Raw genomic sequence first — 57,671 nt, forward strand, 5'->3', positions numbered from 1 at the left:
AACTATGATGATGTCGAGCGAGTCAATGACATGTTTATGGAGCCACCGTTCCACATAGCTCATGATCCACACTGCGAACAGCACTCCCAGCACACCTCCTGAACCGGCGACAAGATCCTTGCCGGTGAATATGTTGGGAAGGGCAAGTGGCGCCACAACGCCGGGCAGATAGATCAGGCCGGCAATGATGCCGCCAAGTCCCTGCGTCGCACCGAATTCCTTTGCCGCATTGATGCCGATGTACACGTTCAGGAAGGCGAACAGGCCTTGGTTTATCACCTTCATGGTGAGGATGAACGTCCCCCAATCGGCTCCGATGACCCCGACCGTCTGAAGGTTGCCCAGCACACCGGCGATGCCGGAGATCAGGCCGGCGCCGACAAACGCCGGAATCAATGGAATGAAGATCGAGCTGATGTGTTTGAGTGCGGCACGCCACCACGTTTGCTTCAGCGCGGCCTTGTGCGCGGAGTGCACCTGTTCGGCCTTGGCCTCGACCTCCTCCTTTGCAGACTTGTAGTCGTCGTGCGACTTCGCCGAATGAGCCTTCGCACCCTCAGGGAACGGCGCTCCAAGCTCGACACCGGCCTCATCGACCATGCTCTGCGCAACCTTGCTCACGACCCCAGGCCCGAGAACGACCTGCAGCGTGTCTTCCTGCACGACCCCAAGCACGCCCGGAATCTTTCTGAGCCCATCGATGTCGACCTTGTCCTCGTCGCGAATCGTCATGCGAACGCGTGTCATGCAATTGATGAGCTTTTCGACATTCTGCATGCCTCCCACATGGTCATATATGCTCTCACCTATTGTTCTGTATTTGTCTTCCCCAGCCATTGGAAACCCTTTCACCCTTGCTTCGTGCTGTCATTGCCGTTCTTCGAATATGGAAAACCTTGAATCCTGACGAAGGCAGATGCGCTGGCAGTTGCCAGACATCAATCTTCGCTGCTGACCAATCTGGATATGAATCCACCTGCCTTTCTCAACTGAACCGATGCGTCCTGCCTTGAAAGTCCCGTCAGTATCATGACTATCGAGAGTTTCACGTCGTGATCGGAGGCTTCAAAGGCGGCTTCCGCAGCCTCCTCATCGCAGTGAGTCGCCTCTTGGATTATGCGTTTGGCACGTTCGACAAGCTTCTCGTTGGTCGGCCTCACATCGACCATAAGATTCTCATACACTTTGCCGATGCCTATCATTGCGCCCGTGGAAAGCATGTTCAGTACAAGCTTCTGTGCGGTTCCCGCCTTCAGACGAGTCGAGCCGGAAAGCACCTCGGGGCCGACAGGCACTTCAATCGAAATGCCAGCATGCCTTGATATCTCGGCGTTCTCATTGCATGCCAGGCTGATGGTGGCCGCTCCCACCTGTCTTGCATAGTCAAGTCCCCCTATGACATACGGTGTGCGTCCCGAAGCTGCTATGCCCACGACTGTGTCCGTACCACTCAATCCTCGTGCCTTCAGATCTTCTGCACCGAGCTGAACGTCGTCTTCCGCACCTTCGACGGCGACGGTCATGGCCTTCAGACCTCCCGCGATCAGTCCCTGCACCATCTCAGGATCGATGCCGAAGGTCGGCACGCATTCAGCCGCATCAAGCACTCCTAAGCGGCCGCTTGTTCCTGCTCCGATGTAGAACAGTCGTCCGCCCTGATCAAAGCAGCGGATGATCGTCGAAATCGCAGCTTCTATGTCTTGCAGTGCAAGAGATACGCTCGCCGCGACGCTCTGGTCCTCCCTGTTCATCACCGTCGCGAATTCATGGACGGACATGGAATCCAATGTCATGGTCTTCGCGTTCCGTGCCTCTGTGGTCAATCTGGAAATATCCATGCTTCATTCCCCTTGAATAAGCGTGATGCCTGTTCCGGCACCGATGAAAGGTAGCAACGAACGATCTGCCTCGATGAGTCTGCCAAGCACATGGACTCGAGAATCGGCTGGCAAGTCTCGTCTGGCAATCTGCACTTCCCCTGCATATCGGCCGTAGTCAGCATTGTCGAGCGTGAGCGTACCGGTCGGACGGGGCTTGACCATGGCGGCATCTGGTATGACTGGCAATGTCTGCATGCGTCTGCTCTCCATGAATCGAACGACATCACGCGCCACGTCGGGACGATTGTGCCAGACCATGTCAGCGACTTCGCCTGGGACCGAAGGCAGTCTCAGCTCAATGACGTCCGTCTCGAGATATAGCGTAAAGGCGTGCATCGAGGATGCCGCGAAGGTGCTGTCCCCTATGTAGACCCGATCGGTCTGCGCCTTCTCCAAATCCAGCGCCGCCGCCAGCGGAGCCCACTCACGATGCATTTCAAGCGTGGGCAGGTGTTGAAAAAGGGGACCTCGCAGTTGGCCGTCGCCTGGAACGAAGCCCATGGTCTTCAATCCAAGGCTATGGAACCATTCGTTCTTCTCAAGGTACCATTCACGGTCAAGTCCGGTTTCAGGGCGGGGATAATAGTTATGCCATGCCTCAAGGCGTTCGAAGTCAGCATGGTTTCTTCCGAGGACTTCGATATCGTGCTGCGAAATGGTGCTTGCGTTCAGTGCCGCCGGCATCGCATGGCTCAGGCTTGCGACCTCGGCAAGGTCGATGCCGTCATCGATGCGCAATCCCGTGACACCCGTTTCCAGAATCTGGGTCGGCTCGTTCAATGACCAGCCCATGCGACGAAGTCCCAGGTCAGAGACATCCGCCACAAGTTCAAGATCGTTCTCTCTGCACCAGCCAGCGACTTGAGTCAGCCGTGAACGAAGAAGCCTTGGGTCATCTTCGGGAATGTGCAGCGAGGTGAACGCACCGGTGAACCCCGCGCGCGCCATGCGAGCGATGTATTCGTGAGTGCTGTCGTCTATCGCGTTGCTCAGATATATTGAAAATCCCCACATATCAACTCCTTCATTGGAGCGAAATAGTAACATAAGAAAATTTTGTTTCAGTATATCGTTAATATCCATGAAACGCTATTTCATATAACACTCGACGGAATTTACAGAATGCTTACACAAGATGCACTCAGCCGCGACGCGGACCTCTGCGCTTTCGTCACGAGTGCCTGCCACCGACCATCGGTGAATTCCCACTCCCTTTGCCACTTCAGCCGTGCGGCGTTCGAATTCCCTGCCGATGAAGTCACCACGTCCGCTATGACTTCGGTGAAAGTATCGGCACTTGGCACATGAACAACTCTATTCACCACAGATGCTCGAAGTGCGTGACGCCTGAGCGGCGGGCATCGAGATCACCCGATGTGCTGAGCGGAATGAGCGTGCTCAAGTTCGCAGAAGTCGTTCTTACCGCGCGTGCATTACATGTGACTATGGAAGATCTGCTGGATGAAACATATCTCAAGCAGGACGAAGAGTTGATTGGCGAGATGCAGAGTTGATTGGCAAGATGCAGACAAAGCAGTCCGCACAGCACGCCAACCGCCGACACCCGGCCACGCTACCTGGTGATGCCATCGAACAACGAACTGTGCCCCGGATGCGATTCGAACGCACGACACCTTCTTTAGGAGAGAAGTGCTCTATCCCCTGAGCTACCGGGGCAACGATGTTCTATCCTACACGCTTTAGCGCGCGAAACGACACGTCGGCGAGAATATGTATGACAAAAGGTTGCAGTCTTGACTCAAATCAGGAGACACATGCATACTTTGCCCCAGAAAAGGGAGAACCCGGCGATGGGAATCGCCGGGTGAAGAAGAAAGAGAGAAGAAATTCAATTATAGGATTTTGGGGAAATCCATCGCCTTGCGACGACAACTCCTATATAACCAGCCATTGCTTTGAGGAACGATACGTTTCTCTGAAAGTTTTCTGGGAATTATTCCCTCTCGGTTTCTGTCACCCTGTTGGATGCATCATTCGCTCATCCGTGGCAGGGTGGCAGTGCGGTAGGGCAGCGGTGTGGCTCAGTCAAGATGCAGGTGCAGCGGATCCAAGAGATCGCGGCTGTTGCCACCGACGCTGACCAGGAAGTCACCTGGATCGCTTCGCATCGTGCAATCCAGATGAACGTAGCGCACGTCTTCCTCAGTGAGGCTGAACTCAATCCTGCGAGACTCACCGGCAGCGAGCGCCACTCGCTTGAATCCCTTGAGCTGCTTGACCGGTCGCACGACTTCACCGACGAGATCACGGATGTACAGCTGCACGATTTCGGTTCCGTCCACATTGGAATCGTTGGTGACGTTCACGCTGACGGTGACGGGTTCGGTCGCGCTGAATGAGTTACTGGAAGACACGAGAGAATCATAGGTGAAATGGCTGAAGCTCAGGCCGAAACCAAATGGGAATGCCGCATAGTTCGAGACATCGAGATATTTGGAGACGTACTTTTCGTTTGGCGCCACTTCGTATGGCCTGCCCGTATTGTCCTCGTCGTAATAGATGGGAATCTGGCCTACCGATTCGGGGAAGGACATCGTGATCTTCGCCGATGGATTCACCGCTCCAAACAGGACATCGGCAATCGCCGCCCCGCCCTCGGTGCCTGGATACCACGCTTCCAGGATCGCCTCTGCGCCGTCAATGTCGTGCAAGTCGAGCGGCCGTCCGTTGAACAGGACGACGACAATGTGCGGGTTTACCTCATGAATCGCCTCAAACAGTTCGACCTGTCCCTTTGGCAGACGAATGTTCGAACGGCTCGATGCCTCGCCACTCATCGTGGAAAGCTCTCCAAGAGCGAGGACGACGACATCGGACTGCTTCGCAAGCTCGATGGATTCCGAGACCACGGACTTCGTGGGCACGAAGTAGTCGCAACGTTCCTGAGTGGTGACGACCGATGGCCTGCGACCCTCATCCTCGCCATCCGCAGCCAGCTCCTGCAGTCCCTGCAGCAAGGTCACCGCCGCATCGGTGCGACCGCGCCATGACCATGCTCCGAGCACATCGGGCGACTGTGCGCCCGGACCCAGAACTGCGATGCTTCGCTCCGCATCCAGTGGCAGCAACGAATCATCATTGCGCAGCATCACGATTGACTCTGCTGCGGTCCTGCGCGCGATTTCACGATGCTCCGCGCTGAACACGACTGTCTTCTCACGATCTTCATCCGCACCGCGGAATGGATGTTCGAACAGACCGAGCTCGTTTTTCAGCTCGAGTATGCGAAGCACGGATTCATCGACGATGCTTTCGCTGACTGTGCCCGATGAAATCAGCCCTACGAGCGTGTGCATATAGCACAGCGTCATCATCTCGATGTCGACGCCGGCATGAATGGAAAGATCGGCGGCCTGGGTCTCGTCCTCCGCGACACCATGCGCGATCAGTTCCTTCACTGCGCCAAAATCGGAGATCAGAACGCCATCGAATCCGAATTCACTTCGTAGGATATCCTGCATCAGATGCAGGTTGCCGGTTGCCGGAACGCCTCCGATGGAATTGAAAGAGGTCATCACCAGTCGAGCGCCTGCCTCGATTGCAGCCTCATACCCACGCAGATACACGTCGCGCAGTCTCTGCTCGGACATGTCGACCGTATTGTAGTCACGACCGCCCGTCGCAGCACCGTATGCCGCGAAATGCTTGACGCACGCGGCGACCTTGTTGAATTGCGTGGACAGGTCGCCTGGCTCACCCTGATAGCCCTTCACCATGGCTGAGGCGAGCCTGCCATTGAGATATGGGTCTTCGCCGGTTGACTCCATGACGCGACCCCAGCGAGGGTCCCGCACCAGGTCGACCATTGGCGAGAACACCACTGAAAGTCCAGAGACGGATGCCTCCTCGGCAGATACCTCCGCCATGCGCCTGAATGCCTCGGTATCCCAGGAACTGGCAAGTCCGAGCGGTATGGGAAATATCGTCTCGTAGCCGTGAATCACATCGCCCATGAACAGGGTGGGAATGTGGAGGCGGTTATGCTCCATGTAATTCTTCTGGATGCGTTTGCACTCGGAAGCGCCCACGACGCCGAGAACCGTTCCCACATTCATGATTTGGTCATCGTTGAGTCCCAGCTGACTCATCGGACCGGTGCGTTCCTCTGCCTTGTCGGAATAGAAGTCACCGGTTATCTGCGTAAGCTGGCCGATCTTCTCTTCCAGAGTCATCTGTTCCACAAGATTGACGAGTTGTGATTGTTCCATAAGTTCCCCTTGAATCCACGCGGCGCCAAGCCGCGTCATCGCCTGATTGTCGCATTCCATCCGCACCATGCAGGGATGCCCTGCCGTGGGCGGATGGAAGTTCGGCTGCCGCCGGTCGAACCGTGGTCAGCGTCCGATCGTGCTGCGCTTCGCGCCAACGGTGACGTCTATTTCCTTGGCATCACCGAGTTGTGCCGCGTCAAGCACCAATCCGCCCTGACGGTATGGAAGCTGCTGATAGTTGCCGGACAACGCCTTGCCATCGGCGAGAACGATCACGGGAGTGTCATCGTTGCGCACGTGATAGCGGATGCTGCGCTCAGCGCCAAACAGCCTGACGCCAATGGATGTCCCGTCATCCTCGACCGCGAGCACCGGGTCGATGACGATTCGCGCGGCCTCGATCTGCAGGCCGAAAACATGCTGGACCAGCTGACGAAGGTATATGCCAGGCCCTGATGAATAGACACGCCATCCGCCTCGGACCCCGACTGGACGTTCGGTGTCACCACGCAACCGATCCCAATCCCTTGCAGCTTCATAGCGATCAGGGAAATCAGCGTCCGATGATGCGAAGTAGCAGTTACGCTGACGAATCTCGCTCGTTCCCAGCCGCGAGAACTGACCGACCGGACTGATTCTCAGCAGCTCGTCGACAAGCGAATCCTTGCCGAGCGTGGCGAGAGCCTCTGAATAGCGGATATGCGCATGGGTATACATCAATCCAATCTCACGCCCAACATTCGCCGCCTGCTCGGCTCGCTTGAAGTAGAGTGGCACGCCATCCGCGAAGCGAGCCGGCTTATTCATCAGCCGCACGCCATCGGGATAATGCAGATTATCCTGAATCAGACGCAGGTGGCCCTCTACCTGAGCAGGTGTGAGAAGTCCTGAAATGATTGAACGCGTCATTGGAATCAACCGATATTGCAAGCCTGTGCGCTTGTCCGTCGGATGGATGATCGGCTGAGGTCCCTGCTCGGTGAAGTTCACATAGCCGGCTATGACATCGTCGAGTATGAAGTCCTTCGGGAAGGCTGCCTCGATGGTTTCCGCCTCTGCGACGAATCTCGCGGCCAACTCCGCAAGACCGGCGCTCTTCAGCTGGGAGGCGAGCATCAACGAGGCCTGGTGCAGCAACGCAATGGTCCAGCTGGAAGCCATGTTCTTCTTCATGGATTCCTGAGCAGGCTGAAGCGTGTCATCCCAATCCCCATTGCCATAGGAGAACAGCTTGGTTCCGGGGACTCTGTGATTCTCAATATATGAGAGAATGCGTTCCAGATGCTGGATGACGGTGGCCTTCCCAGCATCATCGAGGAATGGCTGCTCCTGCGAAAGGATGTCATAGTCTCCACTCGCACTCAGATACTCTCCCATTGCCATGAGCGGCCATACGGGAATGTCTCCGTGAGCGTCCTTCTGATACATGGATGAATATGCGTCGAACATGAACCACTGCGGCAGCGAGCCATCGCTGTTCTGATGGGCGAAGACCTTGAGGAGTATTTCGCGCGCACCCGAGAAATGTCCGAAGGCCAATTCCATTTCCAGCGGCCCCTGAAGCACGTCACGAGTGCCCCACGCAGCACCTGAATACTGTTCAAGTCCATGTGGCGAAAGGAAATGCACCAAGGCATTCTGAACGAACCAAGGAATCAGAATGTTGAATTCGCTCAGTCTGCCAGTCCCATCGACATGAAGTTCATCGTCGAAGCCTGCAATCCGCCTGTTGTGCTCCTGCAGCACCCGTGCGATGTCGATTGGCTGCTGAATCATCCTGTCAGCGAGATCCTGAGCTTCCTGGGCTCCGCTAACGCTCGCCGTGACTGCGAGATGCAGCTCGCGGCGATCGATCATCGTGAATGTGAACACTCCCCCGTGCTGGGGCAAGCCGGAAGAAGCCTTCCTGACGTCGGCATGCGCATCCGCGAACAGCGCATCATCGGAACCGCACTGCGCATGCTCGGCCTCGAATGCATAGCTCAGGCCCGGGTACTGCTTGAACGCTGCCGAATCCCAAGCCGGAGCGAATATGACGCCATGCTCGGTGCTGCGTGCATACCACTGCGTCGGTTCCTCGATGTCTACGGTAAGCATGGCCTCGACAGGCTGGCTCGCCGTGAAGCGGATATCCAGACCGTTGTCTCCGACGTTCGCCGTGGTCATTACGTCCAGAACCAACTCACCTATGCGATACACCCATCGGGAACCTCCCAGATGCATGATGAACGCTGAAGGTACCTGAAGAACGCGCCATTCGCCATCCAGCCTGACCAGGATTCGGATGCCCTGCGATCGCAGAAGGTTCAGCGCATTGCGCTGCACCGAAACGAGCCTGTTCATGTTGGTGTTGCCCAGAACTATGTGCGAGGCGAACACGCCGGGTGCATAGGTCGTCGCCGCCAGGACAGGGAGTTCAGGATCGAATTCCCCACCGGAGAGGAGAACCTGACCGTGGGAGCGTGCCACGGCAAGTTCCTTGGCTCCCGATACGACATGGGTCGCATCCTCGGCAAAGTATGACAGCAGCCGGGAATGGTCTCCGTATTCCGGCGAGATGATGGAGCCGCCTACGAGCGAACGAAGCTGTTCATCGCTGAGCACATCGGCGTTTATGCCGCGAGCGGTGGCAAGCAGCGAGGCAGGATGACCGGCATCCGGATGAGTCTCATGCGAGGAATGCGCGACGTGCGATGCGTGGGTCGGCGACGCAGTGCCTGCGCTTCGGGCGATTTCCTCAGTGTCTGGCTCAGGCTCGGAGACGCAGGATCGCAAGACGTCCTCAAGCGTATCGACCTCGGCGAATGCATTGCTGGCATCTGCCATCTCGCCACGGTAATCAGGGTTGAACACGAATATCTGGTTCCATTCAGCACCCGCTTTGTCTATCCGCTTCGCCTGGGAGAGCAGAGCGATCATCGCGAATTCATATTGGTTGATATGGCCGCCACTCCAATCGGCATCGCGAAGAGCCTGGGGCTCGCTGCCAAGGCGTGCCTGGTTGCCATAGAAATCAAAGCCATCGGTGAGATAGGCCGCAGTCCCCTCTGCGATCGTGGATACCAGCAGGGGCAGCTGAGGTGCGCAGCTCATGGTCTGGCGGGCCGACACCACGCTGCCTGAAGTGTCGTTGCGCTCCTCGTGGAAGGCAACGTACTGCGAAATGTATGGTTCGCTGGTGAGAGCCTGCTCGACTGGGGCAAGCGCGACATCCTGGGCACTGACCAGATCCCAGTCGTCGTCGGGATCGACGGATGAGCCGTCAATGGGCTTGATGCGCGCATTCCATACCCATGAACATCCCTTTCCAGAGAGGTCGGCAATGCCCTGAGGAACATTCATGATCGGCCTGAGGGTGACTTCCCACCTCACGCCGAGGCCTTGGCCGCTCCATCGCGCACAATGCTCCGAACAGACGAACTGCGCCGCGGATTCCCCGGACTGACCCGCATGAGTTCCTGTCAGCGGTATGACGGCAAGATCCGAGCCATGCCGGCGACGAAGCCACATTCCTGAGATCGCAGAATCATGGACGCTCGGCTGATATTGCGAAATCTGGATGTCACCTACCCTGATGGATCGGATGTCACCGAAGGGGTTGAAGGCAAGATGCAGCTCACCCTCATCGATGTGAAAATCGTGTTCGACTGTTTTTCCCCATGAGGTCCAGGGTGTCTGGCTGTCCATAGCGTTGTCCGTATCCGTGTGTTCTGAGTTGGTGTTCACTGCGTCGTTCATGTTCATTGCGTCGTTCATGCTCACTGCACCGTCCTTTCGCCGTCGGCCTTCGACCAGAAGTCGTTCAGCAGCGTTGCCGTCAATCTCGGGTTCTCACTCTGTGGGCCGTGAGCCGCATCCGGGATTATCTCGTAGCGCGCGCCCACGATCGCAGCCATTCGGCGCTGCCATTCCTGTGGCCAGGCCCAGTTGTCGTTCTCGCCGTGGAATACGAGGACCGGCAGGCCCGTGTCACGCACCTCGAAGCTGGTGTCATGCACATCCGCCAGCTCGTCTATGGTCTGCAGAAGCTGATCTCGACTTGTCAGGCGAGAACGTTCGCGAAGGAAGGATTGCAGGGTGTCAAGCTCATCATCGGGAACATCCACAAGGTCGGGGTTGTTCAAGGCCCAAAGATCGCTCTCGGGATTGTCGAGCAGGATCCTCTTGTCGATGTCGTGTCTTCCAGCCCAGCCATGCGGACCGGAGGACATCAGTGTGAGGCTGAGGAATCGTTCCGGATGGGCTATGGCCGCAGCCTGGGCGACAAGGCCTCCGAAGCTGTGTCCAAGCAGATGGATGCGGTTCGTTCCGACTGCCGTTGAGATTATCTTGGCAAGCGCGACCGCATCCGCCGCATCGCACTTCCGGGTGTAGTTCTCCTGACCTTGCGGCGCGAATGAATCCGCCTGGCCACGCTGCGAATACACCCACACATCCCATCCCAGCTTGGCCAGACGCGGAAGGATCGGATAGAAATCCTCCTTGGAACCGGTGAAACCTGGCACGCAGAGAACGCTTCCCTTGACCGATGAACCGATTTCCGGCGATGCATGGGCGACGGTGAGCGTCCCATCCACTGTCTTGATGGCAAGAATGTCAACGGATTGTGGAACAGGAAGCGCTCCGAAGGCTTGCGCTGGTGCAATCCTCGAATCGTGAATAGTCTGTGCAGTGAACATCTGACTTCCCTTGTCTGTGTCATATTCTGATGGCGTACTGTGATCGGATTCCAGCTACGAAGCATGCTCGGCTGGGCACTGGAACGGAAGGCCCTCCCCGCCATGGAGCTGAGGGAGGGATGCTCGACCCTTCCGACAGCCCATGGCGGAGCTTGACGCGTCTACCTTAGATGAATTCCGAGCGAGCATTCGAGACCGCGGTAACGATCCGGCCCGCGGTAACGATCAGGCCTGCGGCCCTACCTGCAGTTTCGGTATCGCGTTCAGGAGCGAAATCGTGTATGCGTCCTGTGGATGCTGCAGAACTTTCGACGTCTCTCCCCGCTCGACGACGGTGCCATGGTTGAGGACCATGATGTTGTCGGTGATCAGACGGGCGCTGAGCAGATCGTGGGTGATGTAGAGCATGCTGACGTTGAGTCGCACGCGCAGGTCATCAAGCAGAGCCAGAATTCCGGCTCGCAGGGTCATGTCGAGCATGGAGACCGGTTCGTCCGCGATGAGCATCTTCGGGTTGCTGGCCAGGGCTCGCGCAATGACGACGCGCTGCCTCTGACCGCCGGAGAGCTGGTGAGGCAGTTTGGCGGCGAATTGCTCGACAGGCGTCAAACCGACGAATTCAAGCAATTCCAGCATGCGATGACGGGCCTGGCTGCCTCGCAGCTTCGTGTAGTTCAGGATTGGACGAGTCAGAATATATTCCACGTTGTGCAATGGATTCAGCGCGGCATATGGATCCTGGAAGACCATCTGGATGTCGGAGCGCAAGGCTCGCAGATCGCGGCCACGACGCATTTTTTCGATATGCTTCGAACCTAGCGTGATGACGCCTGAAGTCGGATTCTCCACGGCGGTGATCATCTTCGCAATCGTCGACTTCCCCGAACCAGAAGCTCCCACCAAAGCCAGGGATTGCCCAGGATCGAGAGTGAACGAGACATCGTTGACGGCTAGGACCTCAGCCTCACCACGCTTTCTTGCCGGATACGTCTTCGTGATGTGCGAAACCGTCAGCGATGTGCTTTCATCCTCCGTATGGGCGTTTTCCTTGTATGCCTCATTGGCATGCTCGCGGGTACGCAGCCCCGGAACGGAAACATGCTCCGCCCGTGGGTCGCCATAATGGCTGAGCAGCATCTTGGTGTATTCGTCGTGAGGATGTTCGAGGATCTCTCGATTCGGTGCGTCCTCCACGATGCGGCCATTGTGCATCACCAGCACGCGTTGGGTGGATTCCAGAACGATGCCCAGATCGTGGCTGATGAGGATCGCGGTGAATCCCTCGGACTTCTGCAGCTCCCGGATCGTGTTCATCACTTCATGCTGGACCAGCACGTCAAGGGCGGTCGTCGGTTCGTCGAAGACCATGAGCTTGGGATCGAGGCTGAGTGCGAGTGCGATGGAGACGCGCTGCCTCATGCCTCCCGAGAGCTCGCCTGGGTATCGGCTCAGCGTGTTCTTTGGCAATCCCACCTTCGAGATGAGTTCCGCGGCGCGGGCCTCGCGCATCTCCTTCGCAACGTGCTCGTGCGCCTTGAAGATGTCCATGAAATGATTGCGTATGGTACGCACAGGGTTCAATGCATTCATGCCCGACTGAAGAACCATGGCGAAGCCACCGCGGCGCTGCTTGCGCAGTTCCTCGGCAGAGAGCGTCGAGACATCGACGCCGTTGAAGATGACCTTGCCTTCGCTCACCCTTGCAGGCGGTCGGGAAAGCGCGGTGATCGCAAAGCCAAGGGTTGACTTGCCGGAGCCGGATTCGCCTACCAGACCTACGAATTCGCCCTGTTCCAAGTTGACGTTCACGTCGTGAACGGCCTTCACGGGTTCGGTTCCAGGCGTGTCGTATTCAATGGACAGATGCTCTATTTGCAGCAGACTCATCGTGAGCTCCCTTCACGCAAACGCGGATTGCTGAGTCGGTCGACACCGAAATTGATGAATGTCATTGAGACGGCAAGCAGGGCGATCATCAGACCCGGAGCGAGCAGAAGCGCCCACTGACCGGTGAGGATCACGCCGTTGTTCTGTGCCCAATAGATCATCGTGCCCCAGCTGATCGTCGTGGAATCTCCCAGACCGAGGAATTCCAGACCGGCTTCCGCAAGGGCCGCGGCAGTCGCAGCGCCGAAGAAGTTGTTGATGATGAGCGACAGCATGTTAGGAAAGATCTCATGGAAGATGATTCTCGCGGCACTGTCGCCACTGAACGCGGCAGCGGTGACGAAGTCACGTGAACGCAGTGACTGCGTCTGGCTTCGAAGCACTCGTGAGCCCCACGCCCATCCGGTGAACACGATGACCAGGATGATGACCTTCATGCCGCCATTCTGCAGATACGATGCGATGACGATCATCAATGGAAGCTGTGGAATCACAAGGAAGAGGTTGACGATGAATCCGACGAACTCACCTGCGAAGGACTTGACGTATCCCCAGCTCAAGCCGATGACCACCGCGAGCGCGGTAGAAAGAATGCCTGCCACCATCGCGACCATGACGGAGATTCGTCCGCCCCATATCAGCTGAGAGAACACGTCCTGGCCACTTGAGGTCGTGCCAAGGATATGGCTCAGCGATGGCTGCGCATTGGTTTCGAAGCCTGTCTGCTTGGGATCGTATGGACTGATGACCGGAGCGAATATCGCAACGAGAATTATCAGGCTGAACAGGATGATGCCGAATCGAGCCTTGGGAACTGACCAGACGGTCGCGAAGCTGCGGCCCGCGACTCTCATGCCCCGAACGAAGGCGTTGTCGTCAGACGCATCGTGCTGACGCGGGCTAGGCGAATGATCTCCCCTGCCTGCATGTGATGAAGCGATCTGAGTGTCATCCTTAGGATTGTTGGGAACGGTTCCCGTGACGTTTGCATTCTGTGCTTCTGTCATTCCACTCACCTCCGAGTCCTTGGATCGAGAATGCCATAAAGAATATCGACGATGAAGTTCGCTACCAGCACGCTGACCGTGATCATCAGGAACAATGCCTGCATCAGTGGATAGTCCTGGTTCGTGACTGCCTGGAACAGCAGCATGCCTATTCCTGGATAGCTGAAGACCTGCTCGACCAGCAGCGAGCCGCCGACCACGCCGCCAAGCACCAGACCGAACGAGGTCAGGTTGGGAAGCAGAGCGTTTCGCGCGGCGTACCTCAGCATGACGGTGCGCTGATGCAGACCGTTCGCCTCGGCGAAGGTCACATAGTCGTCGCCAAGCGTGTTGATCATGTTGTTTCTCATGCCCATGACCCATCCGCCAAGTGAGGTGATCAGAATGGTGAGGGCCGGAAGTATCGAATGATAGAGGGCGTCGAGGATGAATGCGCCTGAGAATGTGGGGACAGCCGTCGCCGAATACGCGCCCGACGTCGGGAAGGCCTTGGCCACGTAACCAAGGAAGAACAGCAGCAGCAAGGCAAGCCAGAACGGTGGGAATGCGGAGAAGAACGAGCTCCCGACGCTGCCGGTCGCATCGACGAGCGAACCGCGCTTCCATGCCATTGCGGCACCGAGCATGGTTCCGATGATGAAGGAGAGGATGGTGACGGTGCCGACCAGAACGAGTGTCCATGGCAAGGCGGTCGAGACAAGCGACGAAACCGATTGTGGGAAGTTGCTGTAGGAGATTCCGAAATTCAGATGGACGACGTCATTGAGATACTTGACATACTGCTGGAATGGGTTGCCTGTGGGTATTCCAAGCTGCGCTTCTATCGAGGCACGCATTTCCGGCGTCACAGGACCATTTTGGGAGAGCTTTGCTATGGCTGCGTCGGCAGGAGAACCGGGCATCATACGAGGTAACAGGAAGTTCACGGTTATAGCCGCCCACAGGGTGAGCAGGAAAAGACCGATTTTCCCGAGATAGTAGCGCACGAGATGACCTTTCACTGGTGATTGATTATTGGTTATGAAAAGTTTGAGATGCCGAGGCCTTTGCAGTGTCTGAGAGACTCGCAGGTCTTCGGCTGTTCGAAAGATGCGGACCGGACGCACGGGGCTTGCGTGGGTTCATGACTGTGGACTGTATGAACCGCAGCAAGCCCGACATGCGCATCCGTTGCGAAGCTGTCTCAGTTGCAGACACTGCAATGAATCTCGGCAACTCCGCGAACGGCATGATGCTCTGGTCCTCCATGGCCTGACGGCGCAAAGGCAGTCAGGCCGGGAATGGCTCAGGCCTTCTTGAGGTGAGTCACCACCATCAGCACCTGCGACGTCCAGGTGGTCGGCGAAGCGTATGGATTCTCCTCCGTTGGCCAACCGGTGAAGTTCTTGGTGCTGTAGAGGCTCCACAGACCGCCATAGAACATTCCGACGACGGGGACCTGCTCATATACCACTTCCTGCAGCTGGTCCACGATCTTCTTCTGATCCGTGGTCGACGACGTTGACTTGAGCTGTGCAAGCAGCGAATCGGTCGTGCTGTTCTTGTAACGCTCGAAGTTGGCCGATGCCGCGGTTCCTACCGGCTGATAGAAGTCACCATTGAGCAGGTTGTTGTAATCCGTATAGACATCACCGGTTCCACCGAAGGAGGAAACGATGAGATCATAGTCGCCGTTGTTCAGCGCCTGTGTGTAGGCGGCTGGCTGAGGCTGGTTGAGCTTGACCGTGATGCCGATTGCGCTGAGCTGGCTTTGCAGTGTTTCCACGCCTCGCAGCCAGTCACTGTAACCACTGGGAACGGTGACGGTCAGGGTGAGCTGGGTGCCTGAGCTGTCGACGAGCTTGCCGTTCTTCTCGGTGTATCCCGCCTTCGCGAAGTACTTCAGCGCAGTGGCCTTGCTCTGCTTGACGACGCCACTGTTCGGAATGCTGGAGTTGACCCAGGACTTCTGGTTGGGAAGCAGCAGACCCGTCTGCGTCGAGGCATCGACGTATCCCTCTTCGGCGTTCTTGGCGATCGCCGTGCGATCGATGGCGCTGCTCAGGCCAAGACGGAAGTTGACGTTGTTATATGGAGCCTTGGTGAGATTCGGGAAGAGAGAGACCGTGCCACCCGGAGGGAACCAATAATGATTGTGCTGCTTGTCGGCGCCAACCCATGTCTTCTGGACATCGTTCATGTACATATAGCCCCAGTCATAGCCCTTGTTGACCATGTCGAGCGCCTTGTTCGATGCAGGAACCACAATGGAAGCCGCGGCGACCTTGCTCGCTTGCCAATAGCTCGCGTTCTTCGTCAGGGTGTATTGGTTCGGCGTGTAGCTGCCGAGCTTGTATGGTCCGGTTCCCACTGGGGTCGCGTTGGTGTCCTTGACGGGATCCTTGATGCTCTTCCAGATGTGCTGGGGAACGATGAGCTGCTGATCGATGATCTTCACTGCAGGGATGTCCGCATCCTTGAGATTGAAGGTGACCGTATCTCCGCTGGTGCTGATCGAAGCGATGTGCTGCCAGACGCCCAAGGTGTCAAGCGCGCTGTTTTGCTTCAGCAGGTTGAAGGTGTATGCGACGTCGCTTGCCGAGAATGCCTTGCCATCTGACCATTTAACGCCCGAGCGGATGGTGTATTCGATCGTCTTTGTATCGACGATCTTGTGCGAAGTGGCCAGGAACGGCGTCTCCTTGCCGTTGATGCTGTTCACGACCATCAATGGTTCGTATATGAAGTTGATTCCGGTTCGCTTGCTGCTTGAGAATGGGTTGAAATTCTTGGTGAATGTAGGGCTGCCGTTATCTCCTCCGAAGAGAATCTGGGTCGATGAGCTCCCCCCTGACGACTGAGCGTCGGAATTGCCGCATGCAGCAAGACCAATGGTCATGGTCGCGGCAGCTAGGGCAGCGACTGCGCGTACCACTAGGTGTTTAGTATTCATTTCCGCTTCTTCCTGTCCACGTTGACAAATGACGTGCTCAACATCTTGACGCGCACGCCACCGCTGTAATCTGAACGAATCCATGTGCTGGACGATCGTGAAGCGTCATTGAGAAACATCACGGTCTCAGGGCACGGAGGAATCGCTTGATTCAACTGGCAGAAACAATTGTATGCGCTTACAACATCTTTTGCAAAATACTGGGCAATTTTTTTCTTTCATAGTTACAAACGGCTTAGTTCCAATGTTCTTAAGTTTGAAATTCTCGACACGCCGGATTGTTAGCGCTATCAAGAAAGTGTTTTTTGTGTGTACACTGTGATTCAGATGTAAGAAATGTATGTAAATGGATTTCGTTCATTCACCGATGCGTTTCTTCATGATTCAATTCATTTCGAGTCTCCTGGGGGCAATGGTGTCATCCAAAAAACCGACCGTATACGATGTCGCAAGGGAGGCGGGCGTTTCGATTGCAAGCGTCTCGCGCTCACTGCGAAAGCCAGACAGCGTCAGGCCCGCCACGCGCGAACTCATCGACCAGGCAATCGAACGTCTGGGATACGTACCCAGTGGGAGCGCACAAAGCCTTGCGGCACGAAGGACGGGCGTCATCGGCCTGTTCATGTCAAACCTTGATGAACTTGACGACCTGAGCGACTTCACCCTCAGCAGCGTCGACGAGGCGAATGTCGAATTCGATCCGCCGCGACGAGACAACCATCATAATGACTCCCTGTATTTCGATCAGGTGCTTCGAGGCTGCGAGCTTGAGACCTGGCGGCGCGGACTGTCACTGATGGTCAATCTGGGATTGAACCGCAATGAGAAGGGACTGACCCAACTGGCGAGCGACATGGCTGGCAAGGTGGATGGCCTGATAGTGATGGCACGCAGCGTTCCCGATTCGACTCTGGAATTTCTCAGACGCCGGGTGCCCGTCGTGATGGTCGCAGACGCCCCCTCTGACAACGAGAGCGGATATGACCTTGTGAGAGTCAGCAATCGCAAGGGCATGAGAACGCTGGTTCAGCATCTCATCGACAGACACCATATCGATGATTTTGCCTATATCGCAGGCCCAGACGACTCCCCCGACAACCACAAGCGCTATGTCGGATTCTGCGAGGGGCTTCGAAGCCGGAACATGAATCCCGAGACCGTGCCGATCTATAGGGCGGAATTTTCATGGACGATTGCCCGCACGATCACCCAGGACATGATTTCACGACATAAGATTCCACGCGCATTGGTCTGCGCGAACGACCAGATGGCTCTTGGCGTGTGCAGGGCGCTGATGGATAACGACATTCGCATCCCGCAGGATGTGATCGTCACCGGATTCGATGGCATCAAGGAATCCGAGACCAACGAGCCCAGAATCACGACGGTTCGCCAGCCCATGCGCAATCTTGGACGCGCGGCCGTGAGCACAATGGTCCAGAGACTCGAGAACCCGGACGCGGAACCCTTCTCGACAGAACTTCCGGTCACCCTGCTGCTGCGGGAGAGCTCGGAAGGCAGGATACCAGCTCGAGGTGGTGACTGACCTCGCTCAGTCACCACTCCATCATCACGCTCAGTCACCACTCAACCATCACTCATTACTCGCCTATTGCGATTCATACGCGCCCTTCACAGACGTCCAGGCGTGAGCGGCAATGGCAAAGCGGCATCTCAGCCCTATTCACAGGCCGAGATGCCGCTTATGGTTCAAAAGGTTCGCAGCGCGCGATTGTCTTGAGACTACAGGCTCGTCACTTCAGAACCGGCAACGTCATTCTCATAATCCATGTCCTTCGTTTCCCTGGTGAATATGAGGGAGATCAAGGTCAGGACGGCAGCTGCCGAGAGATACGCACCGACAAGCCAGGTACTTCCGTGCGCGGCGCTCCACAATGCCGTCGCAATCAGTGGGGCGAGCGCGGCGCCAAGGATGGAACTGACGTTGTACGCGATCGCCGACCCCGTGTATCTCACATTCGTCGGGAAGAGTTCAGGAAGAAGGGCTCCCATGGGTCCAAAGGTAAAGCCCATCAGAGTGAAGCCCACGATCAGGAAGGATTCCGCGAACCATGTGGTCGAGGATTGCCCGCCACGGCCATCGAGGAAGAACGGGAACAGCAGACCGAATGCAATGATCACGCCCGTAACGATCAGCAGCAGCTTGCGGCGCCCCATCCTGTCAGCCAATGGTCCTGACACAAGCGTGAAGATCCCGAAGAACACGACGCCGACGATCTGCATCAGCACGAAGTCGGTATAGGTGATTCCCAGTCCTGCGGGGCTGCCGTCGCTCGCGGCGGTTCCATAGGTGAGGCTGAATGTCGTCATGAAATAGAACAGCACGTATGTTGCGAGCATCGCAAACGTTCCGAGAACGACGGCCTTGAAATGATGCCGAAGTGTGTCCGCAAGTGGCATCTTCACGATGGCGCCCTGCTTCTGCGCCTTCTTGAAGGCCTCCGATTCGACGAGCTTCAATCGAACCCACAGACCGATGGCGACCATGACCGCCGAGAACACGAACGGGATTCTCCAACCCCAGCTCAGGAACGCCTCGGACTGCAGAAGCGAGCTCTGCGGATGAGGAAGCGCATAGTTGATGATGAGGAACAGACCGTTCGCCACAATGAAGCCAAGCGGTGCGCCCAGTTGCGGGAAGGTTCCGTACCATGCACGCTTGTTCGCAGGAGCGTTCTCAGTAGCCACAAGAGCGGCCCCGGACCATTCGCCTCCAAGCGCAAATCCTTGGGTCAGACGGAGCAGCAGCAGGAAGATCGGCGCAATCACGCCAATATGGTTATAGGTGGGCAGGAACCCGATAATGAATGTGGCAATGCCCATGGTGAGCAGCGAAGTCACCAGAGTCGTCTTGCGGCCATATTTATCCCCCATATGGCCGAAGAAAACAGCTCCGATCGGGCGCGCGACCATGGCTGCGCCGAATACGGCGAACGAGGCCATCAGCGATGCCGTGTTGTTGGTGACCGGGAAGAACAGCTTGGGAAAGACCAGAACGGCGGCAGTTGCATAGACATAGAAGTCATAGAACTCAATGGTCGTTCCAACCAGGCTTGCCGCAATGACTCTTGCCGGAGAGTTCAGTGGCTTGGCAGATTCCTGGATCGTTGCCGTGGACTGTGATGTTGCTGTTGTCGATTCTTGGATCGACGAGGACAAAGATGACACGATTACCCTTCTCGTTTTCGTGCAAAAAAGTCTTCTCGATGGCGAATTCGCTACTTGTAGTGGTCGAAGCCGTGACAAAGTGTAGATGACTGGATGACTGTGGTCCTTGTGGGAGCCGTGAGACAGAATCGTAACATGCATGGCGCTCAGAACAAGGAAAATATCACTACTTGAACCCCGGTTGTGGCTATAAGCTGAGTTTGCACGCGGTACGTGCCATATTTCAGGTCGAGGGACGGCAATGTCTCTATGGGGCGAAGCCGGAGAATATATGAGATTTTCATAGCTGCCGCATGAGCCGCATCGGGGCGGCCTGTCAACGACGAGCCGCCCCGCATGGGAGTGCCGAAATCGGACGCTGGCCTCAGCCCTCTCGATGCAGCTTGGTGTAGGAGCCCTCGGCGCGAGGTCGAATGACGATCGAATCGACGTCGACCGTGTCTGGAAGGTCCAGAGCCCAACGAATCGATTCGGCAATGTCATCGGCATGAAGCGGATCTGGAACACCCTCATAGACGCTGTCGGCCTTGGAATGGTCTCCACCGAAACGCTTGAGCGAGAATTCCTCGGTCTGCACCAGGCCCGGCGAGACGTCGATGATGCGAATCGGTTCACCAACCTGCTCCAACCGCAGCACACGCGCCATGACTCGCTCCGCGAACTTTGACGCGCAATATCCCGATCCACCTTCATAGGGCTCTATCCCGGCGGTGGAGGAGACGATGAGCACCGTCCCTTCCGACTGCTTGAGCGTCGGCAGCAGCTTTTGAATGATTCTCAGCGTTCCCAGAACGTTGAGCTCATACATTCCACGCCAATCCTCCAACCGCGCCGTTGCTACCGGGTCCTTGCCGAATGCGGCTCCGGCACAGTTCACGAGCGCCTTCACCGGCCCTTCTGCCACTATCTCACTGACCACCCTGTCAGTCGATTCCTCGTCGGTGACATCGCAGACCTTGTATTCGCACGCGCCACCATCGGCCTTGATGGCATCGGCCACCGCCTTCAACCTATCCTCTCGCCTTGCAAGCGCCACGACGCTCCAGCCATCGGCTGCAAGCCTTGTGGCCGTCTGAGCACCGATGCCGCTTGAAGCTCCGGTCACGACGACGCGCCTGACGGAATTTGTCGGCGAAGACTCCGCGCCTATTCTGAAGCTTTGCTCTTGATTCACTGAATCAGCCATATGCACTCCCTATCGTCTGTCATATCTGCCATATCTGTCACGCTTTGAAACACCATGCATGCGTCCGCGCATCCTGCGAATCCCACATGTCCGGCGAACGCATCGCCAGCCACCGGCGACGAGCGTCCGTGGCAACGACTGCGTTCAAGGACACTACTGTGCCTGCCCTCAGACACCAGTGTGACCTATCCATGAACCTTTGCGATAACGTTCTTTGCTTTGGGCGAATCAAGGCGGTAGGTGAGCAAGGTGAGAACGACACCGATGAACGCCAGGACGGTGAGCATGAGGAAGTCAAGCTGAGATCCCGACGCAACCGCCTCGCCCGCATTCGCAGCGCCCATCCGACCTTGATATCCGGTGATCGCAGCGGCCAGGACGGAAGTTCCAAGAGAGCCGGCATATTGCTGGAAAGTGTTGAACATCGTGTTCACATCGCCCTTTTCAGCGGGATCGACACGTTTGGTTGCATCTGACATGGTGCTTCCAAAGCCAAGATTGAAGCCGACGCGAATGAAGACATAGATCAAGGTCAGAGTGAGCACTGTCACTGACCGGGTGAACACCCAGAGCAGGGCCGCGCCGAGCATCATGGAGACATTGCCCAGGGTGATCGTTATGCGCGGGCCATGCTTGTCATAGGTCTTGCCGGCAAAGGGAGATATGAAAGCCCCTGCGATCGAACCGGGGAGCATGATCAGCCCTGCGATGAGCGCACTCGTGCCCATATATTTCTGCGCAAGCATCGGCAGGACGAATGCGATGCCGATGTTGGTGAACTGAAATATGAAGTAGTTGCTCGCACGGAGCCTCACGACGGTGTTCGTGAGAAGTTTGAAGTTGATGATCTGCCGCTTGCCATTCATGGCGTGGAGCACGAGCAGCACCAAGGCCACCACAGTGATTGCGGCGCGGATGGCGAAGCCCCAGTTCGCAACCCCCTCACGGCCAATCTGATTGACCACCTCGATCATTCCCAGCATGCTGACCGCAAGAAGAGCCAGACCAATGGCGTCGAAGCGGCGCGGCTTCTCGGATGCCGGCAGAGCGACGGCCTTGAACCCGACAACCGCCAGAACCGCGATGAGCGGCACAAGAATCCAGAAAATCATTCGCCACGACAGGAAGTTGGTAAGCACGCCGCCATAGACCGGACCAAGAGCGGGTGCGAGAGAAACGACCATCGCTGCCAGACCGACATAGAAGCCAAGACGGTGCAATGGGATCAGTTCAAAGATAAGGTGATACATCAACGGCGTTGCGATGCCCGTCGCCATGGCCTGCAGCAGACGGCCAGTCATCAGTAGGGCGAGATTAGGAGCCACCGCGCAGAGCAGGGAGCCAAGAAAGCACGACACGACCGCGAACCGGAACATGGCCTGTGCGGGAAACCGCTCGTTGAGATAGGCGGTGGAACACATGACAACGGTGACCATGAGCAGATATCCCGAAGTCAGCCACTGCACGCTGTCCAGACTGGCGTTGAATTCCTTCATCAATATCGGGAATGCCACGGTCAGGGAGGTCTCGGTCAGGATTCCCAAAAACGTGAGCAATCCTACGGAGAAGATTGCTGTTTTGGACCGTAGGCTAACCTCACGCATAGATGTTTCCCCCTTGACCCGCCGGTTCTCGCGGCAGACCACACAAATCAGACAGCTGCATACTACAGTTCATGGCAGATAAGGCATGCCCGCAGCATAACCGCTGCACACATATCGCATCAGTGTGCTCCTATCGGCCGGACAAAGTCAGAGTTCGAAGCCGAGCTCTTTCGCGGCGGTGTTCGGTGTGGCCTCGAAAGCCCAGTATTCGTCAAGGTTCTCTCCCGTGCTCAAGCTACGGATCTCGGCCTTGTCAATGTAGAGTTCGCCATGAAGATGGTCGGTCTCATGCTGGAAGATGCGGGCCGGCCACCCATGAAGCTTTTCATGGTGCTCGTTGCCTGATTCGTCAAGCCACGTCGCGTCGATGTCAAGCCAGCGCCTGCGGACAGCCTGGAAGCCGTCAACCGAAAGGCAGCCCTCATAGAAGCTGCGCGTCTGCGTCCCAATTGGCTCATAGCGTGGGTTGATGATGGCATGGAACGGGAATTCTGCTATTTCCCGAGGATCGGTCTCATCATCGCGAACATGGTCCTCGACCACGGCGAGGGTCAGCGGGATGCCGACCTGCGGTGCCGCAAGTCCCACGCCGGGAGCGTCAAGCATGGTGACGCGCATGGCTTCGACAAGCCGGTGAAAGGTTCTTCTGCCGAGCTGACCCGTGTATGCCATGCTTCGCTGACGCAGGACGGGATCCCCGGCCTCGACGATGCCGAGCAGCTGTTCCTTGCCCGCCTCCTTCAGCATCGCATCGATTGCAGTGTTCAGATTGGCGTCTATCTTGCTATGACCGGGGAACACCTTGCCTCCATGATATAAGTGATTGTATGGGCAGCAGCGGAGTCTGCCCGCATGCAGCAATATGACTGCATGCGTTCGTACGGATTAGAGGGACAGCTCGTCCTTGACGACCTGGGCCAATCGTTCGCAGGTCGCATCGGCCTGCTCCTGAGTCTCGGCCTCGGCCATGACCCTGACAAGCGGCTCAGTTCCACTTGGACGAAGCAGCACACGGCCGGTCTCTCCGAGCAGACTCTCCTCATGCTCGACCGCATCCTGCACCTTGGCATTCGTCGTGGCGGCGAGCTTGTCGACATTGCGAACGTTGATCAGCTGCTGTGGAAGCTGCGGGAAATCTGCGGCGAGCTGCTTGAGCGACTTGCCGCTACGGACGACTTCATTCGCCAAGGTCAGGGCCGTGAGCGTGCCATCGCCGGTCGTCGCAAATTCACGGTTGATGACATGGCCGGACTGTTCGCCGCCAAGCGTGAACCCGCCGCGCAGCATCTCCTCGAGAACGTAGCGATCGCCGACTGCCGTCTGAACCGTGGCGATGCCCATGTCCCTGAGGGCAAGCTTCAAGCCCAGGTTGCTCATGACTGTGACGACGAGAGTGTTGTTGGCAAGCTTGCCGTCTCGCTGCTTGGCTCGTGCCAGAATGCCCATGATCTGGTCGCCGTTGACCATGTTCCCGTCTTCGTCCACGGCGAGGCACCGGTCGGCATCACCATCGAAGGCCACTCCCATAACGGCCTTCGATGCCGTCACCATCGCCTGCAGCTGCTCGGGATGGGTCGATCCCGCATGCTTGTTGATGTTGTATCCATCCGGCGACGCGTTGATGACGACCACATCCGCACCAGCCTGGCGCAGATCTTCAGGAGCCACCACGGAGGTTGCGCCGTTTGCGCAATCGGCTACGATGCGCAGACCAGCAAGCGGCTTCGGACGGGTCTTATCGGCTCCCATCGGAGCGACCGCATCCACAAGATGCTCGATGTAGCTGTTCGTGGCAGTGACGGTGTCATGCGACACTCTGCCCACGTCCTTGCCTGTGGGTCTGTCCCAGTCCTGCCCGAGAACCTTCTCTATATCGTCCTCCTTCGAGTCGGGCAACTTGAAGCCGCCACGCGCGAAGAACTTGATGCCATTGTCTGGCATCGGATTATGGGATGCCGATATCACAGCGCCCATCTCAACGTTGAGCACGGAGGTGAGATATGCGATGCCAGGAGTCGGGATGATGCCGACATCGATCACATCGAAGCCGCCGGCACTCATGCCGGCTGCCAGCGCCGAAGCGAGAAAGTCTCCAGAGACGCGCGTATCACGCCCGATCAGTGCACGGCGCCTTCCGCCCGTCTGATCGCGGCTGCCCAGGACCCGAACTGCCGCATCTCCCAAGTCGAGTGCAAGCCTTGCTGTCAAATCTCGATTGGCCAGTCCCCGCACGCCATCAGTTCCGAAAAGTCTTGGCATCTTGCCCTTCTTTATGCTCGCGATTCATTGAATCCAAAGTAACAACCATAACAATTGTTGTCCATCTTCGGACAAAAAAGCGGATGGCGCGCCTTTTCGCACACCACCCGCACAGCACAGCATCGGAAAACCCAGGAATCAGGCATCGGCAATAGCCGAGGCAGCCGATTTCCCGGTTCTAAAGCTTCGAATTGTAGGTCTGAACCTTCAGGACTCGACGTGAATCGTCAAGGTTCTTCATGATCATGCCCCGAAGTGCACGGTCCGCGTCACTGTTCTCTGCCAGCCAGCGTTCCCCGGATTCGACAAGCCTGTTCGCATCTGCAAAGCGAGGATACAATCCCCGGCTGCTCAGCGGGCATATCAACGTTTCCGCGATGTGGAACGATTTGTCTCGCCAAATGGAATTAACGGCTTCAAAAAAGTCATCGACATATTTCGAGTAGAGCTCCTGATCGGTGTTCTGCGAGAAGCCCATGGCCACTGCCTCGATCTGCGAGTTGGTCAGATTCTCATCGTTCAGGGCCTCGTTCCATGCCCATTCCTTGGTCTGGGCATTGGGCCGCGCAGCCTTCGCAGCATATGCCTTCTCCCTGTTTTCAGTCGTCTCCCGTCTGCTGAGTTCGGCATCTATCGCCGCGTCATCTATCAGATCGTTGGACGAGAGTGCGTAGATTATCGACCAGCGCAGACTGTTGTCCACGGTCAGACCATCGAGCTTGAGATCGCCGCTCAGCAGGCCATGTGCATTGTCCTCGAAGTCGTCGTCGACGCCATAGCCCAAATAGGCCTGGAGCAGTTGGAACTGCTCATCGGAGCCAGCCTCTGCGTCGAGCACCAATTTCCATAGGCTCTGCGCGACAAGGTTCATCATCGATGCCCTGCGGTTCGGCGCCACGAAGTAATGCACGGCACTCGAGATCTGCGACAGGGCATATCGGAATGTCGTCGACTGACGCTCCGTGGAAATGGCCTTCAACGAAAGCGCGACAAAGCGTTCCGCCGGGAATTCGGCATCGCGTGTCATGTCCCACAGGCATTGCCAGACCAGGGCTCGTGACAGGGAGTCATCGAAGGCATAGAGGTTGGCCTCCGCGAAGTCCAGAGATTCCCGATCGAAGCGCAGCTTGGTATAGGTAAGGTCGTCGTCGTTCACCAGAATGAATTTCGGACGCGGCAAACCGATGATCTCGCTGACCTCTGTGCTTTCACCGTCTATGTCAAGTTCGAATCGGTCGGTTCGGACGATCTTGCCGCTGTCATCGGGATTGTAGAACCCCACGCCGATGCGATGAGGCCTCAGTACCGGGAATTCCTCAGGAGCGGTCTGCAGCAGGTTCGCAGTGACGATCCTGCCTTCGCGATCGCTTTCGATATCAGCGGTGATCGTGTTGATGCCTGACTGCTCGAGCCACAGCTTCGACCAGGAATCAAGATCCCTGCCGGAAGCGTCTGAAAGCTCCGCAAGCAGGTCACCAAGAGTGGCGTTCCCATATGCATGCTTCTTCAGATAGCTATGGATGCCTTCGAAGAACTTCTTTCGTCCGACATATGCCACAAGCTGCTTCAGGACCGAGGCTCCCTTGGCATAGGTGATGCCGTCGAAATTGACATAGGTGTCGTTCAGGTCGCGAATCGGAGCGACGATGGGATGCGTGGTCGGCATCTGGTCCTCCGCCAAGGCCCAGCTCTTCTCGCCCGAGCAGAAGGTCGCCCAGTCGTCGGTGTGCTCGGTCGCCTCCGAGGTGGCGAGCGTCGACATGAATTCGGCGAAGGACTCGTTGAGCCAAAGATCGTTCCACCACTTCATGGTCACGTAGTCGCCGAACCACATGTGCGCGAGTTCATGCAGGACGGTTTCGACACGGCGGTTGACGATGGCGCCACTGACCTTGGATTCGAAGATGTATGAATCGCGAAGGGTGACCAGAGCGATGTTCTCCATCGCACCTGCGTTGTATTCAGGAACGAATACCTGGTCATACTTGGCATACGGATAGGGGACGCCCCATGTCTTCGCATAGAAGGCAAAGCCCTTCTTGGTCACATCGAACAGCGATTCGGTGTCAGCTTCGAATGCGTCCTTCAACGACTGGCGGCAATACAGCCCCATCGGAACGGTGCGGCCATCCTCATTGGCATATTCCGAAGTCCACTTGGCATATGGCCCAGCCACGAAGGCGGTGAGGTAGGAGCTCATCGTCGGGGTCTGTTCGAAGATCCAGCGCCTGATGCCCTCGGATGGATCCTCTCCAAGCGTCCCATCGGCGGTCTTTCCTGCCAAAGGCTCGACGGATGCGGCAGGGGAATTCGACAGCACCGTCCATGATTGCGGAGCCACCACGGTGAAGTCGAAGGTCGCCTTCAGATCCGGCTGGTCGAAGACCGCGTACACGCGGCGTGCGTCAGGAACCTCGAACTGGCTATAGAGATAGATCTTTCCATCGGAAGGATCCACGCTGCGGTGCAGCCCCTCGCCGGTGTGCGAATACGCGCACGTTGCCGTCACATCCACCTGATTGCGTTCCTTCAGGTCTTCGAGGACGATTCTGTCATCCTTGAACGCGACGCTCGGATCCAGTCTCTTCCCGTTGAGCACGATGCCGTCGACCGCAGGCGCGATCAAGTCAAGAAAGGTGCTTTCCCCCGGCTTCGCATCAAATGTGAGCGTCGTGGACGATGTGAAGGTCTCTGCCCCCTGCGTCAAATCAAGCGAAACCACATATGCGGGATTCGCGACGATGCCCTTGCGTTCCTCTGCCTCGATCTGCGTGAGATTCGATCCTGGCATTCCCCACTCCTTAACTACCATCAAACGATGATTTCCATGCTGCTGTTGCAATGAATGCTGCTCAGGTTTCGATGCCTCTCGCACCGAACTAACTTCCAAGCTGCATCTCAGCTTACCCCCACGCATGATTGTGGCTCTGAAGCGCGGCACGATCATGCCGCGCTTCAGAGCCACGGTTTCTGTGCGTGACGCACAGATGTGCACCCTTGTGCGGAGTGTGAGAGATATGCTCCTGGGTTACTTCTCCACATCCTGCGCTATGTCTGCCACGACAGGCACGATCATAGGGCTGCGATGAAGCTTGCGTGCAATCCAGCCACCGAGCGTTCGACGCATGATCTGCTGAAGCTGATGCGTGTTGTGCGTGCCCTGCATCATCGCATCCTGCAGCTGCTCGACTATCTGCGCCCGGACGCGTTCGAATTCGCTGGCATCCTCGGCAACCGCGTTGAGGAATATCTTCGGACCGTTCACGACATCGTTCGTTTCCGTATCGACCACGACGAATGCGGACACGAAGCCTTCGGATCCCAGAATCCTGCGCTTCTCAAGCTCCTCGTCGGTAAGCTCTCCGACCGAGTCTCCGTCGACGTACACGTAGCCGCATGGGACGCTGCCGACGACAGCTGCCTGACCGTGATAGAGATCGACGACATCGCCGTCCTCGGCAAGCACGACGTTCTTCGGATCCACTCCCGTCTTGACGGCAATCAGTCCGTTGGCGACCAGATGACGGTTCTCGCCGTGGATTGGCATGGCGCAGCGAGGCTGAACGATGTTGTAGAAGTAGAGCAGCTCACCTTCGTCAGCATGGCCTGAAACGTGGATCGCCGCATTGTCCTTGTTGATTACCCTTGCGCCCAGCCTGGTGAGCTTGTTGATGACCTTGTAGACTCCGTGCTCGTTGCCTGGGATCAGGGAGCTGGCCAGAATCACCGTGTCGAACTCGTTGATCGTGATGTCGCGATGGGTTCCATCGGCGATGCGGCCAAGGGCCGCCATCGGCTCACCCTGTGAACCGGTGACCATGTATACGATCTTGTTGTCCTGTATGTCATGCGCCTGCTTCAGATCCACGACCGTGTCTTCGGGCAGATGCAGGTATCCCAGGTCGGAGGCGATGGCCATGTTGCGGACCATTGAACGGCCGGCGAAGACGACCTTGCGGCCTACCTTGTGAGCCGCATCCACAACCTGCTGCACACGGTGCACATGGCTGGAGAAGCTCGCGACGATGATCTTTCTCGTGGCATCGGCGAAGGCCTTGTCCAAAGCAGGTCCGATCGAGGTTTCCGGCTTGACGAAGCCAGGAACCTCGGCGTTGGTGGAATCGACCATCAGCATGTCGACTCCCTGCTCGCCCAATCTGCCGAACTCGCGCAAATCAGTGATCTTGTGGTCCAGAGGCAGCTGGTCAAGCTTCATGTCACCGGTGTCGATGATATGGCCCGCTGGCGTCTTGACAGAGACGCCGAGTGCGTCTGGAATCGAATGGGTGACGGTTATGAATTCAAGGTTGAATGGACCGACCTTGAGCTTGTCGCGACCCTCGACCTCCACCTTGGTCGGTTCGAGATGGTGTTCCTTGCACTTCGCATCGACGAAGGCAAGCGTCAGCTTCGAGCCGATGAGCGGAATGTCAGGACGCAGCTTCAGGAGATACGGCACCGCCCCGATATGGTCCTCATGACCGTGGGTGAGCACGAGTGCCTCGATGTCGTCGAGACGATTGCGGATGTAGTTGAAGTCAGGAAGAATCAGATCGACGCCAGGCTGTTCCTCTTCTGGGAAGAGAACGCCGCAATCGATAAGGAGCAGGTGTCCGTTATATTCGATGACGTTCATGTTGCGGCCGATTTCACCCAGACCGCCCAGGGCTACGATTCGCATTGAGCCCTTGTGATATTCCGGAGGTGCGATAAGGACCTTCTCTGGCTGTGTTCCCGTGGTCGAAGCCTTGCGGGAGTTGTTTCCCCTAGAGCCAGAATAGTTTCCGCGACGCTTGCCATTTCGGCTCTGCGAACGGCTGCCCGTGCTTCTGCTGCGTGAGGTGTTCCTATGTTGTTCTTGTGTCATTTCCACTTGGTTTTCTTTATTCAGTGCCTTCGCCTGATACGAAGGCGACGCTCATCTTATGCTGCGCGCGTAGCTCACAGCAGGCCTGCAAGGCGCATGCCTTCCTCGGCCCTGTCAAGTTCGCGCGCGCTCGGACCCACATTGGGTTCGCGCATCGTCGTTCCTGGGATATATCCCTTTATCTTCAACGCTGCCTTGGCCATGACAGCCTGATAGCCATCTGAGTTGAGGGCACTCACGACCGGCTCGATCTGTGCCGCCAGATCCTGAGCCTTGCGAATGTCCCCCGAGTCGAACGCATCCGCCAACTGTCGCATTGGCCGGGCGGCGACGTGTGCGGCGACGGAAATCACTCCTACCGCTCCCATTGCAAGGAATGGCAGGTAGAGAGAATCGTCTCCCGAGTACCAGACCAGATTGGTCAGTCTGCGCTTGACAAGGGCTTCGGCGATGTTGCCCGTCGCATCCTTCACGGCTGCCACATGCTCGAACTCGGCAAGCCTCTGATATGTGCTTGTCTTCACATGAAGCCCGGTCCTTCCAGGGACATCATAGACGATGATGGGCTTCTCGGCCACTGCGTTCACCGCCTTGTAATGCGCTACGATGCCGTTCTGCGAAGGACGGGAATAATAAGGCATCACGATAAGCAGCGCATCCGCTCCGGCATCCTGCGTCATTTCGGCCATGCGCACCGTGTGAGCAGTGTCGTTCGAACCCGCGCCCGATATGACCGGAACGTCCACTGCCTGCTTGACGATCTCGACAAGCCTGACCTTTTCCTCAAGATGGGTCACCGGGGATTCACCGGTGGTGCCGTTGACCAGCAGCCCATCCGCTCCATCGGAAACGAGACGCTGGGCCAAGGCGGCCGCAGCATCGTAATCAACCGCTCCGTCTGACTTCATGGGAGTGACCATCGCAGGTATGACACGGCCAAATGGGGCCGGATCAAGAAGATTGGCGTTCGAAGTGCTCATAAGCCCAAGGTACTGCGCGGCTGAGACCTAGTTTTTATCGAAATTTCAAGTTTTTGGGACTTAGCCAAGTGCAGACGTCGTCTGTGGGTTCGAATTCCTTCGTCGTTTCAACGATTTGAGGCATGCATACTTCCGCAAGTCCCAAAAACTTGAAGGCCCTCCCCTGGCGAAGCCTTCGCCGCAAGGGATTCCCAGGATTCAACGACCTGGAGGCGGGATCAGAGATCCAGGAACGAATCGAGGCCAACGATGAGTCCTGAGTGGGCTCCTGTCGCCATGTTTCTGATGGCGAGAAGGACTCCGGGCATGAACGAGCCCCGATCGAAGCTGTCTGCCCGAATGGTAAGCTGTTCGCCTGCATTTCCAAGAAGCACCTCTTCATGGGCGTTGAGCCCACGAAGTCGCACCGCGTGGACATGGATGCCGTCCACGACTTCGCCACGTGAATCCATTCCGCCTTGAGTCCCATCGGGGACGCTTCCCAGACCTGCCTCGCGTCGAGCGTCCGCAATGGTGTGTGCGGTATGGATCGCAGTTCCCGAGGGAGCATCGACCTTGTCAGGGTGATGCAGCTCGATGACTTCCGCCGACTCAAAGTAACGTGCAGCGACTCCTGCGAAGTGGTCGGCAAGAACTGCGGAAATGGCGAAGTTCGGAGCTATGAATACACCGACTCCGGGATTCTCGGCAAGCGCCTTGCGGACTTCCTCGAATCTCTCATCCGTCCAGCCGGTCGTCCCGACGACGACGCTGATGCCCCGCCTTACCAGTTCGAGAACGTTGTTGAGCGTCACCGATGGGACGGTGAAATCAACCGCTATGTCCGTGTTGCCAGAGTTGACAAGGTCGAAGGAATCGCTTGCATCGAGTTGTTGGGAAAGCTCCATGTCATCGGCGGAATCGACTGCACCGACAACGGTTCGGCCCATGCGTCCATGCGCCCCAATAACAGAAACCTTGATCATAAGCCTTGCCTTTCATCTCGCTTAGGTCATGATAACCGTCGTCGTGTACCTCGAACGCCCGGCAGGGAGAAGGTGAATTCCAGGCCACAGCGATCGAAATCGTGCAGACGCCTTCAGTCCTCGTCCGAAAGTGGAGGCAGTCCTGCATCCAAGTCGCGCAGTATCTCATCATGGCTGCGAGCCTCGGCAGGTATCTCACGGTCCTCTGGCTTGGGCTCGCTGACATAGTACAGACATGCGTCGATGCCGCTGATATCGACGGATTCCATCATCGACAGCAGCACCCTGTACATATCCAGTTGCAGAAGCCTGACACGGATCTCTTCCGCCGACCGGGGGCGTCGACCTGTCTTCCAATCCACGATCGTGTATCTGCGAGCACGATCCGAAGCGTCGCGGCCATCGACGGGCCGGATGCCTAAGTCATCCTCGAGAAGGCCGCCATCAAAGACTGCATCGAGCTTGCCTTTCAGGATGCGGCCCTCTATTGCAGCCACGATCGGCCGCTCGACCCACGCGACGCTTCTGCGAGCCCAACGCGAATCAGCCAGATGCCGCTTCCAACCCATCAGACGACGCTGATCTTCGCCTTGCGGCAGCTCACTTTGCTCATCCAACTGAAGCAACATCGCACGACGCGTCGCCTCACCTGCGATGCTGGCGAATCCATCGAAGCCGTCAAGCTGCTGGGCGGTGGAATCATCCTGTGCGCTGAGAAACGCACTCGCCCATTCATGGAATTGAGTCCCTGCCTGTGCGGCGGCAGAAGGCATGCGCGGAATGGGACGAACGATTCCACGCCAATACCTGCGTTCCCCCTCGTCGTTGCGATCGCCTGCAAGCGCCTGAAGCGCGGTCACATTCTGGCCTCCTGCGGAAAGCACCTGCAGACCACTCCTACGCAGTGCCCCAAGATCTTCGGCATTGCCATGGAGCTTCCCCAAACGGCCCGAGCGCTCTGCCATCACCTGCATGGCCTGTGCGGCAAGCGTGCCTTCAAGCGGTTGATCAAGCTCTGCACCCTCGAACTCCGCATCACCGGACTCGGCCGAGCTCGCATGCGTCTGGTTGCGAGCGCCCGGATTCGCAAGCACCAGTCGTGCAGAGCCGAGAAGCGCAGACTTCACCGCCGGGTCCAAGTCCATAGGCCAAAGCAAGGCATCGGAAGCGGATCTGCCCGAGGACTGCGAAGATTCGGAATTTGTGGCGGACGGTTCATCTGGCTGCTGGTCCCCTTGCATGGCCTGTCCCCGATCGAAGTGCTGGCTCGAGAATCCGGTCAACAGAGCGGCGCGGTAATCCTCGGCATGATCTCCGATGAAATACCCGGTGAATTCAGGACATTCGAAACCGTTGGTCTGGGCAGTCCCCCCGGTTTCAGCCCCTGTAATATCGACCTCTGTGACATCTACCCCTGTGACGGCACTCGCCCCATCAGAGCCGCCTTCAGCCGATGCGGGACTTGCGGCCACGTGCTGTCCTTCGGAAAGATCCGCATCGTTGAAATGACATGCAGCGACATCTCCTGCGAAGCCCTGATAGCTTTCAATCCAGAAATTCGAAGCCCCGGAGCCTGCAGACAAATCGACCTTGGAGCCATTCGCCTTGGCGTTTTTCGACGCGCTGTAGCTGAGCAAAGCGTCATGCCGCGCACGCGTGAGAGCGACATACGCCAGCCGTCTTTCATCGGCATGAAACCGCGAACCATATTCCTGCTGCTGGGAAAGCCAAGTGACGGTGTCGTCATCGCGGCATTGCCCATACACTTCGTCCTCCAGACCTGCCAGTGTGATACCGGCGAGGTTGTCGAGCGGGTTCGAATATGGCTCCGCATCGTGAGGAAAGCGCGGCAGGATGTCTGCATCCGCTCGAATGGGCGCCGGAACGGCCGTGGCATCATCCATCCAGCTCCTCGCCGTGGAGACATACTCCGCTGGCCGCGCGATGTCACCGAACTTATCGATGACGGCAGGCCTGGTCTCTGTTATCTTCAGTCCATCTCCCTGATTGCTTGGGAATGTGCCGGATTTCATGCCGACGATTGCGACGGCATCCCATTCCAAGCCTTTTGCCTGATGCACCGTCATGAGCGCGACATCTGGATGACCGGTGACATTGCTGCCCGGCTCCTCGGGACTCTTTCCCATCGAATCGATCCATGCCACGAACCCGCGGAGCGTGGAAGGCGTGCCATCCTGCAATTCCGCCTCGAAGGTATCGACCAGGCCTTCGAAGGCATCGATGCTTGCCTGGGCGGAGCTGCGGTCGGGCTTGCCGCCCGCTCCATGCAGCGATTGCGAAAGAATGACATCAATATCAAGCTGGAGTGCATGGATGGCGGAACGGATGACCGCCCGAAGCCCCATCCCTGCCTGGGACTGAAGCTTTCTGAGAACCTCAGCGAACTGCAGCAGCAGATAGCGGCCGCGCTCGCCTATGCGAGAACCCTTGCGGCGCAGCATTGACTCCAGCTGATCGTCCATCAGCACGTCGATGGCAAAGACGCTGTTGGGCAGACTGTCACGATGCTCGCTCACATAGTCCCCAATCATGTCGCGCCTCGCATTGGCAGGAGCCTTTCCCGCTTCAACGAGCCCGCGATATTGGCTCTCGAGGTTGATTCCCTTGACCATCTGCGCAAAGGCGTTCAAATCTGCGGGATTCACATTGAAGCGTGGCGTCGCGAGCAGACGCATCAATGACTCGATATCGGTATGGTCGCACAGCACATCGAGCAATGCACGCAGATCGCGGATTTCCGGACGCTCCAGCAACGCGGAGTAACCGACCACCTCATAGCTCAGACCTGCATCATAAAGCGCATCGCAGTACTGTGGCATATTCGTCTTAGACCTGAACAGAATCGCAGCATGCGGCGCATGCATGTCAATGTCACTGCCACTGCCAACACGACCTGAGCTGTCGGTGCCCACGGAGTCGGATCCATAGCGACGCCTGGCTTCCTTCACGAAATCGATGACTCCACGTATCTCCTCGTCCAAAGTCTGCGTTGCCAGAAGACCCAGGGTGCCCCTATCCGCTCCATCCCTCGCTCGAAGGTGCTTCACATCGACCTCGTGCAGCATTGCGCTTGACGCGATGCCGCCTTCCCTGCGTAATGGCAGGGTGAGGTTGTTCGCGGCTTCCAGAATCAATGCCCCATTGCGAAATGTCTGCGACAGCGAATATTCATGCATCGCTGTGCCCTGGTCAGACCCGTGTGCGGCGGCACTCGAGTCATGCCGGTCGAACTCCCTGAGGAATGTTCTGAATGCCCCTGGGCTGGCTCCGCGCCAGGCATAGATCGACTGGAAGGGATCGCCGACAGCGCTCACCGCCGAACTATCGATGACATGGCTTGCGGCAATGGCATCATCTGATGGATTGCGTGGCGCATCGTCGTCAGGATGGAACAGCGCTGCGATGAGCAGCGCCTGAGTCGTTGACGTGTCCTGATATTCGTCAAGGAAGACATGCGAGAATCTTCTGCGATATTGTGCCCCGATCGAGGGGAATCTCGTGACCAGCTGATATGCCGCCAGTGTGAAATCGCTGAATTCCGCCATGTTCGCGTGCCGTTTCGCCTGCTGATACTGCTCGGCGAGTGCGAGCAGTATCTCACGGTTCCTGGCAATCGTACGCAGCCGGTCCGCCTGGAATGCACATCGCAGTTCACGGTTGTGCCGTATCTGCTCGAGTTTCTTCAGCCGAGTCTTCTCGCTCATCTTCTTCTCGGCATCGAGCGGCGACACCTTGGCATCGCTGATCTGGGAATCAGGGATTTCGACGCCTTCAAGCTGCGAATCCAGCTGTTCGATGAATGCGGAATCCCACTCGTGGATTTTCCGCGCAGCCTGCTCAAAGGTGGTGCATGCCCCGCCGATCATCGAATTGGAACAGGCATGGGCGATGGCAAGCACATTGTCTACGGTCTCTTTGAAACCCTTCGATGCGACATCGCCGTCGGAGGGAGTGGCCGCGGCAAGTCTGCGTATCAGCCTCTCATCCGAAAATCCTTCAGCAGCCCAGTCCTCGTCATGCTCCCGTGCTTCATCATGCGCGAAGAGCCCATGGATGTTCGCGCCGACGACCTCTGCCGCAAGCTGGTATGCACCGGCATCGCTCAATGGCTGCGTTGATTGGTTGAATCCTACAAGCAGCCCATACTGCCTTACGATGCCTTGGAAAAACGCATCATAGGTAAGCACCTCGGGCTTGAGGAACGCGTCCGCACCGCTGCTGGAATGCCCCACGACCGCTGCAGACACACGCGTGAGCAGCTCCGAAGCTGCCTTGCGCGTAAATGTCAGGCCAAGTACCCGTTCCGGTGAGACGCCGGACTCGATGAGCCTGACTATGCGCATGGTCATCGTCATCGTCTTTCCCGAACCCGCGCCCGCGACGATGAGCTGACTTGCATCGATGTTGGCCTCGATGATGGCCTGCTGCTCAGCTGTGCTGCGGAATTCGCGCTCCTCGGACTTTTTCTGCGTCATCGCCGTTCCTCCATCACATTCGCATGCAGAAGCTCCCATGCCCTGCACATGCCCGAACCACTCGTAGAGCCATTGGTCTTGTGACATCTTCCGGCATCGAGCCGAAGCCTTTCGTCCGAACTGGACATCCTCACGCTTGCCGCGAAGAAGACCCTTGAGATCATGCTGAGAGCCCATATGCCCTGGCTGCGTTGATTCTGCACGACGAATTCCCACAGTCCGGGATCCATGGATTCCCGGCCGTCATCGAGGTTGTACTGATAATCGATGAACTTGTCGATGGACGGAAAGGACTTTCGCGCTTCGAAAACCGAATCAAACTTGCCATTCACAATCAAGCCGGGCTGGTATGAGGCCTCGGGGGCACCGCTGAAACAGGCAGGAGCGTCATGAAGCGCCACTTCGAACAGGTCAGCCTGCGACACCCGTCCGAGCTTGGCCCGGTGACCGAGAAGGGAATGGTCAAAGGACATGGCAAGCTGATAGCAGACCAACTGCAGATCGTTGAACATTGCCTTGGCTGAATGCCTTCTGCCGGTCTTGTAGTCCACGATGCGCACGACCTCGGCACCGTCTCGTTCCCTGCCTTCGATTCTGTCGATGCGGCCGGTAATCCGGACCGTCGCCGATTCCGGCATGCTCGGCATGAAACCGCCGCTGAGCGAACTCATCAAAGCGAAGAGTCCGTGCGCGTCCAGCGCATGGTCAGGGTAGGTGGCGTTCCATATCGGAACGATGTCATCGATGCCGATGCGCATATCGAATGGCTGCTCGGCCATGGAATCCTTGAATTCACCCACCTGCACGGGAGACTTGCCCTCAGACGCATAATCGGAACGAGTGCCATCGACGAAATACGAAGCGAGGTTATGCAGAATCGTCGGCACCAGCCTCCGCTTCGAAGCACTCTCGAACATGTCTTCGGGGCTGGATTGCTCAACGTCACCCTTCACCAGGTCGGCATATATCTCTTCCAGACGCTCTGTCAGTGTGGCCTTCAATGCCTCATGACCCTCAGCCGGAGCATGCGATGCCAGGCGGTCCAATCCCTCTTCCGTCGCAATCTGAGCGACCTTGTGAATGAGCGTTCCAAACTGCATATTCACATTGCTGGGCATCGGGCCCGTGAGCTGCGAGCTCAGCACCCACTCAAGCGGACACTGCCAAATCGCATCCACGGCTGAGGGAGTCAGCACCACCGTGGAATCTCCATGCGGCTCGCGATCGTCAGGCGCTGCATGATCATCGGTACCAACGGTAGCAACTGTGTTAACGGTAGCAACTGTGCCAACAGTGGCAACAGCGCTAACAGTACGAGGAACATCACCTCTCTGCGCCGTATCAGGCTGCGTCTTATGAGACCCTGCCATATCAGGCTGTGTCGTATCGGGATCTGCCTTATCGGGATCTGCCGAAACCCGCCCAGCCTCGAGTACCATATCCGTCTCTCGCATATAGACGAAGGGCCAGGACCGAGGATCGGCCTCCGCATATCCCCTCCGGGATAGCATCCGCAGGGTGGCGATCGAATCAAGAGTCCTCTCACCGCCAGGGATGCCCGATTCCGGAGATTCACGCATGACTGCGCCTGCCAGCTGTGACCTCGCCAGGGTGACGATGCCTCGCACGCTGGTTTCCAATCCCGCCCATTGCCCGCGTGATTCCGTGCCATCCAGGATCTGGCTCGATTCGAACTGGTCGCCCACTTCGCTGTATGGGACTTCAGCAAGATCGCTCAGACGTTGAAAATACTCGGGAAGCATGCCAAAGAGCAGGTCAGAGGGCACGGTATCGGCGTTCCAGACCGCGCTGATCCTGAGCTGCTCCTTCGCACGGGTCAGCGAAACCAGGAAGCTTCTCTTCTCTGCATTGAGGGTCGTGATGAGCCTTGCGGTCGAGGAGGCCGCCCGCGCGACACCGATGTCGCCAGCCTCACCGGAAGTCCAGACGCCATAGACGCTTCCATGCAGAACGACGTTCGCCAACTCCTCAGTGCCAAAAAGTGTGTCACGCTCCGCAAGATTCGGCCATATGCCTTGCTGCAGAACAGGCATCCATACGATCTTCCAGCGCTTTGCCTGAGCAAGCGCGCCAGCGGGCGTGGTAAGCGTGACGGCATGCTCGATCGGACCTATGTGTGCCAGCGAATCGGCCTCGATCTGCATGCCACGAACCTGTCTCATGAAATCGTCGACGTTGGCATAGCTCTGCGACCCTCCAGCCAATTGGAACAGTCTCATCAGCGCATCGAGCCGGTCGTTCGCACTCTCGCCCACGCTTCCGGGCTGAAGCGACTCTTCCTGCCATGACTGTGCGAGCTTGCATGCGTCCCAAGCCAGCCATAGCATCACATCTGCCGGCATCTGATCCACCGATGCGATTGAATGGCTCCGCATGTAGTTATCGACGCCGTCTGTGCATGAGCTCAGCACCGCCATGGCACGAGCGAACGCAATCATGTCGGGATCCTTGCCATGCCCGGCCGCAATCGCATTCAGCACCGACACGATCTCTTCCCGTGAGGATTCATCGCCGACGACAAGTCTGGTGAGCAGCAGCTGCCGCGTCATGCGTGGAGCTTGCGAGATATCATGCGCGGCGTCATCAATCGTGATGCCGCTTGATTGCTGTTCAATCTCGACACGACGATTCACATCCTCGGCCCAGGCAAGGGTCTGCCTGCGAATCGCATCGATCAGCGATTCATTGATGTCGGCCTTTGATTGGGCTGCGTCGCGAGCGTCGACAGGAGGCTCCTCGCCGTGATCGTCATCGGCGTCTATCGTGCAGAGCGCGCAGCAGGTATCCAGAAGGGATTCGAGACGCTGGATGCGAATCGGTCTGCTTTCCTTCGTCGCCGCATTGCGTGCTGGCATCAGCGGACTTGACAGCAGCGTTCGCATCCGATTGGCGAACCACATGGACTGGGTTCGTGCGTTGCCCGACGGCTTGGGATTGATGCGACGCTCGACAAGCTCGATGAACGCAAACAGTCCACCGACGACTGACTCATCCTTCAAGGGTCGGGTGATGGCGGAATATCTGACTGCGATGCCCTGTTCCCTGAGGCGCTCGCCAAACGCCCGCACCGTGGAATTGTCATGGGCTATTACTGCCATGTCGTTCCAGTCGCGCCCTGCCGCAAGGGTCTCATGCTTGATCTGCCAGAGAATGTCGTCCATCTCCGCTTCGGCAGTACGCATCATCCGAACGTGGACCGTGCCATCATGGACGATCGAGCGCGACCGCTCTGAGCGTCCCGACTCTGCCCCATATGATCGAGCGGAGCGTCCGGAAGCCCCCGACCCGTCCGAAGCCGAGTCCATGGCGGGGCCCTGCGCGGCAGAATCCGGCAAAGCCGTTATCGGCAGACTTCCTTCCCATTGAGGCAGCTTGCCTGGGCGCTGCGCCAATGGGATGTCACCCTCCACCTCGCCGGCAATGCTCAGCGACACCCGCGACCCAAGCACATCCAGATAAGTGTGCGGACTCTCCTTCCCTTCCGGCGAATCTCCTGTCCGATGCAGTTCGACGATTGGCAGCCATGTGAGATCTCTGCGCGCAGCACCAAGTCGCCCAAGGTTTTGAGATACCAACGCCCGATTTTCTTCCCTGTCGTCTTGAAGAGTCTCGCACGCCACTCTCGACGCGAGAAACTCGGGGTATGCGCCACGGAAAGTCTGCACGGACTCATCTCCGTTGCCAATCAGCACCAGACGGCTCCCACGAGATTCCAGTGCCTGGATGAACGACATTCCAGCAAGCGTCAGATCCTGCCAATCGTCGATGACGATGAATCTGGGTATGTGCCTATCCGCGCTGCCATCGACCATGCGCGTGGCCTCGACCAACAGTCGCGATGCATCAAGCCTGAATTCTGCGCCATACTGTCTTTCGATCTCTTCGGCATACTCATGCCATAGGTGAAAAGCCAAGCTCCACTGGGTATTCAAACGATCCTGCTGTGGAAAGTCGAGACCTTGGGAGGACAGCGATTGCAATACCCGCCCCTCGTCGTTGAGTGAAAGTCCGAGCTCATTCATCCTTGCGAGCATGTCACGAAGCTGCGAAGCGAAGTCATCGTTGATCAATGCCATGATGTCAGTGATTTCAGGAATCTTCGAATCTGCGAGACTGAGCTTTCCGACCCCGGGAGCCAGCACTTCCCACCAAGGCATGTCAGTCGTCTGGGATGTGATGCCATTGTGCGTCATTGCTGACGGTGAACCGCCACGGGTCGCATCGATTGGATCCTCCGCATGCGAGAGCCGAGAGGAAGTCTCGTCTGCGTTGCCAAAATAACCTGCCAGCAGCATACAGCTTTCACAGCTGTCGCCACGAAGCATTTCCTGGACATGCCCTGCAAGAACCCTTCGCAGCAAGGAATCCTGCTCCGCTCCATTCAGCAGCTTCGGCATGGGCTGCGACTGCGATGCCCTGGCCTGTGCCAGTATTCTAAAAGCCAGCGCCGCAAGCGTGCCAACCGGCCGGGTCTGGTCACTGACACCCGTCCTCCGAATTATCGCATTGCTGAGTTCCGCTGCGGCCTTGCGCTGCGAAACCACCATGACCGTGGCTTCGTTGCCGAACGCTCGAAGACCTTCCAGCATGCTTTCCAAGGCGAACTCTGTCTTGCCGCTGCATGGCGGCCCTGAGACCACAAGCGCGTGCGTCGGATTCCCCTGTCGATTCCTCAATTCATCACGAATGAGCAGATCGACCGCTTCAGTTGCATCGGACTTCCGTCTTGCGCCCCGACTCCCTAAATCCTGCATACATACAAGCTATTGCAAGCCCTCCACAAATGAAGACGCCCGCCATTTTCAAAGAATGGCGGGCGTCTTCACGACTGGGCTTGGGCTATCGCTCAGGCCTGATCGCTCGAGGATGAGGCTGACGGAGCCGTGCCTGCCGTCTTGCCGTCATCCGGATTGGCTGTGTCGCTGTCACCGTCCTGCGAGTTCACGCCGGTCTGACCTCCCTGATCGTTGAGGAAGTCATCGGGGTTGAAGTCATCACCGAGCTTGAGATCGCCGAAGTCGATGTTCGAGAAATCGACATCATTCAGATCGGCATCGCTCAGGTCCATGTTGCCGCCGTCGCCACCGAGACCGAAGTTCGGATAGATGGTGTCGCGAATGGCCTTGTCCGGTTCGACGACCGCGTTGTGGTAACGCGCCAGACCAGTGCCGGCTGGGATGAGCTTGCCGATGATGACGTTCTCCTTGAGTCCCTTGAGATCGTCGACCTTCTGGCTCAGCGAAGCCTCGGTAAGCACACGAGTCGTCTCCTGGAACGAAGCCGCAGACAGCCAGGAATCGGTCGCCAGAGAGGCCTTCGTGATGCCCATGAGCTCGGGTCGTCCAGCGGCGGGCTTGCCACCCTTCTTTACTGCGGCGATGTTAGCAGTCTTGAACTTGGCCTGGTCGGCAAGTTCGCCCGGCAGCAGATCCGTGTCACCGGAGTCGATGACCGTCACGCGGCGAAGCATCTGATGCACGATGACCTCAATATGCTTGTCATGGATATCCACACCCTGTGAGCGATACACGTCGTGCACCTCGTTCACGATGTTGACCTGCGCTGCGCGTGGACCGAGGATTCGGAGAATCTTCTTCGGATCGACGGATCCTTCGATGAGCTGTGTGCCGACATCGACGTGATCGCCATCCTTGACCAACAGCGGAGCCCTTCGCGTCACTGGGTACGAGATGGCTTCGATGCTCGAATCGTCTGGGGTCAGTGTGACCTGACGACCACGATCGGTGTCTTCGACCTTGATGTTGCCCGGGAACTCGACGATCGGAGCCTCGCCCTTTGGCGTGCGGGCCTCAAAAAGCTCGGTCACACGAGGAAGACCCTGGGTGATGTCGGATGCCGAAGCGACACCGCCGGAGTGGAAGGAACGCAGCGTCAGCTGAGTTCCAGGCTCACCGATGGACTGCGCCGCGACGATGCCGACAGCCTCGCCGACGTCGACCAGGGTATTGGTGGCCAATGACCAGCCGTAGCACTTCGAGCACACACCGCGCTTCGATTCGCAGGTGAGCACCGAACGGGCCTTGACCTCTTCGATGCCATGCGCGACCATATCGCGCAGAACATCCATGGACATGGCCTGATCGCGCTTGTACAGCACGGTCTTGCCATCCTTGGGATCCACGACGTCGGCGGCGAGCAGACGTGAATACGGTCCGCCATCGGCATTCTTGACGAGCACGAGCTTGCCGTTCTCATCGCGTTCCGCAACCTTCATGGTCAGGCCACGGACCGTGCCGCAATCCTGTTCACGAACGATGACGTCCTGCGAGACATCGACCAGACGACGGGTGAGGTAGCCGGATTCTGCGGTTCGCAGTGCCGTATCCGCCAGACCCTTGCGGGCACCGTGCTGTGAGATGAAGTACTCCAGGACGGACAGACCATCGCGGTAGTTCGACTTGACAGGACGAGGAATGATCTCGCCCTTCGGGTTTGCCACCAGACCACGCATACCGGCGATCTGACGAATCTGCATCCAGTTTCCACGGGCTCCGGACTGCACCATGATGTTCACGTTGTTGTCTGCGGTGAAGTGCTCGCGCATGGCAGCCGCGACCTTGTCGGTGCATTCGGTCCACAGGTTGATGAGCTCCTGACGACGCTCCTCATCGGTCAGCAGACCCATGTCGTATTGGGAGTTGACCTTGTCTGCCTGCTTCTCATATCCCTGAACCATCTCGTTGCGCTCTGGCGGGGCAACGATGTCGGAGAACGCCATCGTCACGCCGGACCAAGGCGCACGGGTGAATCCAAGATCCTTCAAGGCATCCAGTGTGGCCGCAACCTGAGCCGTTGAATAGCGGGTTGCAATGTCATCGACGATGCCCGCAAGCTTGCCCTTGGGAACCTGCTCGTTGATGTATGGATAATCGATTGGCAGAGTCTCGTTGACGAGCATGCGGCCATATGAGGTCGCGAACAGGAACGAACCGTCCTTGAAGCGCTCCTCCTTGGCCACATCCGGCTCGCCTGGCTCTGGATCGACCACCTTGATGTCCTGTGGCTCCCAGTTCTTCGGAAGCACAAAGTCAGAAGGCACGCGGAGCAGAATCTTCGACTGCATGTCGATCTCGCCACGGTCCAAGGCCATGCGAGCCTCGGCAAGCGAAGAAAGAATGTGTCCCTGACCCTTGGCACCCTCACGCACGGTTGACAGATAGTACAGACCCAGGATCATGTCCTGGGAAGGCATGGTCACGGTATGTCCGTCGGCTGGCTTCAGGATATTATCCGAAGCGAGCATCAGCGAACGTGCCTCCGCCTGTGCCTCCGCGCTCAATGGAAGGTGGACAGCCATCTGATCGCCGTCGAAGTCTGCGTTGAACGCGGCGCAGGCCAGCGGTGGAAGATGGATTGCCTTGCCCTCGACCAGGATTGGCTCGAAGGCCTGAATTCCCAGACGATGCAGCGTAGGTGCACGGTTCAGCAGCACTGGATGCTCGGAGATGACCTCTTCGAGAACGCCCCAGACCTCGGCATCGCCGCGGTCGACAAGACGCTTCGCAGACTTCATGTTCTGCGCATAGTTCAAGTCAACCAAACGCTTGATGACGAAGGGCTTGAAGAGTTCCAAGGCCATCGGCTTCGGCAGACCGCACTGGTGCATGCGCAGGCTTGGTCCGACGACGATCACGGAACGACCGGAATAATCCACGCGCTTTCCGAGAAGGTTCTGACGGAAACGACCCTGCTTGCCCTTGAGCATGTCGGACAGGGACTTGAGCGGACGGTTCGAGGCACCGGTGACCGGACGGCCACGGCGACCGTTGTCGAAGAGCGAATCCACAGCCTCCTGTAGCATGCGCTTTTCATTGTTCAGCATGATCTCTGGCGCGCCGAGCTCGATGAGTCGCTTCAGGCGGTTGTTGCGGTTGATCACGCGACGATACAGATCATTCAGATCCGACGTGGCAAAACGGCCACCGTCGAGCTGAACCATGGGGCGAAGATCGGGGGGAATGACTGGGACTACGTCCAGAACCATGGCCTCTGGCTTGTTGCCGGTGGTCAGGAACGCGTTCACGACCTTCAGACGCTTCAGTGCTCGCGCCTTGCGCTGGCCGGAACCGGTTTCGATCTCGTCGCGCAGTTCCTTCTCGCAGGCTTCGAGGTCAAAGTCCTGCAGACGCTTCTTTATCGCCTCGGCGCCCATGCATCCTTCGAAGTAATCACCGTAGCGATCCTCCATCTCCCGCCAGAGGTCGACATCGCCTTCCATGTCGCCAGGCTGAAGACCCTTGAAACGGTCGAACACGGCGCTCAGACGCTGGATCTGATCGTCATAGCGCTGACGGATGCCCGCCATGTCGCGCTCGGCGCCATTGCGAACCTTGGACTTCATGGAGCCCTTCGCCTCTGCCGAGGATTCGAGTTCCGCCAAATCCTCTTCGAGCTTCTTCGCACGCTTCTCAATCTCGTTGTCGCGAGCCTTTTCAAGACGCGTTATCTCGGTGTCGAATTCATCCTGAAGATCAGGCAAATCCTGATGACGCTGATCCTCGTCCACCTTCGTGACCATGTAGGCCGCGAAATAGATGACCTTCTCGAGGTCCTTGGGGGCGATGTCAAGCAGATATCCAAGCCTCGAAGGCACACCCTTGAAGAACCAGATATGCGTGACCGGAGCGGCAAGTTCGATATGTCCCATGCGTTCACGACGCACGCGAGACTTGGTGACCTCGACGCCGCAGCGTTCGCACACGATTCCCTTGAAACGCACGCGCTTGTATTTGCCGCATGCGCATTCCCAGTCACGAGTGGGGCCGAAGATCTGTTCGCCGAACAGACCGTCCTTCTCGGGCTTCAGGGTTCTATAGTTGATGGTTTCAGGCTTCTTCACTTCTCCATAGCTCCAACCACGAATATCCTCCGCGGTGGCCAAGCCGATTCTCAGTTTGTCAAATGCGTTGACGTCCAGCACTATGTGTCCTGTCTTTTCTTATTGGCATTTTTGCTCTTGAAAGTTCAAATTATTCAGGGACTGCGAAGATCAGTTCATCCCGACCTTCGCAGTCATGGAGCCGTTTCGTGCATCTGCATCAGACTGCGCGAGACGACTCAATGCTCAGCGGTACTGTGGCTCCGCATCGTCGTGAGAAACAGGCGACGAGGATGCGTCGGGTCTCGCACCGATATTGAAACCGAGATCATCCGAGGCCGATGAAGGATCGTCGTCTTCATCCTTCATGTCAATGGCCACGCCATCGGCATTCAGTACCTCGACGTTCAGCGAGAGCGACTGCATTTCCTTGAGCAGCACCTTGAACGATTCAGGGATGCCTGCCGGTGGCAGGTTGTCGCCTTTCACGATCGCACCATAGACGCGGACACGGCCGTCGACGTCATCGGACTTGGTGGTCATCATCTCGTGCAGCGTGTAAGCAGCACCATAGGCCTCGAGAGCCCAGACTTCCATCTCTCCGAAACGCTGCCCGCCGAACTGCGCCTTGCCTCCCAGAGGCTGCTGCGTGATCATCGAGTATGGGCCGGTCGAACGAGCGTGAATCTTGTCGTCGACGAGGTGGTGGAGCTTGAGCATGTACATGTAGCCAACCGAAATCGGCTTGGTGAAAGGCTCGCCGGTGCGGCCGTCATAGAGCACGGCCTTGCCGTGATCCCCGACCAGCTTGTTGCCATCGCGGTCAGGAAGGGTCGTCTTGAGCAAGCCGTTCAGGGCGTCCTGCTGCACACCGTCGAACACTGGCGTTGCGACTGGAGTGTCTGGATCGGCCTTCTCTGCGCCCGCAGGAATATGCTTCTTCCATTCGGCCTCAAGTTCAGGATCGATGTTGATGTCCCAGCCTGAGTGCGCAATCCATCCAAGATGAAGCTCAAGCACCTGTCCGAGGTTCATTCGGCTTGGCACGCCCAAGGGGTTGAGCATGATGTCGATAGGCGTTCCATCTGGCAGGAACGGCATGTCCTCTTCGGGAAGAATGCGCGAGATGACACCCTTGTTGCCGTGACGGCCCGAGAGCTTATCACCCTGGGTGATCTTGCGATGCTGGGCGATGTAGACGCGAATCATCTGGTTCACACCGTTGGGCAGCTCGTCACCGTCCTCCTCGGCGTCTTCGCGAGTGATTTCCTTGACGGAGATGACCGTTCCGGTCTCGCCGTGAGGAACCCTGAGCGAGGTGTCGCGAACCTCACGGCTCTTCTCACCGAAGATCGCGCGAAGCAGACGCTCCTCTGGCGTGAGCTCGGTCTCGCCCTTCGGCGTGACCTTGCCCACGAGGATGTCACCAGCCTCGACTTCGGCGCCAATGCGGATGATGCCGCGCTCATCGAGGTTGGAGATTGCATCCTCTCCGACATTCGGAAGGTCACGGGTGATCTCTTCCGAGCCGAGCTTGGTCTCGCGGGCATCGATTTCGTATTCCTCGATATGGATGGAGCTCAGCGTGTCGTCCTGGACGAGGCGCTGTGAGATGATCACGGCATCTTCGTAGTTGTAGCCGTTCCAAGGCATGAAGGCCACGAGGACGTTCTTGCCCAGTGCCATTTCGCCACCCTGGGTCGCAGGGCCGTCGGCCAGCACCGAACCCTCCTCGACGCGCTCGCCGTCCTTGATGACGGGAACCTGGTTGTAGCAGGTGGTCTGGTTGGAACGCTGGAACTTCGACAGCTTGTAGCTTGACTGCGTGCCATCGTCGTTCATCGTGCGAATGATATCGGCCGAAACGTAGGTGACGACACCCGCCTTCTCGGCAAGAATCACATCACCCGAATCGACTGCGGAACGCCATTCCGAACCGGTGCCGACAAGCGGGCGCTCGGACTTGATGAGCGGCACGGCCTGACGCTGCATGTTGGTGCCCATCAGTGCTCGGTGGCCCTCATCGTGTTCCAGGAATGGAATCAGGGAAGCACCGACGGAAACCATCTGACGTGGGGAGACATCCATGTAGTCGACCTGCTCGACAGGGACATCTTCTGCCTCGCCTTCAGCATCTCGCACAAGAGCCGTCTTCTCGACCAAGTGGCCGTCATTGCCGATGACCTGATTGGCCTGGGCGATGACGTGCTCAGCCTCCTGGTCAGCGGTCATGTAGACGACGTCATCGGTGACGAGACCGTCATTGACCTTGCGGTACGGAGTCTCGATGAATCCGAACGGGTTGATGCGTCCGAAGGTCGCCAACGAACCGATAAGACCGATGTTCGGTCCTTCAGGGGATTCGATCGGGCACATGCGGCCAAAGTGGCTGGGATGCACGTCTCGAACTTCCATCGACGCACGATCGCGGGAAAGGCCGCCAGGTCCCAATGCGGAGAGACGACGCTTGTTCGTGACACCTGCAAGTGGATTGTTCTGATCCATGAACTGTGAAAGCTGCGACGTTCCGAAGAATTCCTTGATCGTCGCATTCACAGGGCGAATGTTGATCAGGGACTGAGGCGTGATCGCCTCTGCATCCTGGGTGGTCATGCGCTCACGCACGACACGCTCCATACGGCTCAGGCCCGTGCGCAGCTGGTTCTGAATCAGCTCGCCGACCTGGCGGATGCGGCGGTTGCCGAAGTGATCGATGTCATCGACGTCGACGCGAAGGTCGACGTCATCGCCGTTGCGCTTGCCCTTGAAAGTCTGCTCGCCAGCGTGAAGGGTGACCAGATACTTGATGGTCGAGATGATGTCTTCACGCTGCAGGCTGCGATCGTTGAAATCCGCTTCGAGTCCGAGCTTGCGGTTGATCTTGTAGCGGCCCACGCGTGCGAGGTCATAACGCTTGTTGTTGAAGTAGAAGGATTCGAGAAGGTTGCGCCCAGCTTCTGGAGTTGCGGTATCAGAGGGGCGAATCTTGCGATACAGGTCGGTCAGCGCCGTGTTCTGGTCGTTGATCGGCTCCTTCTCAAGAGCGTCGAGCACCAGAGGGTAGCCTTCGAAGGCCTTGCGAATCTCTTCCTTGGTCATGCCAATGGCCTCAAGGAAGACGATCGCCGATTGCTTGCGCTTGCGGTCAACGCGAACGCCAAGCACGTCGCGCTTGTCGATCTCGAACTCCAGCCATGCACCACGGCTAGGAATGATCTTTGCGCCGTATACTTCCTTGTCGGACGTGCGGTCGCGGTTACGATCGAAGTAGACGCCTGGAGAACGCACGAGCTGGGAGACGATGACTCGCTCGGTTCCACCGATGATGAAGGTACCGTGAGGGGTCTGCAATGGGAAGTCGCCCATGAAGACGGTCTGTGACTTGATTTCGCCGGTGTCACCGTTCTCGAACTCTGCATTGACGTAGAGCGGTGCGGAATAGGTGTAGTCCTTTTCCTTGCACTCCTGAACGGTGTGACGCGGCTCCTCGAAGTATGGGTCCGAGAAGGTCAGGCTCATGGTCTGTGCGAAGTTCTCAATGGGAGAAATCTCCTGGAACACCTCGTCAAGACCGGAGACATGAGCCACGTTGTGCGTTCCGTTGGCTTCGTCTTCCTCAGCCTTGGCCTGCCAACGCTCATTGCCGACCAGCCAGTCGAAGCTGTCGGTCTGAACGCCGAGAAGGTATGGGACATCGATGGGTTCACGGATCGATCCGAAATTCACACGGTTTGGAGCCTTATGCAGTTTGATGTCGGCTTCATCGTTGCGTGCGTATGTTGTAGTGGTACTCGTTGCAGCTTTATTGGCAGCCAAAATGGACTTTCCTTATCGCTCGCTGTATTCCGATGGTTCATTGTTCATGAGGGACCCGGGGCGCACGAAACAGCACAACAATCGATTGCATTCTTGTGTCTCTGTACGCGGGCGCTTCCCCAATGAGGCATGCCCGCTATATGACACACTTCACACTGGTGTCTAAGATATCACTCTTCACCACCTCTGGCAAGGGGTTACGCATGTTTCTCCGCTGTTCAGCCATCAGGGAAGAAGCAGCCTCCGCCACCCATGCTCTTCATAACATACACAATACCTACACAAAAGATGCCGTGCCATGCCCCACCCCAGCGAGTCGCCTTGATGCTCTTACCCGGGGAGACACTGACACTGACACTGACACTGACTCAGACACCGACACTTACTCAGACACAGCCTTTGACACAGCCTCCGTTCAATTCCCCGCTTCGAATCCAGAGCACGGTGGCGCCCTAAGACGGGCTTGGCCCCTGCCGCAAGGACCCGGCCAATGAAGGTCATCAGACGAAATGCAGTCAGTCGAAGCGCTGCTCATGTCGGCGAGCGCGCAGAAGGCGTGCCGAGTTGAGTATGAACGCCGATTCGCTCCCCACATGCACGAGGGCTGCAAGCAAAGGCGTGAGAAAGCCGAATCCAGCCAGAACCATGCCTGCCACATCGATGACGATCGTTCCGATGAAATTGAATGCGATGACACGTCTTCCTTGCTGGGCGACAGAGAACAGGCGAGCCAGATCGTTCATGTCAGATGAAATCAGCACCGCATCAGACGATTCCTGCGCAATGTCAGTTCCGGAACCCATTGCAATGCCGACATCCGCCTTGGTCAAGGCGGGGGCATCATTGACTCCGTCGCCTATCATCGCGACCTGACGACCCTGAGACTGCATCTCCTCGATCCGGTCGAGCTTCTGTTCGGGCTTGAGATTGCAATGATATTCGTCAATTCCAGTGAGCTGGGCGATATGCCGGGCCACTTCCTCCCTGTCGCCGGAGAGCATGACGGTTCGCTTGCCCATGGATTTGAGCCGCGCAATCGCAGACTCGGCTGAGGAACGCACTGCATCCTCGATTTCAATCGAGCCGACATAGCTTCCCTTGACCGTCACATAGACCATGGTGGTCGCCTGGCCATTGAAAGCAGCGGCCACGGAATGTCGATCAGTCGCATCCAACGTATCGATGCTCCCGACCGATACGGGTTCTTTCATTACGACTGCCTCGATGCCGTATCCGGGTCTGTAGCTGAACGATTCGACAGGGGCGATGTCAAGACTGCGCTGCCGGGCGGCATCGACTATCGCCCTGCCAAGAATGTGCTCGGAGTTGACCTCGGCACTTGCAGCCACTGCGAGCAGGTCATGCTCACTCATGCCCGCCGTCGCATGAACCGCGACGACGCTTGGCATGCCTTTCGTTATCGTGCCCGTCTTGTCAAATATCACCGTATCGATCGTGGACAGCCTCTGCATATGCATGCCATCCTTGACATATGCACCCGAACGCGCCGATCTGGCTATGCATGCCAGCATCGCCAGCGGAGTTCCGGCAGCGATGCCGCACGCACCGGCCACGATGATGACATCGATGGCACTCGTCAGGTCTCTTGTAAGCAGCCATGTGACGAATGCGCCTACCACGGCAAGGCTGACCAGGGCGGTGGCCATACGATCGGCCAGCTTCTGCACGGGCGCCTGAGAATTCTGCGCCTCCCTGACCGTTTCGATGATTCTGCCGTATGAGGAATCTTCGCCGACGCCCGTCACCCTGACTTCCAGTGCGCCCTGCTGATTCACCGAACCGGCGTATACCTCGCTCCCCTTGCGAGCGGCAACGAGTGCGGACTCCCCGGTGATTCGAGACTGATCGAGCTCGGAAACCCCAGAAATGACGAGACCGTCGACAGGAATCCTGTCTCCCGGGGTGATGCGCACCACCATGCCCTTCAGAACATCGTCAAGGGCAAGCGCCTTCGTCGTGCCGTCATGCGACACCACCGTAACCGTGTTGGGCAGGAACGCCATCAAGGACGAGAGCGCATCCCGTCCTGAATCCATGCAGAGGTCCTCAAGTATTTCAGCTGCAAGTACGAACACGGCTATCAGGAGCGAGGTCGTCCACTGTCCGATCGCGGCAGCAGCGGCAATGGCTATCAGCATCGACAGGTCCATGCTCATGTGGCGATTGCGGATGTCATGCCACGCCTCGATGATAATGGGCCAGCATCCATATACGAGACCTGCAGCAGTCACAGCCGCAATCATCCAGATGGCCGTGGGTACGAGGACTTCCATCAGTAGCACGATGATTGCGATTCCCGCAGTTCCAACGGCGCGAAGCAGCATCGGCTTGTCCGTCCTGTCCCACAGCTTCAGCGCAATTGCAGGCGACTGCGCGGATCCATGCTGAGCGTTATCAAGCCGATTGTTCCCAGACTGAGCGTTAACAGACCGATCGTTACCAGACCGAGCATTCAATGTGCACTCCAAGATTGTTGTCCGAATCCTTGATTCATCTCGACCATAGCAATTCAGGGAGTAAAACGGAATGGCGTGGCATCACTGTCACGGACAATGCACCCTTGCCAGTGCCGACATGCAGGCATTTTCGCGATCGTTGCGCCAGTCGCCACGTTTTCATCTACGAAACCGCCAGTTTCGCGCCCGGGTTGCAAGTTTTGGGGACTTGGCGAAGTACAAACCGGTGAAATCGTTGCAGTGACGGTGAATATCATGCAGCTTTCGGACCGTTCCAGCGAATGAAGTGCCAAAAACTTGCCATTCAGAGCCGAAGCGGAGATTGACACGGAGCGGAGATGACCACCACAGGTGAGATGCCGAACGTGAAATGCCAAACTTGAGATGCCGAACGGCTCGAAGATTTGAGCAACTCCTGCTGATTCATCTATTCCACAGTCACGGTTATTCCACGGTTACTCCACGGTCACGGTCACGGCATCGGATTTGATGTCGGCATTCCCCTTCATAGAGAGCTGAGCCCGATACGTGCCTGCATTGACATTGAGCAGGCTTGAATCGGATTGGCATGAAGCTCCGGTCGCATTGGTGTTCCACGTTATGTTCTGCACGTCCGAATCCGATCCTGACAGTAGGAGCATACGCGACGATGCCGTGCAGACGTTCGATTTCCATATGGTCTGGCTGCCCGAGGTTATCGTGAGAATCCTTGAATCATTCGATGCATCGACGAGACAGTTGTCGGAGCCACTGTGAGCTATCGTCGCGGTGAACTGCACCGAACCGCCAACGCTCACCGTGCTGGGGGAAGCCTTCAACTGCAAGGAAATGTCATCTGCAGTGCAATCGGACACACCGCTCACCTCACGGGGCGACGGCGCTGCCTGACGGCTGATCGCATTGATGTCATCCCGATGCAGCCATCGATTGATGCCCTCGACGCCTTGGGCAATCCCCCACAGCAGCCCTACGACAGTCCCCAGAAAGGCGGCGAGCGCAACAAGCGCAACGATGCGGCGGACCAGAAACACCCGTCGCTGCCGCTTGCTGATTGCACGCCTCTTTCTCAATCCCTGTCGCCACCTTTGAAGCCGAGTTGCCGCCATGCCTCATAGACCGCTATCGAAGCACAGTTTGTCAGGTTAAGACTACGCAAGGATGGACGCATCGGCAATCTTACCTGTTCGGCGACATCCGGGCCGCCCATGATGTCCATCGGGTCTGGAATGTTCCCGGGTTCGGGACCGAACATCAGAATGTCAGTGGGACGGTACTGCACGTCGGTATAGAGTTTGGTCGCGTTGGCGGTGAAGGCGATGATGCGCGAATTCGGCATTGCCTTGACGAGGCTTTCGAAATTCGGGTGCAGGACGACATGCGCCATGTCGTGGTAGTCGAGTCCTGCCCTGCGCAGTTTCGTATCCTGAAGGTTGAATCCCAGAGGTTCGACGAGATGCAGTATCGTTCCCGTCACGGCGCAGAGTCGAATGGCAGATCCGGTGTTTCCTGGAATCCTCGGCGAGTAGAAGCATAGATGCGGCGTCACCGTTTCCTGCTTGCTGGCATCCTCAGCCTTCATCATTGCATCCACGACGCTTATGGGATTGCCATGCGCGTCGGTCACCAGCTCGTCAGGACCATAGTTCGACTTGCGATAACCGTATTCGTACATGGTTTCCACTGCTAAGTCTGGTTGTCCTGCCTGTGCGTTCAAAGTTTGCCCTTCCACTGTCATAGACGCCACCATAACACCGCCGTTTGGCATCAGCGCGTGCCCATCCTCACCGAGATTGCGAGTTTTGCGGCAATTGCGAAGTATAAGCACTCAGAATCGTTGAAGTGACGTATGCAAACAAGGGGATTTCAATGATTACTGCTTCGCAGTTGCCGCAAAACTCGCAATCTCGGTGCGATTTGATTGTAAAGATCGTTTCCTGTCAGAACTGTTGAATGAAATTGTTTGCTTTTGTTCGATTTATTGATAAGAATGAAGCCGATAGATACAAAGGTCGGCACAATGCGTTGAGTGACTGGCAATATGGCATGATGGCATATGCTGACGCGTGAAAAGGGGAAGTGTGCATGGCTGATTTGCCTTTGGATTCGCCACGGGTAGTTGCATTGAAGAGCAGACTCTTCCCCTGGTGGGATGACAATGCTCGAGATTTGCCCTGGCGCTTCGGCAGAGCAACGCCTTGGGGCATTCTCGTGTCTGAAGTGATGAGTCAGCAAACCCAGATGAGCAGAGTCGCTCCGTATTGGATCACTTGGATGAATGCATGGCCGGATGCGCGGGCACTCGCAAAGGCATCGACCGCCGAGGTTATCACCGCATGGGGTCACCTTGGGTATCCCCGTCGAGCCCTGCGGCTGCAGGAATGCGCTCGCGTCGTGGCTGAACAATACGACAACCGGCTGCCACAACGCTATGAGGAACTGATTGCCCTTCCCGGAGTTGGCGATTATACGGCGAGTGCAGTGCTCTCCTTCGCATTCGGCACTCGAATTGCCGTGATTGACACGAACATTCGTCGAGTACTCTCCCGTGCCGCACTGGGGGTCGAATCCTTGGGCGGTGCCGCAACCGTTGCCGATCGAAAGCTTGCCAATGACTTGCTCCCACGTGATTCCAAGGAAAGCAATGTGTGGAATCAAGCCACCATGGAACTCGGCGCAACGGTGTGCACAGCAAAGAACCCACAATGTGAGATCTGCCCGCTCTACGAAAAATGCAATTTCGTTGCCGCCGGAAAACCTGGACTCGCAGAAGGGCGGACTCGTCCCCGGCAGCATTTCAAGGGAACGAACCGTCAGGTCAGGGGTCTCATACTTCACGCGTTACGCAGCAAGACCGATATGGAACCTGTGCGCTATCAGGAACTCGTCAAGCTGTGGCCGAAAAGCGCGCAACTCGATGAATGTCTGATGTCGCTTGACGCTGACGGTCTGATCGAACTCTTGCCTGACAAGGCGATTCGATTCCCAAAATAACATGGCATCCCATGATAATTGGAAAACAGCACAGCACCCGAAGGCAATCAGTTCTTGAAGCTGTGTATCGGGGCGGGAATCCTGCCCCCGCGGGCCACGAATTCCTCGCAGCTATGCTGGTTGACCGGCATGATCGGCGCGCGGCCAAGCAGCCCCCCGAATTCAGCCATCTCTCCAACACCCTTGCCGATCACCGGGATGACGCGAACTGCCGTGGTCTTCTGGTTGATCATGCCGATGGCAGCCTCGTCGGCGATGATGCCAGCTATCGTCGCCGGTGTCGTCTCGCCAGGAATCGCGATCATATCAAGTCCGACACTGCATACGCAGGTCATCGCCTCAAGCTTTTCGATCGTAAGACAGCCCGACTGCGCGGCATCTATCATGTTCTTGTCTTCGGAGACTGGGATGAATGCGCCGGAAAGGCCGCCGACATAGCTTGAAGCCATGATGCCGCCCTTCTTCACCTGATCGTTCAGCATCGCGAGAGCCGCCGTCGTCCCTGGAGCGCCGACCTGCTCAAGTCCTATCTTTTCGAGGATCTCTCCGACGGAATCCCCCACTGCCGGCGTCGGCGCAAGGGAGAGATCGATTATGCCAAAGGGCACATCGAGTCTACGGCTGGCCTCCTGCGCGACCAGTTGCCCTACGCGTGTGATCTTGAATGCCGTGCGCTTGATCGTCTCGCACAGGAATTCGAAATCCTTCCCACGTGCCTCGTCAAGAGCCTTGCTCACCACACCGGGTCCTGAAACGCCGACGTTGATGACCGCATCACCTTCGGTCACGCCATGGAAGGCTCCGGCCATGAATGGGTTATCGTCAGGCGCGTTGCAGAAGATGACAAGCTTGCTGTTGCCTGAGCTGTCGCTGTCAGCGGTGGCTTCGGAGACCTGCCTGACGATGCGGCCCATCAGAGCCACCGCATTCATGTCGATGCCCGTTTTGGTGGAACCAACATTCACGCTGGCGCAGACTCTATCGGTTTCCGCCAACGCCTGTGGCAGAGATTCGATCAGCATGCGTTCCGCCGGAGTCATCGCCTTGCTTACCAGCGCCGAGAAACCTCCGAGGAAGTTCACGCCGACCTTGTGGGCGACATCGTCAAGGGTATGCGCGATCTGAACAAAGTCCTCGGGCGTCTTGCAGGCGCTTGCTGCAACCAGTGATATCGGAGTGATGGAGATTCTCTTGTTGACGATGGGTATGCCGAATTCGCGTTCAATCTGCTTGCCGGTCGCGACCAGATCCTTGGCACGCCCATAGATCTTGTCGTAGATGCGTCTGCACAGGGCATCGAGGTCATCGGTTGCGCAATCAAGCAGGCTTATCCCCATCGTGATCGTTCGGACATCGAGCTTCTCCTGCTCGATCATCTGGTTCGTTTCATGAACTTCCATGATGTTCAACATGTGCCGCTCCTCATCGCTGCAACGTGCATCTCTGTGCTATGTGAATGCTTTGGGGCTGTCGTGAAAGGCCTGAGCCGTGGATCGTCAAGAACCAGGCACAAGGTCACCGTCGCCTGTCTCAGATTCTGTGCATCTTCGTAAAGATTTCCTCGCGCTGGCAACGTATGCGCACGCCTATTCCCTGGCCAAGGGAGTCAAGGGCGTTGGTGATCTCGTCGAATTCCTGGGTGGACCCCTTGATGTCGACGATCATCATCATGTTGAAGAAGCCCTCGATTATGGTCTGCGAGATGTCAAGCACGTTGACATTGTGTTCAGCGAGGTAGGTGCAGACCTTGGCGATGATGCCGACCGTGTCTTTCCCGACGACTGTGATTACCGCCTTTTGGCTGGGGACTGCCTGATTCATGGAAAAGCTCCTCTGATGACGATGCCGAACGTACCCAAGTATAAATCAAGGCGCATACCCCGCGTGTGTGGGTATGCGCCTTGATTGCCCGTTCAGCCCTGCAATCCGGAATCCCAGTTCAATCGTCGTTCAGGATTCACGATGTGCGCTTGCACTTGCGACTGCGGCGAGCGCACGTGGCTCATGCAGTCCTTCGGCAGCGAATCTGTCGGCTATCTTCTGCGCGATGGTCCTGCCGGCTCCCTGCTTGACGAGTGCGATTATCGATCCGCCGAAGCCGCCGCCTGTCATTCGAGCGCCATACGCTCCGTTCTGACGAGCCACGTCGACGGCGATATCGAGTTCGGGAACGGTTACCTCATAATCGGATTTCAACGAATCATGCGAAGCATTGAACAGACGTCCTGCCTCGACGATGTCCTTGTTGTTGAAGGCCTTGACGAATGTCCGGACGCGTGCGATCTCCGTCACGACGTGGCGCACACGCTTCTTCATCGTTTCATCGGAAAGCGCGTCAAGCGTCTCCTTGAGCGCCTGGAACGGATCGTCGGACTTCTGGATCTGATCGGCGCATACGCGTAGGTTGGCGACCCCAAGTATGTTCGCAGCCTTCTCGCATGTGGTGCGTCGCTGTGCATATTGCCCGTCGTTGAGCTGGTGTGGCGCCTGGGTGTCCACAACCAGCAGCTCCAAGCCCTGCGCGACGAGATTGAATGGGACTTGCCTGACGCTTTCGAGTGCGCTGAGTTCGGGACGGCAGTCAAGCAGCAATGCATGCCCGGGCTTGCATCTCATGGAGGCATTCTGATCAAGCCCGCCAGTGCTCGCCTCTGCCATGTCATTCTCTGACTTCATGGCAGCCTGGATCAGGGTGATCCTGCCTTCGTCGGAATCGCCAAAGCCGAGTCTGAACACATCGTCGATGGCGAGCGCGGTCGAGCATGTCATCGCTGCAGAGGAACTCAGACCAGACCCCAAGGGAACGCATGAGGAGACCGCAGCGTCAAATCCGGTCACACGATCGAAACCCATCTTGCGCAGCGCCCAGGCGACGCCGATTGGGTATGCGCCCCAACCTTTGACGCCACCGCCTTGAAGCCCGTCAAGATTTGCCTGCGAAACCTCGTCGGGCTTCAACTCAGAAACCACTCTGACGATGTTGTCGTGCCGTGGCTTGAGAGCGATGTACGTCCGTTGCGGAAGAGCGATTGGCAGACACAGACCGGCGTTGTAATCGGTATGCTCCCCGATGAGGTTCACTCTGCCGGGAGCGCTCCATACACCCGTTTCATGCCCGTCGAAAGTCTTGCGGAACAGGGAACGGGAACGAAGCACGCCCTGCTCCGGCGACAGCGGTTCGACGAATTCTATAGCTGACATTGCATTCAGCTCCTCTCGGCTTCAAGGTCCATTGGTCCAAGTTCATGGAAACGGGCGGCGATCTTCTCCGGTGTCGTGTCGGAGATCCATGCGGCCATTCCCGATTCGGATCCTGCAAGATACTTGATCTTGTTCGCGGCCCTTCTGAATGAGAAGAACTGCA

Annotated in this window: 33 protein-coding genes and 1 tRNA gene (2 of these 34 only partly in view); 3 read left to right on the plus strand and 31 right to left on the minus strand. The window is 57.4% G+C overall.

Features of this window, described 5'->3' with window-relative positions:
* The 3 genes from QN062_RS03480 to QN062_RS03490 all read right to left on the minus strand — a co-directional run.
* Window positions 1-837 carry the beginning of a glucose PTS transporter subunit IIA gene (locus QN062_RS03480; RefSeq protein WP_369342211.1) on the minus strand. 1,227 nt of this gene lie to the left of the window's left edge, so 837 of the gene's 2,064 nt are visible here — the first part of the coding sequence; it begins with the start codon at window positions 835-837; its stop codon lies beyond the left edge, outside the window.
* Between the two features lie 101 nt (window positions 838-938).
* Window positions 939-1,838 carry an N-acetylmuramic acid 6-phosphate etherase gene (gene murQ, locus QN062_RS03485; protein WP_369342212.1) on the minus strand — a complete coding sequence of 300 codons (900 nt, stop codon included), beginning with the start codon at window positions 1,836-1,838 and terminating at the stop codon, window positions 939-941.
* Window positions 1,839-1,841: 3 nt separating this feature from the next.
* Entirely contained in the window at window positions 1,842-2,894 is a 1,053-nt protein-coding gene (locus QN062_RS03490) for a MupG family TIM beta-alpha barrel fold protein (protein ID WP_369342213.1), read from the minus strand.
* Between the two features lie 374 nt (window positions 2,895-3,268).
* Here QN062_RS03490 and QN062_RS03495 point away from each other — a divergent pair, with 374 nt between their 5' ends.
* Window positions 3,269-3,394, plus strand: a complete 126-nt coding sequence (locus QN062_RS03495; RefSeq protein WP_369342214.1) for a hypothetical protein — start codon at window positions 3,269-3,271, stop codon at window positions 3,392-3,394.
* Between the two features lie 90 nt (window positions 3,395-3,484).
* Here the strand turns inward: QN062_RS03495 and QN062_RS03500 are convergent.
* The 8 genes from QN062_RS03500 to QN062_RS03535 form a co-directional block, all read right to left on the minus strand.
* Window positions 3,485-3,557 (minus strand) — tRNA-Arg (locus tag QN062_RS03500).
* 365 nt (window positions 3,558-3,922) lie between these two features.
* Window positions 3,923-6,109: a beta-glucosidase BglX gene (gene bglX, locus QN062_RS03505; RefSeq protein ID WP_369342215.1), complete on the minus strand. Its 2,187-nt coding sequence runs from the start codon at window positions 6,107-6,109 to the stop codon at window positions 3,923-3,925.
* A gap of 126 nt (window positions 6,110-6,235) precedes the next feature.
* Entirely contained in the window at window positions 6,236-9,868 is a 3,633-nt protein-coding gene (locus QN062_RS03510; RefSeq protein WP_369342216.1) for a GH36-type glycosyl hydrolase domain-containing protein, read from the minus strand.
* 2 nt (window positions 9,869-9,870) lie between these two features.
* Entirely contained in the window at window positions 9,871-10,791 is a 921-nt protein-coding gene (locus QN062_RS03515) for an alpha/beta fold hydrolase (protein ID WP_369342217.1), read from the minus strand.
* Window positions 10,792-11,016: 225 nt separating this feature from the next.
* Window positions 11,017-12,678 (minus strand): ABC transporter ATP-binding protein, encoded by a 1,662-nt coding sequence (locus QN062_RS03520; RefSeq protein WP_369342218.1) that lies wholly within the window; start codon window positions 12,676-12,678, stop codon window positions 11,017-11,019.
* The gene (locus tag QN062_RS03525; RefSeq protein WP_369342219.1) at window positions 12,675-13,685 is read right to left on the minus strand and encodes an ABC transporter permease; all 1,011 of its coding nucleotides are present in this window, start codon (window positions 13,683-13,685) and stop codon (window positions 12,675-12,677) included. Before QN062_RS03525 ends, QN062_RS03520 begins: the two co-directional genes overlap by 4 nt.
* Before the next feature lie 5 nt (window positions 13,686-13,690).
* Window positions 13,691-14,686: an ABC transporter permease gene (locus QN062_RS03530; RefSeq protein ID WP_369342220.1), complete on the minus strand. Its 996-nt coding sequence runs from the start codon at window positions 14,684-14,686 to the stop codon at window positions 13,691-13,693.
* A 284-nt stretch (window positions 14,687-14,970) separates the two neighbouring features.
* The gene (locus QN062_RS03535) at window positions 14,971-16,617 is read right to left on the minus strand and encodes an ABC transporter substrate-binding protein (protein ID WP_369342221.1); all 1,647 of its coding nucleotides are present in this window, start codon (window positions 16,615-16,617) and stop codon (window positions 14,971-14,973) included.
* 379 nt (window positions 16,618-16,996) lie between these two features.
* Here QN062_RS03535 and QN062_RS03540 point away from each other — a divergent pair, with 379 nt between their 5' ends.
* A complete protein-coding gene (locus tag QN062_RS03540; protein ID WP_369342222.1) occupies window positions 16,997-18,163 on the plus strand; it encodes a LacI family DNA-binding transcriptional regulator in 1,167 nt (388 codons plus the stop codon).
* A 197-nt stretch (window positions 18,164-18,360) separates the two neighbouring features.
* On the opposite strand, the gene QN062_RS03545 is transcribed toward QN062_RS03540, so the two are convergent.
* The 16 genes from QN062_RS03545 to QN062_RS03620 all read right to left on the minus strand — a co-directional run bounded on the left by QN062_RS03545 (window position 18,361) and on the right by QN062_RS03620 (window position 53,051).
* Window positions 18,361-19,806: an MFS transporter gene (locus QN062_RS03545; protein WP_369342223.1), complete on the minus strand. Its 1,446-nt coding sequence runs from the start codon at window positions 19,804-19,806 to the stop codon at window positions 18,361-18,363.
* A gap of 364 nt (window positions 19,807-20,170) precedes the next feature.
* Window positions 20,171-20,992, minus strand: coding sequence for an SDR family oxidoreductase (locus QN062_RS03550; protein ID WP_369342224.1), 822 nt, complete (start codon window positions 20,990-20,992; stop codon window positions 20,171-20,173).
* A 185-nt stretch (window positions 20,993-21,177) separates the two neighbouring features.
* Window positions 21,178-22,596: an MFS transporter gene (locus QN062_RS03555; protein ID WP_369342225.1), complete on the minus strand. Its 1,419-nt coding sequence runs from the start codon at window positions 22,594-22,596 to the stop codon at window positions 21,178-21,180.
* 147 nt (window positions 22,597-22,743) lie between these two features.
* Window positions 22,744-23,397 carry a peptide deformylase gene (locus tag QN062_RS03560; RefSeq protein WP_369342226.1) on the minus strand — a complete coding sequence of 218 codons (654 nt, stop codon included), beginning with the start codon at window positions 23,395-23,397 and terminating at the stop codon, window positions 22,744-22,746.
* Window positions 23,398-23,481: 84 nt separating this feature from the next.
* A complete protein-coding gene (glmM, locus tag QN062_RS03565) occupies window positions 23,482-24,855 on the minus strand; it encodes a phosphoglucosamine mutase (RefSeq protein WP_369342227.1) in 1,374 nt (457 codons plus the stop codon).
* Between the two features lie 178 nt (window positions 24,856-25,033).
* Window positions 25,034-27,646 (minus strand): aminopeptidase N, encoded by a 2,613-nt coding sequence (gene pepN / locus QN062_RS03570; RefSeq protein ID WP_369342228.1) that lies wholly within the window; start codon window positions 27,644-27,646, stop codon window positions 25,034-25,036.
* A 237-nt stretch (window positions 27,647-27,883) separates the two neighbouring features.
* Window positions 27,884-29,722, minus strand: coding sequence for a ribonuclease J (locus QN062_RS03575; RefSeq protein WP_369342229.1), 1,839 nt, complete (start codon window positions 29,720-29,722; stop codon window positions 27,884-27,886).
* 74 nt (window positions 29,723-29,796) lie between these two features.
* Complete coding sequence (gene dapA, locus QN062_RS03580) at window positions 29,797-30,702, minus strand: 4-hydroxy-tetrahydrodipicolinate synthase (RefSeq protein ID WP_369342230.1); 906 nt, start codon at window positions 30,700-30,702, stop codon at window positions 29,797-29,799.
* 218 nt (window positions 30,703-30,920) lie between these two features.
* Window positions 30,921-31,667, minus strand: a complete 747-nt coding sequence (dapB, locus tag QN062_RS03585; protein ID WP_369342231.1) for a 4-hydroxy-tetrahydrodipicolinate reductase — start codon at window positions 31,665-31,667, stop codon at window positions 30,921-30,923.
* Window positions 31,668-31,780: 113 nt separating this feature from the next.
* Window positions 31,781-36,163: an ATP-dependent DNA helicase gene (locus QN062_RS03590; protein WP_369342232.1), complete on the minus strand. Its 4,383-nt coding sequence runs from the start codon at window positions 36,161-36,163 to the stop codon at window positions 31,781-31,783.
* Entirely contained in the window at window positions 36,160-40,938 is a 4,779-nt protein-coding gene (locus tag QN062_RS03595) for a PD-(D/E)XK nuclease family protein (RefSeq protein WP_369342233.1), read from the minus strand. The genes QN062_RS03590 and QN062_RS03595 overlap by 4 nt, the downstream gene beginning before the upstream one ends.
* A 92-nt stretch (window positions 40,939-41,030) precedes the next feature.
* Window positions 41,031-45,125 (minus strand): DNA-directed RNA polymerase subunit beta', encoded by a 4,095-nt coding sequence (locus QN062_RS03600; RefSeq protein ID WP_369342234.1) that lies wholly within the window; start codon window positions 45,123-45,125, stop codon window positions 41,031-41,033.
* A gap of 144 nt (window positions 45,126-45,269) precedes the next feature.
* Complete coding sequence (locus QN062_RS03605; protein WP_369342235.1) at window positions 45,270-48,839, minus strand: DNA-directed RNA polymerase subunit beta; 3,570 nt, start codon at window positions 48,837-48,839, stop codon at window positions 45,270-45,272.
* Between the two features lie 515 nt (window positions 48,840-49,354).
* Window positions 49,355-51,328: a heavy metal translocating P-type ATPase gene (locus tag QN062_RS03610; RefSeq protein ID WP_369342236.1), complete on the minus strand. Its 1,974-nt coding sequence runs from the start codon at window positions 51,326-51,328 to the stop codon at window positions 49,355-49,357.
* Window positions 51,329-51,771: 443 nt separating this feature from the next.
* On the minus strand, window positions 51,772-52,386 hold the full coding sequence (locus tag QN062_RS03615; protein ID WP_369342237.1) for a hypothetical protein: 615 nt from the start codon (window positions 52,384-52,386) through the stop codon (window positions 51,772-51,774).
* Window positions 52,383-53,051, minus strand: coding sequence for a tRNA (cytidine(34)-2'-O)-methyltransferase (locus QN062_RS03620; RefSeq protein ID WP_369342238.1), 669 nt, complete (start codon window positions 53,049-53,051; stop codon window positions 52,383-52,385). Before QN062_RS03620 ends, QN062_RS03615 begins: the two co-directional genes overlap by 4 nt.
* 347 nt (window positions 53,052-53,398) lie before the next feature.
* Between QN062_RS03620 and QN062_RS03625 the strand changes: the two genes are divergently transcribed.
* Complete coding sequence (locus QN062_RS03625) at window positions 53,399-54,307, plus strand: A/G-specific adenine glycosylase (protein ID WP_369342239.1); 909 nt, start codon at window positions 53,399-53,401, stop codon at window positions 54,305-54,307.
* A 47-nt stretch (window positions 54,308-54,354) separates the two neighbouring features.
* Here the strand turns inward: QN062_RS03625 and QN062_RS03630 are convergent, their stop codons facing one another.
* The 4 genes from QN062_RS03630 to galT form a co-directional block, all read right to left on the minus strand.
* Window positions 54,355-55,719, minus strand: coding sequence for a PFL family protein (locus QN062_RS03630; protein ID WP_369342240.1), 1,365 nt, complete (start codon window positions 55,717-55,719; stop codon window positions 54,355-54,357).
* 118 nt (window positions 55,720-55,837) lie between these two features.
* Entirely contained in the window at window positions 55,838-56,128 is a 291-nt protein-coding gene (locus QN062_RS03635; RefSeq protein WP_369342241.1) for an ACT domain-containing protein, read from the minus strand.
* A 129-nt stretch (window positions 56,129-56,257) separates the two neighbouring features.
* Complete coding sequence (galK, locus tag QN062_RS03640; protein ID WP_369342242.1) at window positions 56,258-57,508, minus strand: galactokinase; 1,251 nt, start codon at window positions 57,506-57,508, stop codon at window positions 56,258-56,260.
* A gap of 5 nt (window positions 57,509-57,513) precedes the next feature.
* Window positions 57,514-57,671, minus strand: partial view of a galactose-1-phosphate uridylyltransferase gene (gene galT, locus QN062_RS03645; RefSeq protein WP_369342533.1) — the end only. It continues 1,126 nt past the right edge of the window; the window shows 158 of its 1,284 coding nt (coding positions 1,127-1,284); the start codon falls outside the window, past its right edge; it ends in the stop codon at window positions 57,514-57,516.

This window comes from Bifidobacterium sp. WK012_4_13 (assembly GCF_041080835.1).
GTDB classification, from domain to species: Bacteria; Actinomycetota; Actinomycetes; order Actinomycetales; family Bifidobacteriaceae; genus Bombiscardovia; species Bombiscardovia fermentum.

Coding starts and splice junctions, on each gene's coding strand:
- dapB (WP_369342231.1), bottom strand. CDS start 31,667: ATGATCAAGGTTTCTGTTATTGGGGCGCATGGACGCATGGGCCGAACC.
- QN062_RS03555 (WP_369342225.1), bottom strand. CDS start 22,596: ATGCGTGAGGTTAGCCTACGGTCCAAAACAGCAATCTTCTCCGTAGGA.
- QN062_RS03590 (WP_369342232.1), bottom strand. CDS start 36,163: ATGACGCAGAAAAAGTCCGAGGAGCGCGAATTCCGCAGCACAGCTGAG.
- pepN (WP_369342228.1), bottom strand. CDS start 27,646: ATGCCAGGATCGAATCTCACGCAGATCGAGGCAGAGGAACGCAAGGGC.
- QN062_RS03515 (WP_369342217.1), bottom strand. CDS start 10,791: ATGTTCACTGCACAGACTATTCACGATTCGAGGATTGCACCAGCGCAA.
- QN062_RS03520 (WP_369342218.1), bottom strand. CDS start 12,678: ATGAGTCTGCTGCAAATAGAGCATCTGTCCATTGAATACGACACGCCT.
- QN062_RS03620 (WP_369342238.1), bottom strand. CDS start 53,051: ATGACAGTGGAAGGGCAAACTTTGAACGCACAGGCAGGACAACCAGAC.
- QN062_RS03540 (WP_369342222.1), top strand. CDS start 16,997: ATGATTCAATTCATTTCGAGTCTCCTGGGGGCAATGGTGTCATCCAAA.
- QN062_RS03575 (WP_369342229.1), bottom strand. CDS start 29,722: ATGACACAAGAACAACATAGGAACACCTCACGCAGCAGAAGCACGGGC.
- glmM (WP_369342227.1), bottom strand. CDS start 24,855: ATGCCAAGACTTTTCGGAACTGATGGCGTGCGGGGACTGGCCAATCGA.
- QN062_RS03625 (WP_369342239.1), top strand. CDS start 53,399: ATGGCTGATTTGCCTTTGGATTCGCCACGGGTAGTTGCATTGAAGAGC.
- QN062_RS03630 (WP_369342240.1), bottom strand. CDS start 55,719: ATGTTGAACATCATGGAAGTTCATGAAACGAACCAGATGATCGAGCAG.
- QN062_RS03595 (WP_369342233.1), bottom strand. CDS start 40,938: ATGCAGGATTTAGGGAGTCGGGGCGCAAGACGGAAGTCCGATGCAACT.
- QN062_RS03535 (WP_369342221.1), bottom strand. CDS start 16,617: ATGAATACTAAACACCTAGTGGTACGCGCAGTCGCTGCCCTAGCTGCC.
- QN062_RS03550 (WP_369342224.1), bottom strand. CDS start 20,992: ATGGCTGATTCAGTGAATCAAGAGCAAAGCTTCAGAATAGGCGCGGAG.
- QN062_RS03635 (WP_369342241.1), bottom strand. CDS start 56,128: ATGAATCAGGCAGTCCCCAGCCAAAAGGCGGTAATCACAGTCGTCGGG.
- dapA (WP_369342230.1), bottom strand. CDS start 30,702: ATGAGCACTTCGAACGCCAATCTTCTTGATCCGGCCCCATTTGGCCGT.
- murQ (WP_369342212.1), bottom strand. CDS start 1,838: ATGGATATTTCCAGATTGACCACAGAGGCACGGAACGCGAAGACCATG.
- bglX (WP_369342215.1), bottom strand. CDS start 6,109: ATGGAACAATCACAACTCGTCAATCTTGTGGAACAGATGACTCTGGAA.
- QN062_RS03510 (WP_369342216.1), bottom strand. CDS start 9,868: ATGAACGACGCAATGAACATGAACGACGCAGTGAACACCAACTCAGAA.
- QN062_RS03525 (WP_369342219.1), bottom strand. CDS start 13,685: ATGACAGAAGCACAGAATGCAAACGTCACGGGAACCGTTCCCAACAAT.
- galK (WP_369342242.1), bottom strand. CDS start 57,508: ATGTCAGCTATAGAATTCGTCGAACCGCTGTCGCCGGAGCAGGGCGTG.
- QN062_RS03490 (WP_369342213.1), bottom strand. CDS start 2,894: ATGTGGGGATTTTCAATATATCTGAGCAACGCGATAGACGACAGCACT.
- QN062_RS03495 (WP_369342214.1), top strand. CDS start 3,269: ATGAGCGTGCTCAAGTTCGCAGAAGTCGTTCTTACCGCGCGTGCATTA.